Consider the following 54,179-nt stretch of genomic DNA (forward strand, 5'->3'; position numbering starts at 1 on the left):
CCGACCGACCCTGCGCGCCCTGCTGGGCGGCTCTGTCATGGCGCTGCATGAACCGGCGGCCCGGGGGCTGCTGGAACACCCCATGCCCGAGGCCACCGCACCCGGCGCGGCGGTCGCCGCAACCCCCGAGCGTTTCGCGGTGGAACGCAGCGTGGCGGTGGTGCCCGTGCGCGGCGTGCTGACGCCCAATTCCGCGATCCTGGAACGCTGGTTCGGCTGGGCCACCTATCGCGGCCTGGTCGAGACCTGCGAGCAACTGGCCAGTGACGAGGCGGTCTCGGCCGTGGTGCTGGAGCTGGACACGCCCGGCGGCGCGGTGCGGGGCTGTGCCGGGGCCGCCGCCGCCATCGCCGAGCTGAACGCGGTGAAGCCGGTTCATGCGCTGGTCGATCCGCTGGCCGCGAGCGCGGGCTACTGGCTGGCCAGCCAGGCGCGCGAGATCTCGGTGGCGCCGGGGGCCGAGCTGGGCAGCATCGGCGCCGGGCTGATGACCGGGGCCTATGTGCAGCCGGGGGCCGCGACCGGGTTGCAGCTTTTCGAATTCACCTCGCCCCATGCCCGAGCGAAGTGGCCCGATCCGGCGACGGAAGAGGGCAAGGCCGAGCTGGAACGCAGCCTGGCCGAGGCCGAGGCCCGCTTCCATGAGGCCGCTGCCGCCGGGCGGGGCATGACGCCGGATGATCTGCGCAGCCGCGCCAGCGTGACCGACGATCCCCGCGATGGCGGGGCGATCTTCGACGGGACGGGGGCGATCTCGCGCGGGCTGGCCGACCGGATCGAGACCCGGCGCGCCTTCTATGGCCGGATCCTTGGCACCTATGCCCCGCCGCCGCGCAAGGGGCGCAGCGCGGGGCACCGTGGCGCCTCGGCCCGCGCCGCCGCCGCCCTGGCCACCGCCCGGATCTGATCCGACCGACAGACGACCTCAAGACACCCCGCCGCAGAACGCGATCGGGGCCGAACCGCTGCGCGCGTGCAGCATCCACGAAAGGACTAGACCCATGAACCTTGACGACCTGCGCCGCGCCCGGAAGGCCGCGGCCGACAAGATGAAGGCCGCCGCCGACACGCTGGCAGAGCTGGAAGCGGCAGAGGCCCCGGACGACGCGGCCATGGCAAGCGCCCAGGCAGACTTCGACGCGGCGGATGCCGAGTTCCAGGCGGCTGACCGCAAGGTGAAGCGCGCCGAAGGTGTCGAAGCCGCCCAGGCCGCCGCCGCCACCGGCGACACCGCCGCCTCGGCGCCCCCCGCGGCCAGCGCCCCGGCCCAGGCTGCGAACCCCGAACACCAGGGGCTTGAGGTCGGTTTCATTGCCCTGGCCCTGGCGGCGACGCGCGGCGACCGCGACCGTGCCTCGGCCATGCTGGACCGCGAGGGCCATTCCGGCATCGGCGCCGTGCTGAACTCGACCACCGAAACCGCCGGGGGTGTTCTGGTGCCGCGCCCGCTGGCCGCCCAGATGATCGAACTGCTGCGCCCCCGCGTGGTGGTGCGCAAGGCGGGGGCCCGTACCGTACCCATGTCGGCGGGTGAGCTGCGCCATGCCAAGCAGACCGGCGGGGCGACCGCCAGCTATGGCGGCGAGATCGACCCGATCGAGGAGAGCGAACCCTCCCTCGACAAGGTGGACCGGAGCCTGAAGAAGCTGAGCTCGCTGGTGCCGGTCTCCAACACGCTGCTGACGCGGGCCACCGTGGGCGGGGCCCAGATGATCCGCGACGACATGCTGAAGGTCATGGCGTTGCGCGAAGACCTGGCCTTCCTGCGCAATGACGGCTCGGGCGTGCTGCCCAAGGGCATGCGCTACTGGGCGCTCGGTGAGCACTGGGATGCCGGCCCCGTCGCCGCGACGGCTCTCGCGGCCGACACCGCCCTGCGCCGCTGCGTCTCGTTGGTCGAGGATGCCAATGTCTCGATGATGAAACCGGGCTGGATCATGCGCGCCAGCGCCAAGGCCTGGGTGGCCAGCCTGCGCGATGCCAACGGCAACTCGCTCTTCCCCGAGGTCGAACGGGCCGGCACGCTGAAAGGCTACCCGATCCACACGACCTCGCAGGTGCCCAACAACCTCGGCGCCGGAAGCAACGAGACCGAGATCTATTTCGCCGACTTCGCGGAAATGATGATCGGTGAGGGCGGTGACCTGCGCATCGCCCAGTCGACCGAGGCGGCCTTCGTGGACAGCAGCGGCGACACCCAGTCGGCCTTCCAGCGCGACATGACCCTGTTCCGGGCCATCGCCGAGCACGACTTCGCCCCCGAGCATGACGAGGCCATCGCCGGTTTCAACGCGGCCGACTGGTCACTGCAGGCGGCCTGATCCGTCCACCCCGCGCCGGGATGATCCCGGCGCGGACCCTTTCCCTTCCGACCTGGAGATCCCGACATGATGACCCCGGTGACGTTCAAGAAGCATTCCGGCAAGTACAACCCCGGCGAAACGGCAGGCTTCCTGCCTGAGCGCGCGGCCAAGCTGATCGCCAGCGGTGTGGCCAAACCCTATGTTCCGCCCGCCGACAAGCCCGCTGCCGATGATGAGGCCGCCAGCCTGGCGCGGCGCCTGGCCGAGGCGGAAGCTCGCGAAGCCGAGCTGACCCGTCGCGCGGCGGATCTCGATGCCCGCGAGGCGGCCATGGCCGAGAAAGAGGCCGCAGGCGCCTCCGCTGGCACGGCCAAGGCCGAAGCGGGCAGCCCGCCGTCGCAGGGCGCCGCGCGTCCCGGCAAGAAGTAAGGCGGCGCCATGGAAGTGACAGGGGAAGCACCGGCCCTTGCGGTCAGCGTGGCAGAGTACCGCCGGGCGACCGGTTTCATCGAACCGGACGCAGAGGCCGACGCGCTGATCCAAAGCTACCTGGTTGCCGCGCAGCAGGTGGTCGAGGCGGGCACGAACCGGATGATGGGGCGACGCTCGGTCCGGCTGTCTTTCGAGGCCCGGCCCGGTCTTCTGCGCTGGTGGTTCCCCTGTGCGCCGGTGGCAGAGGTCACCGGCGTGAAACTGATCCATGGCGGGGGCGAGACCGCCCTGGCCCTGCCGGATCTCGGCCTGCGCATGTTGCAAGACGAGCCGCAGATCCTCTTTCCCCTGGGCGCGGTCCCGGGGGGTGATCCTGCGGTGATCGAGGTCGAGGCCGTGGTGGGGGCCGACGTGGCCGATGCCCGCCTGAAGCAGGCGATCATCATGATCGTGAAGGACTGGCGCGAGGCGAATATCGCCATTGATCAGACCGAATACACCCGCGCCAGCTTTGGCTGCCGCGCCCTCATGAAACAGGCCCGCTACCGGCGCCCCGATGTGAGCGAGGTAATCTGACATGGCCCAGACGCAAGGCGCGCCGCTGTCGCGCGGGCGCGAAGTGATCCTGCGCGACCGCCTCGCAGTGTTCGAAGGGCGCGCCGAGACCGGGCGCAATGCCCTGAATGAGCCGATCTACGCCTGGGCCGAGTTGGGCCGGTCCTGGGGGGCGGTCGAAGAGCTGGGGGCGCAGGAACAAGTTGCCCTCCAGATCGAGGGCATGGTGGCGGCGGTGCGCCTGCTGGTGCTGGACACGCCGTTGGCGCGCTCTGTCACGCTGGCCGACCGCGTCCGGGTGCTGGGCGAGGCCTGGGATCTGGTGGGCCGTGGTCCCCATGCGATGCGCCGGGGCGTCTTCGCCTTCACCGCGGCGCGGACCAGCCCGGGGCGCGCGACATGAAGGCGGCGCTCACGGCGCTGCTGCTGTCGGATCCCGCGCTTCAGGCCCGGGTCGGCGCGCGGGTGAACTGGTCGGTCCCGCCTGCCCATGCGGGGGGCTTTCCCTGTCTTGGGCTCACGCTGATCAGCGCGCCGACCACCTACACGCTGGAGGGCGAGGCCGCGGTGCAGCGCAGCAGCGTGCAGATGGACGCCTGGGCGGTGACGGCGGCCGAGGCCGAGGCGCTGCGGGCAGAGGTGCAGGGCTTGCTTTCGGGCTTTCGGGGCGTGGTCGCGGGTGTCCGGTTCCGGGGCGCCTTCCTGCGCGGCGTGCGCGATCTGGACGGGCGCGGCCTCGGCGACCTCGGCCCGCTCTTCGGCGTGTCGATCGACCTGACCATCCGCTGGAGCGCCGCATGATCAAGATGGAGTTCAAGGGCGGCCGCGAGCTGGAAAAGGCCCTGCGCGAGCTGCCGAAACACACGACCCGCAAATCCCTGGTGCGGCGCGTCCTGAAACGGGCGGCGCAGCTTTTCGCGGACCGGGCCAATGCGCTGGCGCCGCGCGGGGTGGGTGGCGATCTGGCGGAAAGCTATGGCGTCGGAACGCGGTTGACCCGGCGCCAGGCCGCCTCGGCCCGGCGTGAGGGGCGCGACGATGTATTCATGTACGCGGGCACCAATGACCCGGGCGGCCAGCAGCAAGAGTTCGGCAACGCCCATCACGCGGCCCAGCCCCACGCCCGCCCGGCCTGGGATCAGACCCAGCAACAGATCTTCGAGCAGATCCGCGACGACATGAGCGTCGAGGTGGAGAAGGCCGTCGCCAGAGCGCGACGCAAAGCGGCGCGGCAGGCGCGCTGAACCCAAACGGCAGAAAGGACATGAGATGGCCGGTGAAGATGAACTTTGGGGCGGCTCGGTTGAGCGCTCCGCAGATGGGGTGACCTACACCCCCATTGCCATGGTCACGGGGGTGACGGTGCCCACGCTGACCAAGAACACGCGCCAGCGCACCACGCTGGATAGCCCCGCGAAGATCCATGAGTACGGCGAAGGCTTCGCCGAGCCGGGGGATCTGTCGATTTCCTGCCTCTACACCGAAGCGGGCTACGTGGCGGCCAAGGCCGACGAAGCGCGGGCAGGCGGCACCTACTACCGCATCATCCTGGCGGGGGGCGGATCCTGGGACTGCCACATGATCACCCCGGTGGTCGAAACCGGCGGGCTCGATCAGCTCGACAGCGACGCCACCTTCACCATCTCCGGCAAGACCTCCGGCGAAACCGAATTCACCCCCGCGGCCTGAGGCGCGGAAGACCAAAGGATCCTGACATGACCCTGAAGACCCATGTGGACCTCGCGCCGAAAAGCGGCGGCGAGGGCTGGAAGCTTGCTTTCACCACCAATGCCATGTGCGCCTATGAGGAGGAGACCGGCAAGGACTTCACCTCGGTGGCGGAGGTTCTCGCCAAGGCCGAAAATGGGCGCCTTTCGATGCGCGTGCTGCGGACCATCCTGTGGGCCGGGCTGCAAGAGCATCACGAAGGCATGACGATGCGCCAGGCAGGAAATGTGCTGGACGTCTGCGGCATGAACGATACGGGCCGCGCCATCGGCGATGCCCTGCGCTTGGCCTTCCCCGAGGACAAGGCGGCAGAGGGAAACGGCGCCAAGGCGGGGAAGCCCGCCGCCGCCGGGGCGAAAAAACCGACTGGCGCGAGCTGATCCGCCAGTGGGTCGCGGCGGGCCAGGACTATGACCGCTTCGGCCACCTGACCCTTCGCGAAATCGACCTGATCCTGTCCGGCGTGTTGCTCGGGCAGGAACGGGCGGCGCGCCAGCGCCGGGGCGAGATCTACAGCCTCGGCCAGCTGATTATGATCGCCACCCACAGCCCCAAGACATTCCCCAAGCCGGATGAGTTCATCGACCGCAAGCGGCGGCGTGGCTCGGCCGATGCCGAGATCCGGGCTTATTTCACCGGGCGGGCCGCAACCCGCCGCGCGTCCCCCAACCGATAGAAGGTCCAACCCATGTTCAAGGGATTGATCGGCGCCCTGCGCGTGGATCTTGGCATGAACTCTGCCCAGTTCCACAAGGGCGCGTCGCAGGCCACCGCCGGTATGCGCAACATGCAAAAGCAGTTTGCCGGGTTCGCGAAGGACTTTCGGCGCATCGGCGCGGGGATGTCCCTGGCGCTGACCGCGCCGCTGGTGGCGATCGGCAAGCAGTCGATGGCGCTTCAGAAGGTCCAGGCGCAGGCCGTGGCCCAGGTGGATGCGGCGCTGGCCTCGATGGGCACCACGGCGGGGTTCACCTCGGCCGAACTCCAGAAGATCGCAAGCGAGCTGCAAGGCAACTCGCTGTTTGGCGATGAAGAGATCCTGGGCAAGGTCACGTCGAACCTGCTGACCTTCGGCAATGTCACGGGCGAGGTCTTCACCCGGGCGCAGCGCGCCGCCCTGGATATGTCGGCGGCCCTGGGCCAGGACCTGCAAAGCTCGACCGTGATGCTGGGGAAGGCGCTGAACGATCCGGCCAAGGGGCTGACCGCGCTGACCCGGGTGGGCGTGTCCTTCACCGAAGAGCAGAAGAACCTGATCAAGGCCATGGTCGAGGTCGGCGACGCCGCAGGCGCGCAGGAACTGATGCTGGCCGAGCTGGAAAAGCAATACGGCGGCCAGGCCCAGGCGCTGCGCGAGCTGCCTTCGGGGCAGATCGAGGCGGCGATGATGGACATCGGCGACGCCATGGAGCAGGTCGGCGCAATCATCCTGCCGGTCATGGCCGAGATCGCGGGCAAGGTGTCGAAGCTCGCCCTGGGGTTCCAGGGGCTTTCGCCCGAGGTGAAGCGCTTGGCGGTGATCGGGGGTGCTCTCGCCGCAAGCCTTGGCCCGGTTCTGCTGGCCATGGGCGGCCTGGCCGCGGCGGTCGGGGCGCTGGCCCCAGTCTTCGTCGCCATCGCCTCGCCCATCGGTCTGACGATCGCGGGTTTTGCCGCCCTGGCGGCAGGCGCCGTCTATATCGGGCTGAAGATCAAGGGCGCGGCCGATCAGGTCGGCGGCTTTGGCGAGCTGATGCGCCTTCTGAAGGACGTTGTGGCCGAGGCCTGGGACCGGATCATGATGCGGGTGCAGGCCGCCGGGGCCTCCATCGCCGCGACCTTCCAGGAGATGAAGGCCGACGCGGCGGACTGGCTGGCGGGAACCGTGGACCGGCTTACCAGCTTTGCGAATGCAGCCGTCAACACGTTCCAGGGGGCGTTCAGCGCCATCAAGGTGCTGTGGTCCAGCCTGCCGGAAGTGATCGGCGACATCGTCTTTTCCACCGCGAACCGAATGATCGAAGGCATCGAAGCGATGCTGAACGGGGCCATCCGGCGGGTCGAGGTCTGGACGATGAAGATCGGCGAGGCCCTGCGCGCGGTCGGGATCGAGACCACATTCGGCAAGCTCGGAAACGTCGATCTCGGCGGGATCGCAAACCCCTACGAGGGGGCGGCCGAGGTGGCCCGGTCGGAAATGGCCTCGGCCTTCGGTGACGCCTTCAGCGAGGCGGCCCTGAAGGCGCCGGTGGAAGGCCTGGACCGGACGGTGCGGGGCGCCTTGCAGGCGGCAGAGGGCTTTCGCACGGTCGCTGCCGACCTGGCCGCCGGGGCCGCGGCGCCGCTGGCCTCGGTCAAGGCTCTGGGCGACGCGATGGCCGAGACCGCCGAGACCGGGGAGGGGGGCGCCGAGGCGGCACAGGATGCGGCGCTTGGCGTCACCACCGCCTTGGAGACCACCGGGGAGGCTGTCCAGGATCTCGGCGACGACTTCGAGGTTGCCGGGGGTAAGGGCCGCAACGCCTTGAAGGAGGTTCAGGAAGAGGCGGAAAATACCGCCAAGGATCTGTACGGCCTGCAAGGGGCCTTCGATAGCGCGCTATCCTCGCTCGCCTCGGGCGATGTCGCCGGGGCCTTTGGCAATCTGCGCTCGGGCATCGGCAACGCGGCCACGAATGCTTTCAGCGGCTTGCTGAAGACATCCTTCAGCGCGGGCGGGTCTGGCTTCTCTGGCGTTATCGGGGGGCTGACCTCTGCCTTTTCTGGGATGACCAGTTCCTTGGCGAAGATCGGCGGCGGGCTGGTCTCCAGCCTCGGCGCCATCGGTGGCGCGATCTCGGCGGCGCTGCCGGTGATTGGCGCCGTGACAGCGGTTATCAGCCTGATCAAGGGGTTCTCTTCCAAGAAGCTGGTCGGGGCGGGGATCGAGCTGGGCGTGACCAATGGCCTGCTGGCGGGCGGCACCTATGAGCGGATCAAGAAGACGAAGTTCTGGGGGCTCACCTCCAGCACCTCGACGAAGCGGAAGGCCTTTGACAGGGAAACGCAGGCCGCGCTGAGCGAAGAGCTGGGCAATGTGAAAGAGGCGGTGCAGACCGCCTTCAGCCTTGCCGGAATGGAGGTGTCCGACGCCATGATCAATGGCGTTCGGGTGGCGATCCAGAAGATCGACACCCGGGATATGTCGGAAGCCGAGATCCAGGAACGGATCGCGGAATGGTTCGGCGATTATGCCGATGCGATCAGCGACGCGGTGGCCTCGGTCACCTTCGACCAGGTCCAGGCGCTGGCAGCGCTCAAGACCATGCTGGAACCGCTCGGGCAGGGGTTCTATGGCGCCTTCCGTGACATGGCACTGGCGGCAGAGGATCTGGCCTCGGTCGGCGGCGGCCTCGATGTGCTGGCCGGTCAGCTCGATAGCTTTGTCGCCACCTTCTACACCGATGCCGAGCGGATGCAGATGGCGACCGAGGCCCTGCACAAGCAGTTCGCCGACCTCGGCCTGGCCGTGCCTGAAACCGCGAAACAGTTCCGCGAGCTGGTCATGGGGCAGGATCTGATGACCGAGGCCGGGCGCGACACCTACGCCGCGCTGCTGTCGCTGTCGGGCCTCTTCGCGGAGGTCGAGGGCGGGATCGCCAGCCTGACCGGGGCTTTCGACCTTGGCCAATACTACGCGACCGAGTTCGACGCCAAGCTGGCCGCCATCGCCGAGGCGCGCGGCTATTCCGCCGATGTGATGGCCCGGGGCGACGCGGGCGTGACGATGGCCGCCACGCTGCAAAGCCTCAGCACCGGCGGCGCGGCGCAAACCTCGGCCCTGCGCCGCCTGGTCACCCTGATGGAACGCTGGGACGCCTATGGCACCCCGGCCGAAAGGGAGTTCTGAGCATGTTCATCGCGCGCGAGTTCTCGCCCGACCTCGACCAGGTGCGCAGCTCTCTGGCCGAGGATGACGCGCCCGCCTGGGACGCGGGCACCAACTACCCGCTGAACGCGCGGGTGGTGCGGGGCCACCGCATCTATCAGTCGGCGATCGAGGATAACCTTGGCCTCGATCCTCTGCTGGAGGATCAGTCGGTCCTGGCGGCCCGCTGGGTCTTCGACAGCTTCACCAATGCCTTCGCCTGTTTCGACGGGGTGCTGAGCAACGCCACGCTGGCGGTCGAAGATCCCGGCGCGGTGGTGCCCTGGCTGGATCCGGGCCTGGGGATCGACCCGACCTCGGCCCCGGTGATCGTCGAAGTCGGCGGGTTGCAAGGGGTCGATACGCTGATCCTCTTCGGGGTGGTGGCCTCCAGCGCCCGGCTGATCTGCTTCGACGTCGCCGGTGCGGTCCTGCTGGACGAGGAAACCAACCTCTCTGGCCGCCAGGTGACCAACTGGTGGGAATGGTTCTTCAAGCCCTTCACGGGCGTCTACGACAAGATGGTGAACCTGAACCTGCCGGGAACGACCCGGCGGGTGCTGATCGCCCTGTCGGGCAGCGCGGTCACCCTGGGCGAGGTCTTCCTCGGCGACCGCCTCTATGTCGGGAAGGGGATGGTGCAGCACACGGTTGGCCGCTCGATCAGCGGCTCGCGCTACAGCTTCAACGACTACGGCGCCCTGACGCTGGCCCGAGGTCCGACCCGCATTGAAATGGACTACGCGGTGGTCGCCTCGGCCGCGCTCTGGGGGCAGGTGAAACCGCAGCTCGACCGGCTTTCGGGGACGCTGGTCGCCTCGATCGGGGCCGAGCTGCGCCCGTCCAGCATTCACTTCGGGATCCTCGGCCCTGTCCAATGGGTCGAGGAACTGCCCGATGAGTACGAATACACGTTCACCATCATGGGGGTTTCCTGATGCCTGTCCCTGACTTTACGCCCTACGCGGGCCTGCTGCCTGACGAGAGCGACCCGGCCACCTTCTCGCCCCGCGCGTCGGCGCTCTTCACCTGGTTCGTCGAGACCGGCGCGCCGCAGCTCGCCGCCCTGGCGGCCTTCCTGGCCAGCATCATGGAGGATGAGGCAACGGTGCTGGATGCCCTCGACAGCCTTCAGGCGTCATTGGGCAGCCTCGCGGGCCTGAACGTGGAGGATCTGACAGAGGAAGAGACGGCATGGCTTGAGGGCACGGGCACGACCGAGGCCCTGATCAGCCCCGCGACCCAACGGGCGGTGATCCGTGACGAATTGAATGCAGCGGGCGCCGCGCCGATCTACGGGGTGCGGGCCTGGGCGCAGTTCGATGGCTCCTACGCGGTCGCGATCAACGGATCTGGCAACATTGCCAGCATCGTGCGGAACGCGACGGGGAACTACACCGTGACGTTTTCCGCCGACATGCCGACCGCAGACTACGCGGTCTCGGGAACGGCGGGGACACCGGGCGACAGCACGCGGGACGGTCTGTTGCAGGTCTACAGCAGAAGTCTGTCCTCGGTTTCGTTCCGCGTGAATGACCCGACCAACAACGACCTGCGGGATTACCCGGACGTCTCTTTGATCGTCGTCTGCTGACCCCGCACCCCCCAGAGAAACCCATCTGACAACAGACCCGACGCGGCCCGTTCGAATAGGGCGGGCGCGGTTGATCCTGCATGGAAAGGAACCTTCGATGTCCCAAGATTACGCCAAGAGCTACCCCTCGCGGATCAGCTCGGGAACGCATCACGCCGCAGTTGTGCCCTCCGACACCGACGATCTGCTGCCGCCCCCGCGGTCGCTTTATGTCGGCACCGGCGGCGACCTGGCCATCCGCGATGCGGCGGGCAATGTCGCGGTGCGCAAGAACGTGGCTGCGGGCTCCGAGATCTCCTTCGAGGCCGCTCGCGTCATGGCCACCGGCACCACCGCGTCCGACATCCTGGCGATCTGGTGAGCCGATGATCGAGATCGGAACGGGGGCGATCACGCTTGGCGGTGGCGGCGGGAACTGGGCGGCGCGCGACCCGGTGGCCCGCACCGCCCATCTTTACCTGTCGCCGCACACGGGGCGCTTTGCGCGCGCCGGGGCCTCGGCCGCCGTCTCTCAGCTTGGCAGCTTCGCCGCCGCCGGAACGCGGTTCGAGCGCGCGGGCGACGGGCAGTATTGGCCGCGCGGGGGGAATGTGCCCCGGCTGGGCGATCACACGACCGGCGCGCGGCGCTGGCTGCTTGAGGGGTTCGCGACGAACAAGTGCCAGAACCACAACGCTAATCCGACGACGATCACAGGCGCCTTCCGCCAGGGGGATCAGTCGGCCACGCTGTCGCTGGCCGATGATGGCGACGCGATCGCCGCAGCAGGCCTTGCCCAGCTCTGCCCGTCCGGCCAGGTCTTCGTCCTGGACAATACCCTCGGAACCGGCCTGGCCTATGTCGCGTTCGAGGGGGTCGCCGGGAACCTCAATCCGCATACGGGCAGCGCCTATATCCGGGGCGGGGCAGGGGACATTCGCGGCCAGTTCGCGGAAGGGCGGGTCGATTTCGGCGCGTCCGAGGGCTACCGCCGGGTGCAGGGTTCCTTCACCCCGGCCGACGCAGAAACCCGCATGGTCATCACCGCGAAGCCGGGCCAGGTGATCCATTTCATCCTGAACCAGTTCGAGGAAGGCCCGCGACCCACGTCCCCCATCGTGGTGGCGGGAAGCGCCGTCACCCGCGCCGCCGAGACCTTCGTCGCGGACCTGGCCGACCTCGATCTGTCCGGCGGCGTCTGGGTCTTTTTCCGGGGCGAGCTTTGGGGCGAGAACGAACCCTTCCCGCCGCTCTACGTCTTCGGCAGCGCCGAGGATGAACGGGTCACCCTCTACCTGAACCGCGCCACCGGGGTGCTGCGCAGTTCCCAGACCTCGGGCGGCGTGTCGGCCTCGATCAACAGCCCGGTCTACACGGCAGGCTCCACGCTCGCGCTCGCCGCGCTCTATCAGCCCGGCAGCATGTCACTGGTCGTCGGCGGCGCGGAAGTGGGCACGGCCACCCCTGGCGCGCTGCCGGATCTCGCAGAGCTGATCCTCGCCGCCCGCGATACCGGGGGCGCGGGCCAGCCCGCCGCCCTGGCCCTCGCCGAGTTCTGGATCGCCCCGGCCTCGGCCTTCACCGTTGCTGCCATGGAGGCCCTGACCGCATGACGATCACCGCAGCCCTGATCCACATCGCCGATGAACAGGCCCTGATTGCCTGGCTCGCCCAGAACCTGCCCGGCGTCATCGCCGAGGGTGGCGCCCATGTGGCGGGCGGCATCGCCCGCACCGCAAGCTATCCGAACCCCGGCCGGGCAAACGATGGTCCGGCCGGGCTTTACGCCAACCTCACGCCCGCGCAGGTGGCCCAATGGACCGCGCTGGCGGCCATGCCCGCCCTGGGGATCACCATCCTCGGCCAGATCCCCTATCAGGGCCTGGGCACCGGGGCGGCCCTCTACGCGGCGGTCGAGGCGGATCCCGTCGCCTGGCCCCTCTGGGAAAGCGTCGCCACGATCCCGGCGCACCAGGTCGAAGGGGTGGGCGGGGCGTCTATCGACATACCGTCCCGCGTGGCGCGGCCCTGTGTGCAGTAAGGAGGTCGAGATGGCCGAGGAAAACCGCCTGGCGCGGATCGAAGAGAAGCTCGACAAGCTCAGCGACGCCGTGGTCGCCATGGCGCGGATGGAAGAGCAGATGATCACGCTGTTCAAGCGGATGGACCGCTACGACATCGAGCTGCGCGAGCTGATGCGCCAGGTGGCGGCGCTGGAGCGGGTCAGCTTCGGGCGCGGGGTGTTCTTCCGCAGCCTCGACAAGCTGATCTGGCTAGCCGTGGGCGGCGGCGCCGCGCTGGTCCTGTCCTGGGCGCAGGCGCAGCTGTGACGGCTCAGCCGCCGTCGCGTTCGGCCAGGGCCTTTTCCAGCAGGGCGATGGTTTCGTCGTAGGACTTCAGCGACTTCGGGAACAGCTCGCGCTGCTCGCGGTAGAAGGCCAGCCACCGATCCAGCTTCTCCAGGGGATAGGTGTTTCCCCAGCTTTCCAGGCTCAGGGTGAAGGTGCCCGCGGCCCGGTCGATCTCGCATTTATTCTCGCTCATGGGCGCGTTTTGCCGCCCCTCTCGCGGATGCTCAACCGGGCATTTGTGTCATCCGGCCTCGCGCAGCGCGCGGGGCCTTTTTCGTTCGGAGGTCCCTCATGAAACTTCGCCTTGTCTACAATTGGGCCAGCATCCTGCGCCGCGCCTGGTCTGTCTGGCTGACGCTGGTCGCCGCGCTGCTGATCGTGGTCTCGGTGGCGCTGATGCTGCTGGATGCGCAGATCCTCGGCCTGTCGGCGCCGGTCTTTGCCGGGCTGGCGGCGCTGGCGCAGCTTTTCGCGATCCCGGCCCGGATCATCTTCCAGGAAAAGATCGAGGCCTTCCTGATCGAGGAGGACGGCGCCCTGTACTGGCCGCGAACCTGGCGGGGCCGGGCGGCAGGGGGCGGGGTGGCGGTCATCGCCCTGGCCGCCGCCTTTATCGAACCCTGGGAGGGGACCCGGCTCAAGGCCTATCTCGACATCGCCGGGATCCCGACCATCTGCACCGGCCATACGGCGGGGGTGGCCCTGGGCGACACGGCGACGGCTTCCGAATGCCGCGAGATGTTCCTGGCCGAGGTGGTCGCCTTCGAGACCCGGATCCGCCCCTGCCTGCCCGAGATCCTGCCGGACCAGAGCCGCGCCGCCTTCGTCTCGGCGGCCTACAACATCGGGGCAGGGGCCTTCTGCGGCTCTTCCATGTCCCGGCGCGCCCTGGCGGGCGACCTGGCCGGGGCCTGCGACGCGCTGCTGATGTGGAACAAGGCCCGGGTCCAGGGGGTGTTGCGCCCGGTGACCGGCCTGACCAGTCGCCGCCAGGCGGAACGGGCGCTCTGCCGCGAAGGGCTGGGCGCATGATCCGCGTCCTTCTGCCCTATGCGGCCGGGGGCGCCCTGGTGGCCTGCCTCGGCGCGGCCGGGCTCGCCTGGCACCTGGCGGGCGAGGTGGCCCGCCTTCAGGCCCGGGCGCAGACCCTCGACACGATGCTGACCGGCTGCAACGGCCGGGTGGCGGACCTTCACCAGGACAAGGAGCGTGACCATGCGCTGGACAGCATTCCCGATTCCGATCTCGGCCGTTCTGTGCCTGACCGCTGGCGCCTGCCTGCGGAGTGACCCCGCCCCGATGCCGCCGCCCCCCGGCCCGGCCTTCTGCGATGTCGAGGAAATGCGGATCTTCAGCCAGGCCGAGATCGACTGGCGGGCGGCCCATGCGCCCTGGAACCTGCGGCGGGATTTGAAAACCAATGCGACCTGGGAGGCCGAATGCCCCTCTATGTCGTGACCATGAGCAACGTGACCCACGGCTATTCCGACTTGCGCCGCGAGCTGCCCTTCGAGGCGCCCGACGCCGAGGCGGCGCGCAAAGCCGCCCAGGACTGGGACCACATCGCCGACATCCATTCTGTCCGGCTGGCCGACCCGGCCGAGCTGGACGATTAGCCCCCGGGCCGGGGGCAGCGGTGCGTCAACACCGCCACCACGCAGCCCAGTTTGCAGACCAGCTGCGCCGACGAGCATATCCAGAATCGCCGCCCGTACTCTCGCGAGAGCCGGGAGGTTCTGACTGGAACTTTTCATGAACACAATGACGAAAGTCGCTGCCGCCGCCCCGGTTGCCCCCTGGCTGGGTGGCAAGAAGGCCCTGCACCGCAAGATCATCGACCGGATCGAGGCCATCCCCCATGCCACCTATGCCGAACCCTTCGTGGGCATGGGCGGTGTCTTCCTGCGCCGCAGCTGGCGCCCGAAATGCGAAGTGGCGAACGACCTGAACGGTGAGATCACCAATCTTTTCCGCATCCTCCAGCGGCACTATCCGCAGCTCATGGACGTGATGCGCTTCCAGATTACCTCGCGCCGCGAGTTCGAGCGGCTGCGCGCCCAGGACCCGGCCGGGCTGACGGATCTGGAGCGGGCGGCCCGCTTCCTCTACCTGCAGCGCCTGGCCTTTGGCGGCAAGCTGGGAGGTGCCTTCGGGGTGGCAAGCGATCGCGGCAGCCGGTTCAGCCTGGCACGACTGGAGCCGCTTCTGGAGGCTGCGCATGAGCGGCTGGATGGGGTGGTCTTTGAGAACCTGGACTGGAAGGAGGTCCTGATGCGGTATGACAGTACGCAGACGCTTTTCTACCTCGACCCGCCTTACTGGGAAGGGGAGGCCGACTATGGTAAGGGTCTGTTTGATCGCGATCAGTTCGCGGAAATGGCGCGGATACTGTCCGAGGTCCGCGGCGCCTTCATCCTGTCGATCAATGACCGGCCGGAGATCAGGGAGATCTTCGCGGCCTTCGTCCTCGAGCCGGTGCAGCTGAAGTACACGGTTTCGAAAGGGGAGGCGTCCGAGGCGCGAGAACTGATCATCTCGAACAGGGAGGCGCGTTCTTTGCTTCTGTGACGTGGGGCGGCCACACTTCAAGCGTAACGGCAAACGCTAGCGATACTAGTTCAAATTGAGAATTCTATCGGTGGCCAGAGACTGTACGCAGTGGGCTTCTAAAATAGTGCTCGTTTAGGGTGTCTCGCAAAGAAGAATTGGTCGCTTGGAGAGAGTAGCGCTTCAGCTCTTCACCATCCACGATGCTCGTCGTGTAGCCTTCATGCTCATGGCGTTGCTGCGCAAACCAGTCGCGCGCGCTGTCGACGAACGCGCCATTCGTCCAGAGCTCAAAGCGAATCGGTTTACCGTCTCTACGAGAGTCTTCTGAAAAGATCGAATTTATAAGAGGCGCTCGGTCCCCATACCACCTTTGGACATCCCGGAGGCTTACTTTGGAGCTAGGGGTTTTCGCTTTGCATTCGACTACAAGTAGGCCGCGGCCGTCTGGCAGGTTGAGTAGTACGTCGATTTCAGCTTTCCGACCAGATTCTAAGTCCGTGGCTCTGCGCCCTGTTTCTAGGTACCCTCCTTCGACATCTTTGACTAGGCAGCCCACCACCAACTCAAACAACGCTCCTCTGAGGTTGTCAGCGGAGCCGGTGATGCGAGTGAGCGTCTTCATGACCGTGCGTACATGCTCTGGGTTGGCGGCGGCACGTGCGCCAAAATCACTAAGCAATAGGACAAGAGAGCGGAGCGCATCGGCCAGTTCCACTCCAAACAAGTTTCTGAGCGTGACAGCCAAGATGCCTTTCGACTTCAATGTTGAAAGAGCGTCCGCTGAGAATACCTGAGCAACAATCATGGGCATGATTGGGCGAGACTTCTGTGGTGCAGCCGCGAGGTCGCATTTCCGAACGAAAGCAAGAGCTGCATCATCCGTCAGCGTTTCATAGAGGTTCAAGTCACACACGAAGAAACCCGGGCTTGCTTTGCCATTATGCACAGACATAAGCGGGCGGATGTAGCTTGGGGCCGACATGTCCCAGGAGACTCCAGAGACTTCCGCTTCTTGTGCTCCACCGCGGATGTTGAAGCGATCGTAGCTCCCGATACCAATTCTCTTGGCCCACTCGTGAAGGCCATGCAAAGCTACATCTTCGGCGATCTCTTCAGCCCGCAGCCTATTCAGTCCTTGGCTGATTCCGAGGAAGGGGTTCAGCTCCACAAAGCACGTCTCAGAAAATTCAGTTATTACAAGCGCCTTGACAGCGATAAGGCGCTCTAGAATGCGGTCTGGAGACAGTTGGTTTTTTCTGTTTCTTGGTGCGCCGGAGACCACAGAGAAATACTGAACAGGGACTATGCCTCCACGAGATCTTAGTGTCGAGATTGCACACCAGTAAGAAAGGCCTGCTGTTCTGCAAGCCTGCTCGAAGGCTCGCCAGAACTCACGTGTTCCATACTGCTCACTTAGGTAGATGAACCTCGCGTTTTTCTCGAAACGTAGACCTGCAAGTCGCTGAACCTCGGGGTCGTCCTGAGCACGCTGGACACGTTTTCGCGCGGCAGCCGAAGACACCCCAGAGGAAGATATCGTGGTAATCAGTTCAGAAGTTAGGCAGGGACCATGAGAACGCAGAAGAGACTTTACATCAGACATTGCATCCCTTTCGGCTGCGTTCTCAAGAGCGGATGTCACACTGCTCTATTTATAAACACTTCTCTATACTCGCGATGACTAGCGCGATCGTGTGATGTGTGCCATTTTTTTGTATGTAAATCATACGCTTATTTCGGGCGGCGTCTGTCGGCTATATCCCAGCCTGTCCAATCACCTTGTCCAGTCACTCGGTCGACCATCGTTTCCTGGCGCTAAGAGAAGACACCTCAGATCAGATCATCCACACTGACACCTAGGGCGTTCGCGAGCTTCTTCATAGTCTCGACGTTGCCGCTGCGCCTGCCGGTTTCGATCTGGGTGATCTGGACGCGGTTGAGCTTGGAGGCCTCGGCCAGGGCGGCGGCCGTCATGCCGCGCCAGTCGCGGTACACCCGCACGGGGTTCTCGCCGTCCAGGATCCGGTTCACGTACTCGGCCGGGGTGCTTTCGCCGCCGGCTTCCATGGCCCGGTCATAGGCCTGCAGGTCCGACAGATCCTCGGCCGCCTGGCGCAGGCGGTCGTATTCGTCGCGGGGAATGGTCACCATTTCGTTCATCATCGCCTCCTTCAGTCGTAGACCCCGCCACGGGGGCCAATTGCCAGCACGTCCAGGACCTCGCCCTGATCGTTCATGATCACCCGCCAGTCACCGACCCGAAGCCGTATGCCCTCCCGGCCCTTCAGGGCTTTGACGTTGTTGGCCAGCGAAGAGGGGTCCTCGGCGTATTGCTCGATCTTGCCGGTGATCCGTTTGGCGTCGTTCCGGGGCATCTTGCGTAGCACGCGGATGGCTGCTGGCTTGTAAGTGATCGACTTCATGGGAGGAATGTAGCGTTAAAGCTACATCCGGTCAAGGGAGGTGTAGCGTTTCCGCTACTTCTCTCTGCCTCGGCGCTGCCCGAAACCGTGGGACACATCGCCTGTAACCTGTTGAAATCACGAGGGCGCAGCAGGGGAAGGTCTGGGACGCCGTGGCGCTGTTATTGCAGAGCTTTTTCCCATCTTTACCTGTCCGTGTGGGGGCACCAAATTTCCCATCGTTTTCGTTTTCTTGCGCCGCTCCCCTTTGTTCTTTGGGATGGGCGATCTGGTGCGTAGAAGCCGTGAGGTGGAGGAATCTGCTGCGGAGATCTGCAGCAGGGCGCTTGGCTGAGAGTGCAGGCTGCAAGAGCATGTGCGTATAGCCAGGCGCGTTCTGGAGCTCAGTGCGAGATAGCCAGCAATCAGCCCGAAGCAGGCCTTGGTGCCAAGCGCAGCGGATGGTCGGTGCCGGCCAAGAGCGACTGATGCTGGGGCTCGTACGAACGTCTGCTTCGTAAGATTTGAACGCGCAATTCGCGGTCTGCTGACGGGCGGTGCAGCAGGCTAAACGCTATGGGGCAGGCGCTACTTCCGAAATCGCTCCGATCAGCTTCGTGATGTCATCGGCCCTTAGCCGGGCGACGTTCACGCGTCCGCCTTTCACAACATGGATGCCGTGATCACGCGTCAGGGCAGTTTCCTGCGCCTCGTTCAGCGGGAGAAGGGAGAACATGCCAGATTGTCGGGCAAAATAGGCCAGCTGGTCAGTGCCAAACTCGGCGCGTTCGGTCTCCGCGATCTGTTGGCGCACCTGGGCAACCCGCCCGCGCATTTGATCAAGCTCGTCGAGCCAAAGCGCCTTCAGGACATCGTCCTGCAAGATCGTGCGGACGACGGATGGCCCGTGATCCGGCGCATGGGACGCACCCGAGCGGACGATCGCGGATACGGCGCGGTGCACCCGCTGCCGGTCGCTCGCCCGCGTTTTCACAAACAACGCCCCCGCCCGGTCGCGGTATATCCCGAAGGACTTGGACAAGGTGATGCAGACTATGCACTCTGGGAACCGCGCGGCTATCTTGCGTGCCATGGCGCAATCGGCGGCCCAGCCCTGTGCGAAGCCAAGATAGGCAAGGTCGATCCAGGGGATGATCCCGCGCGCTTCCAGAAGGTCGAGCAAGGTGTCGAACTGCTCTGAGTTCATGTCCGCGCCGGTTGGATTGTGGCACACGCCCTGCATCAGGAACACATCGCCGGGCTTGGCGGCACTCAGGCCGTCGAGCATCTGGTCGAAGGTGATCTCGCGCTTGATCGGGTCGTAATAGGGGACTTGGGCGAACCCTGCGTGAGCCGCCGTGAGGATCGGCACGTAGTTGCCATAGGTCGGCGTTTGCAGCCAGACGGTGGGCGATTTGGGAATTTGCGCCAAGAGGTCCGCCATGACCCTCAGGGCGACAGCGCCGCCCGAGGTCTGTGCGGAAACCCAGCCGTCGTCGTAGGCATCCCCCAGGATCTCATGCCCCAGCACACGGCAGTATTCGGCATCGCCCGTCAGGGCGAGGTAGGACTTGCTGAGCTGGGTATCGACCAACCTTTGTTCGGCCAGCTTCACGGCTTTCAGGACGGGCGTCTGGCCGTGCTCGTCCTGATAAATGCCCACAGTCAGGTCGAGTTTGTCCTTGCGGGGGTCGGCCGCGAAATAGTCGGCCCCGATCATGATGGGATCAACGGGGTAGTCCTCAACCTGTTCAAACATGCCCTATCCCTTTCCCAATTCAACGGCGCGATCGCGGCAGGCGGTCATTGCCCTTGCGATCACATCACCAAAGCCGTTTTCCTGCATTGAAACAATGGCCGCGTGGGGTGTCCCATGCAGGGTCGTGACACAGGCGCGCAGAGCGTTCGGTCCGGCGCCTCGGGCGGGCATGGTGGCCGCGCCAAGTGTCGTTTGCGGAGGCAGCGCCTTGGCATCTTCCCGGGGCAGACCAAGGGTCGTGCCCGGGGGGATCATTTCCTCGATCATCGGATCGACAACCGTGATCCGCGAAGGCGCCCAACCGCTGGCGATCAATCCGCCTAGGATCGCCGCCGCCCGGTCGCCGCGGCCGATGAATGCACTCTTGTCCAAGGCTCAGAAGCTCGTGATGACGGTCGCACCAATGGACAGGAACTTGTCCATGTTCATCAGGGCATCCGGCGCGGCGTCGATGCCGATCTTGTTGCCGACCAACCGTGCGGGATCCAGCTTGCCGCTTTCGACCATATCGAGCATCGCACCATAGCGGTGCGCCTGCATCCCATGGGAGCCGAGAAGCTCGATCTCCTGGCCGACGATCTTGGGCATGGGCACCGCAGGGGCCGCATGGTCGCCCAGCATCAGGCCGACCTGGATGTGCTTGCCGCGCGGCCGAAGGCAAAGGATCGAATTGGTCATCGTCGCCGGATGCCCAAGCGCATCGAGGGAGACGTGCGCGCCGCCCCTGGTGATCTCTTTGATCGCCTCGACAACATCGCCCTTGCCATCAATGGCCGCGACCGCGCCAAGCTCCTTGGCCAGGGCGAGTTTGGCTGGATCAAGGTCCACACCGATCACGTTCGCCCCCGCCGCGCTGGCAATCATGACCGCCGACAGGCCCACACCGCCGCAGCCATGCACGGCAACCCATTGGCCCGCACGGACCGTGCCCTGGTCGATCACCGCGCGAAAGGAGGTGGCGAAGCGGCATCCCAGACTTGCGGCTGTGGCGAAATCCATCGCCTCAGGCAAAGCGACCACATTCAGGTCAGCCTGATGGATCGGCACATATTCGGCAAAGCTGCCCCAATGGGTGAAGCCCGGCTGCTCCTGGTGCAGGCACACCTGCTGATGACCGGCATGGCATTCGCTGCACGACCCGCAACCGCAGATGAAGGGCACGGTGACCCGGTCACCGACCTTCCAGTTTTTCACGTCCTTGCCGACCGCCTCGACCACACCGGCCAGTTCGTGACCGGGGATGTGCGGAAGCTCGATATCGCTGTCGTGCCCCATCCAGCCGTGCCAGTCGCTGCGGCACACACCGGTGGCTTCGACCTTCAGGACAACCCCATGCGTTTCGGGCGCAGGGTCTGCCACGTTCACGACTTTGGGGGGCTCTTGGAACTTCTCGAACAGGACAGCTTTCATCGCAGGGTCTTTCGGATGGACAGACGAATTGAGGAGAAGCTAACAGTTTGCAGAGAAATTAGCTTTCCATTCTGCCCCAGGTATTGATTATTTAGGGTAGAAAGCCCTCACGATGGGGGCTTGTTGAGGAAACTCTTCCCTTGCCAGGTATCGACACCGTCAACGCACGAATTCTCGAATTGCTTCAAAGCGACGGGCGCATGACCAACGCCAAACTGGCCGAGCATCTGAACATGAGCGAAACGCCCTGTTGGCGGCGGCTGAAGAAGCTGGAAGAGACGGGTATCATCGAGGGCTATCAGGCCCACCTCAATCGCCGAAAGCTCGGGCTGGGCGTGATGGCCTTTGTCCAGCTCAGTTGCTCAGAGCACGATCAGGCCGCCACGGCCGAATTCCAACGTATCATCGAGGTCACACCCAATATCCTCGCGTGCCATAATACCACGGGCGAGGACGACTTCCTGTTGATCGTGGTCGCCCGTGATTTGGACGACTACAGCGCCTTTGTTGACAGCACATTGCGGCGTCTGCCTGGTGTAACCAGCATTCGCTCGAACCTTTCGCTCAAGGAAATGAAAGCGTCGAGCAAGCTGCCCGTGCGTGGTTCGGAGAGATGATCACGACGCCTTTCCAGATGCAGACATCCGTGCAAATGCATCGAAAGGCCGCAAAGTCCCGCGCGGCAGACTCCCGGTCGCGGTGCAACGAAGGATAGCTCTTTGCCCTTCGTGTTGGCCCCGGATGCCATGTTGCGGCTTGGACAAAAGTCGCGAAAGGGCCGACTGCGGCCGTTCGCTGCGCGGTGCAGGAACGTCCGCTCTCGTGCAGCGTCACCCCGGGCTTGCCCTGAAGCCTGGGCTCAAACCTTCGGACCGGAGAGAGGGTGCTCCTTAAGTGAAGAAATCCTGTATAAATCGTTAAGAATATCGCGCTTTGAATAAGGATTTATAAATGTCATGATCTGACTCCCGGTGGGAGGCCGGGGCTTGGGCCGCGCGACGAGAGGTGTTCGGCCAAGGCTGTACAGGCCAATACGGTGGCCGCTGGTCCGCGTTTCGACGATTGGGAGGATATCATGAAATTCACACGCCGTTTGAGCCTGGCCCTGTTGGGCGGCATGGCTCTTGTCCCCTCTGCCACTCTTGCGCAGCAGGATTATCCCAGCCGGGCGATCACCCTGGTCGTGCCCTATGGCGCAGGCGGGACCACCGATATATCGGCCCGGCAGATCGCCAGCATGGCGGAAGACCTGCTGGGTCAGCCCATCGTCGTCGAGAACCAGCCCGGGGCCAGTGGCACCAATGCCATGCGTGCCGTGGCCGGGGCTGATCCCGATGGCTACACCCTGATCGCGACCACGTCGTCGCCGTCCTTCGTGACCCCCGCGCTGCGCGACGTGGGCTATGATACGCTGCGGGATCTGGTGCCGATCCTGAACTATTCCGGCCCCTACCATGGCGTCGTTGTCCCCAGCGACTCCCCCTACGAGAGCCTGGATGCGCTGATCGAGGGGGCCAAGTCCGACGCGGTGACCTATGGCACCGCAGGCGCCATGGGCGGCGCGCACCTGGCCTTTGCCTCGGTCGCCAAGGAAACCGGTGCGAAGTTGCAGCACGTGCCCTTCGACGGCGCGGCCAAGGCGACGGCGGCGGTGCTGGGCGGTCACGTCGATGCGGCCCTGGTCCCGGCCTATCGCGACCTTGTCCAGGATGGACAGCTGCGTCTGCTCGGTGTTCTCGACGGCAGCAACGACCCTGATTTCCCCGATGCCCCGACCCTGAAAGAGGCCGGACTGGCGGCAGAGTTCCCGTCGATCGTCGGTATCATGGCCCCGGCGGGCACCGACCCGGCGATCCTCGCCAAGCTGGAAGCGGCCTTCACCGAGGTCGCCTCTTCGGAGGCCTTCAAGACCTTCATGACCGATCTCAGCCAACCGGTGCGGATCATGTCGGGCGCGGATCTGGCGCAGACCATCGAGGAGAACCTCACCGCCTATCGCGAGATCGCCAAGGACCTCGGGAATTGAGTGTGAAAGGGTTCGGGGGCGGGCTTGCCCGCCCCGGCTTCCGCACCTTGACCACCGGGCTGCTTCTGGCGGCGGCGCTTTGGGCGCTCTATGCCCTCGACAGCCAGATACAGGTCTTCTCCTTCGGCGATGCCGGGCCGGATGCGCGCAGCTTTCCGCGCGTGGTGCTCTGGCTGCTGGCTGCGGTCGCTGCCCTGCGCCTGGTGCTGAGCTTGCGCCGCGCGGATGACGCCTTCCGCCTTCGGCCCCTGGGTCGGGTGCTGGCGGTGGTCGTGGTCACCATCCTGGCGCTGTGGGGGATGCCCACGGTCGGGTTTTTCGCAGGCGCGGCAGGGGCGGGGATCGTCGTCTCCCTCGTGCTGGGCGAGCGCAAGCCCCTGATGCTTGGCCTGCCGCTGGTGGTGGCGGCCATCGTCGCCTTCGGCGGCCAGCATGGGCTGAACATCCCGCTGCCCTGACCTTCCTCTTCAAGACCTGAAGGAGCGCAAGCCGTGCTCGTCGATGCCTTTCTCGAACTTCTGAACCTCTGGGTGCTGGTCGCGGCCGTGGTCGGGATCGCCTCCGGTGTCATCATCGGCGCGATCCCCGGCCTCGGGCCCACCATGGCGATTGCCCTGCTGATCCCGGTCACCTTCTCGATGGACTCGATCCCGGCCATCATCCTGCTTTTGGGGGTTTACCAGGGCGCGATTTTCGGCGGCTCGATCTCCGCCGTGCTGCTGAACGTGCCGGGCACCCCTTCCTCGGCGGCGACGGCCATCGACGGGTTCGCCATGGCCCGGCGGGGCGAGGGGGGACGTGCGCTGCGCTTTGCCCTTTATGCCAGTGTCGCCGGAAATATCTTCAGCTGCCTCGTTCTGATGGCGCTGGCCGAGCCGCTGGCCCGCTTCGCACTGGATTTCGGACCGGCGGAAATGACGTTGCTGATGCTCTTTGCGCTGCAGGTGATCGTGCTTTTCGGCGGCGGTTCGAAACTCGATGCGCTGATCATGGTGCTGGTCGGCGCCTGCGCCGGTGTCGTTGGCCTCGACCCGATCAGCGGCACGCCGCGCTTCACCTTCGGCTCCTTCGCCTTCGACAACGGGTTCCAGCTGATCCCGGTGCTGATCGGCCTCTTCGCCATGTCCGAGGTCCTGTTGCAGGCCTTCGACCGTGACCATGACGTCAGCGATGCCGAGGTGCCGCCCCTGAAGGCCTCTGTCGTCCGCTTCGTCGAGCTGTGGCGGATGCGGATCACGCTTCTGCTGTCCTCGGTCATCGGCACCTTCGTGGGCATCCTGCCGGGCATCGGCTCTACCGTGCCCGCCTTCATGAGCTACAACCTGGCCCGGTCGCGCTCTGCCGCGCCGGAAAGCTTTGGCAAGGGGGCGCCCGAGGGCGTGGCCGCGCCCGAGGCGGCCAACAATGCGGTCACCGGCGGGGCCCTGGTGCCGACGCTGGCCCTCGGCATCCCGGGCGATGCGGTGACCGCGGTGATCCTGGGCGCCTTCATGCTGCACGGGCTGGCGCCGGGGCCGTTCCTGTTCCGCGATCACGGGCTGGAGGTCTACGCCATCTTCGAGGCGCTGCTGCTCTCGTCGATCCCGACGGTGATCCTGGGGCTGCTGTTCTTCCGCGTGGCGATCCATGTGACCCGGATCCAGCCGCGCCACCTGCTGCCCGCGATCACCATCCTGGCGGTCTTCGGCGCCTTCTCGGTCAACAACAGTCTCTTCGACGTCTGGGTGATGCTGGGCGCGGGTGTGCTGGGCTTTCTCTTCCGGCGCAGCAATTTCCCGCTGCCGCCGCTGCTGATCGGCCTGATCCTGGGCGCGCCCTTTGAACAGAGCCTGCGGCAGGCGCTGCTGACCTCGGGCGGTGGCTACGACATCTTCTTCGGATCGCCCATCACCATCGGGCTGGTCGGCCTGATCGCCCTGTCGCTGGCGATCAGCCTGGCCCTTGGCCTCAGAAAGGCGCGCGCATGATTGCCGATTGCCATATTCATTCCTTCGCCAGGACCACGGGGGCCGACGCGCCGCAAACCGGCGCCTATGTGCCCCCGGCGCGGGATGTGCGCGATTTCATGGCAGAGGCGGCGCCGCTCGGCGTGGCCCGCGCGGTTGTGGTGCAGGCCTCGGTCGACGGCACCGACAACAGCCGTCTGGTGGAGACGCTGGCCACAGAGGGGCCCGTCGCCTTGCGCGGGGTTGCCATGATCGACGACGGCGCCGACCTGCCCGCCCTGCACGCCGCCGGTGTCCGCGCCACCCGCATCCAGGACCGTGCCCGGCTGGGCGCCAGCGCGCTGGAGCAGCTGCCCGCGCTGGCGGCGCGGGTGGCCGAGGTCGGCTGGCACATCGAGCTGAACTCCGAGCCGCGCAGCTTTGACCGCATCGCGGCCATGGTCCCGCAGATGCCCGAGGGGATGCGCCTGATCCTCGATCACGTGGGTCACGTGGACCCCGCCGCGCCCGACCCGGTCCTGCGGTTGATGGAGCACCAGCGTGTCTGGGTGAAACTGTCACCCACGCGGATCAGCGCGGACATCGGGCGGTATGCGGACCTGGCGGGCATGGTCGAACGCATCGGCGCGGCCTTCCCCGAGCAGATCATCTGGGGCAGCGACTGGCCGCATGTGATGACGCCAGAGCCGGTGCCCGAGATCCCGCCGATGCTGGATCTGTGTCGTGAGGCCCTGGGCCCTGACGCCTTCCGGCGCTGCATGTGGGACAACCCTGAACGCCTTTACGGTTTCTGATGCTGCTGACCCTGGATGATTTCGAGCCTGCCGCGCGTCGCCGCCTGCCGCGCCCTCTGTTCGGATATGTCTCCGGCGCGGCCGAAACCGGGGCGGCGCGGCAGGACAACCGCGATGCGCTGGATGCCTGGCGGCTGGTGCCGCAGGTCCTGCGCGGGGTCGAGGGGCGCAGCAGCGCCTGTACCCTGCTGGGCAAAGACTATGCCGCGCCTTTCGGCATCGCCCCCATGGGCCTGTCGGCCCTGATGGCGCGCGACGGCGACCGGGCGCTGGCCCGGGCGGCAGCGGCGGCGGGCATTCCCTTCGTGCTGTCGGGCTCTTCCCTGACGCCGATGGAAGACGTCCGGCGGGCCAATCCCGACGCCTGGTTCCAGGCCTATCTGCCCGGCGAGGAAGAGCGCATCCGCGCCCTGATCGCCCGCGTGCAGGCGGCGGGGTTCGGCACGCTGGTCCTGACTGCCGACACCGCCGTTCTGGCGAACAGGGAGAACAACCTGCGTGCCGGGTTCTCCACGCCGCTGCGGATCCGGCCACGGCTGATCTGGGATTTCGCCATCAAGCCCCGCTGGGTGCTGGGCACCTTCCTGCCCACGCTGCGGCGGGGAATGCCGCATTTCGAGAACTCCTTCGCCACGCGGGGCGCACCGATCATCTCGAAACAGGCGGCGCGGGATTTCGGGCGCAAGGATCACCTGAACTGGGACCATCTGGCGCTGATGCGCGACCTCTGGCCCGGCAAGCTGGTGCTGAAGGGGGTGATCCACCCCGGGGACGTGGCCCGGGCGCGGGCGCTTGGCTGCGATGCGGTGATCCTGTCGAACCATGGGGGCCGGCAGCTTGACCACGCGATCTCGCCCCTGCGGTTGTTGCCCGAGGCCCGGGCGCAGGCGGGGGACATGGCGCTGCTGATCGACGGGGGGATCCGGCGCGGGACCGATGTGATCAAGGCGCTGGCCCTTGGCGCCGACATGGTGCTGATCGGGCGGCCCTTCCTCTACGCCGCGACACTGGGCGGGCAGGGGAGGGCGGAAGACGCCGCCACGATCCTGAAGGCGGAGGTGCATCGCAACCTCGGCCTTCTGGGATTGCGGGACCTGTCAGAGGTCGGCCCCGCAATCCTGCACGCCGTTCACGACATCACGCGCTAAGCGCGCCCGAGAACATCGGCGCCCCGGCAATGCCCAGCTCCTCGGGGAATTCCACCCGCAGGATGCTGCCGCTGTCGCTTTCGGTGATGTAGAGGGTCCGGCCCCCCGGGCCCCCGAAGGCGCAGTTGGTGGTCCCCAGACCGCGCGGAGAGCGGACCACGGCCACCGGGCGGCCCAGCACGTCATGGACCCAGACCAGGCCCATGCCGGTCTGACAGACCACGACACCGCCCGCAGAGGTCAGCGCCAGCCCGTCCGGCCCGGCGCGCCCGCCCGAGAACTGGAGGAAGAGGCCCGCCTTGTTGACCCGCCCCGAGGGCGACATGGGCAGGCGCCAGACCGCATTGGCACGGGTCACGGCCAGGAACAGCACATGTTCCGCCAGATCCAGCACCAGACCGTTGGGGCTGGGCACCTTGTCGATCAGGCAGGTCAGTGCGCCGGTCTCCATCTGCCATTTCCACACCCGGCCCGAGGGATCCTGAAGCCCGGTCTGCCCCTGGTCGGTGAAGTAAAGCGCGCCGTCGCGACCGAAATGCAGGTCGTTGCATCCCTTGAAGCTTTCGGTGTCGGCATCGGCCAGCGCCTTGGTCACGGCGCCGGTTGCCGGGTCCAGCTGCATGATGCCGTTCTGGTAATCGGCCAGGAAGATCCGACCGTCGCGGTGGATCTTCAGCCCGTTGGGCTGGCCGTCATATTCGGCGATCTGGCTGATCTGGCCCTGGGGCGTGGCGCGGAACACCCGCCCGAAGGGGATGTCGACGAACCACAGGTTGCCCTCGCGGTCGAAGGACGGCCCCTCGAGGAAGCTGTCGGCGGGCGCCCCGCGCCGGTTCTTCTCGGCCCAGTAGGAGGGCTGCCCGGTGCGGCGCAGCGCGCCGGGCAGTTCGGTGAAGACCTCGGCGTCGAGGATCACGGGGTCGGGGAAGGGATAGGTGGGTGTCATCCGAACGTGACCTCCGGCAGGAACAGCGCGATTTGCGGCGAGGCGATCAGCAGCAGCATGAAGGCGACGATGATCAGGAAGAAGGGCAGGGTGCCCAGGATCACGTCCTCGACCTTCACCTCGTCCGAGGAACTGGCCACGACGAAGAGGATCACGCCGAGCGGCGGCGTCAGCTGGCCCAGTTCCACCAGGATCACCACGAAGACCCCGAACCAGATCGGATCGACCCCAAGCGCCAGCAGCGCCGGGAAGATCACCGGCACGATGATCGCGATCATCCCCAGCCCTTCCATGAAGCAGCCCAGGATGGCGAAGACCACCATGATGATCAGCAGGAAGGTCAACCGCGAGACATTGGCATCCTCCAGCATCCCCACCAGGTCCTCGCCGATCCCCGACAGGGCCGTGGCGTAGGCGAAGATCATCGAGGTGAAGACGATGAACAGGATGTTGCCGCTCATCGAGGCGGTGCGCATCAGGGCGTTCTTCAGCAGCGAGAGCGAGAGCTTGCGGTAGAGGGCTGCGATCAGGATCGCGCCGACGGTGCCGACGGCCCCGGCCTCGGTGGGCGTGGCGAAGCCGCCGTAGATGCTGCCCAGCACGATGACGATCAGCATCAGGAAGGGCAGGATGTCCAGCAGGGCGCGGCCCAGGTCACCGGCGGTGGCCTTGGTCTCGGACTTCGGCGCCAGCTTCGGGTTCAGCAGCACGCGGGCGATGATGAACCCCATGTAGCACAGCGCCAGCAGGATGCCCGGCACCAGACCGGCAGCGAAGAGGCGCGCGATCGAGGTTTCGGTGAAGGTGGCGTAGATGATCATGGTGATCGACGGCGGGATCAGGATGCCCAGGGTGCCACCGGCGGCGAGAGAACCGGCCACCAGCCGCTTGTTATAGCCGCGTGCCGACAGTTCCGGCAGGGCTACGGTGGACATGGCCGCCGCCGTGGGGGCCGAGCCGCCGGAGATCGCGGCGAAGATGCCGCTGCCGGCGATATTCGTGTGAAGAAGGCCGCCGGGCAGGCGTCGCATGAAGGGCGCGACCCCGTTGTAGAGCCGTGTCGACAGGCCCGAGCCCAGCAGAATCTCGGCCATCAGGACGAAAAGCGGGATGGCGGCCAGGGTAAAGCTGTTGGCGGCGCCCCAGCTGACCAGGCCCAGGGCCTTCCAGCCGCCGAAGCCCTTCAGCAGCCAGATATAGGTCAGCCCGGCGCCAGCCACGGCGAATTGCACCCACATGCCGCCGACGATCAGGCCGATCAGCAGGCCGAAGGCAAGGATCGCTTCCATTTACTCGTCCTCGGTTTTGCGGAAGGTCAGCAGCAGCTGCTCGACCAGGAAGAAGGCCAGCACGGCGAAACCGGCGGGCAGGATGATCTGCGGGATCCACAGGGGCGTCCGCAGGACGGTGGGGGCGAACTTGCCGCGGGCGAAGGACGACAGCGTCAGGTCCTTCGTCTTCCACGCCAGGATCACGCAGAGGATCAGTGCGATCACCACGAAGCCGCGCACCAGCCAGCGGCGCGTGCCTTCGGGCCAGGCGTCCAGCAGGAAGTGCACCTGGAACATGGTGCCGCCGCGCAGCGACAGGGCGGCGCCGAAGAAGGTCATGAAGACCACGCCGTAACCGGTCAGCTCTTCGGCGAAGCCCAGGGAATAGTTGAAGGCGCCGCGCAGGAGCGCCTCAAGGCAGACCAGCGCGACCAGCCCGGTCAGCACCACGCCGGTGGCCACGCCGGTGGCGCGGGCGGCGAAATCGAAGAGGGGGCCGGCGCTGGCCGGCCCCGTTTTGCTTTCGGACTGCATGTTACTTGCCGATGGCAGCGCGCACGGTCGCCAGGGCGGCCTCGTATTCCGGGCCGTTCTCTGCCGCCCAGCTTTCCCAGAAGGGCGCCAGCTTCTCGTTGGCCATGGCGGCGTCGCCCTCGGCCGCATCCACCAGGGTCATCCCGGCTGCGGACTGGGAGGCCTTCTGGTCTTCTTCGTCCACCAGGAAGTCCGCGGTGGTCTTCGGCCCCTCTTCGGCGACGATCTCGCGCAGGCGGGCCTGGGTCTCTTCGGACAGGGCGTCGAAGCTGTCGGCGTTGGCGATGATCATCGAGTTCCCGTAGTTCACGGAGAACCGGTAGTTGTAGGGCAGGAATTCATGCCAGTTCTTCGCGCCACCGGCAGAGGCGGTCAGCACGCCCTCGATCACGCCGCGTTCCAGCGAGGTCGGCACTTCGGAGCCCGACAGGGTGATCGGCGCGCCGCCGAATTCCTCGATGAACCGCCCCTGTTCGGGCGAGGTCACGCGGATCTTGTGCCCCTCCAGGTCGGCCAGGCTGTTGATCTCGAAGGTGGTGAAGATCGTCTGCTCGGGGTAGCGGTAGCCGCCCAGCAGAACCACCCCCTGTTCGGCAAAGGCCTCGACCAGGGTCGGTTCCATGGCGGCATAGGCGGCGGCCCATTCCTTGTCATTCTCGATCAGCATCGGCAGGTTCAGCACCCGCGCCAGCGGCACGCTGCCCGAGAAGAAGAAATCGGCGGCCATGTCGATGATGCCGTCACCCACGGCCTGGGTGATGTCGGCCGAGGCGATCTGAAGGGTCTTGCCCAGGTGCAGGTCGATGGTCAGGTCCGTATCGGCGGCGACGCGCTCGACGATGCGGTTCATGCCCTTCACGGCCGAGGTCGTGGAAACGGACGAATAGGTGTAGGCCGTCCAGTCGTCGGCCTGGGCGACGGTGGCGGATGCGGCGATCAGCGCGGCGGCGCCGAGTGTCTTGATGGTCATGGTCTTCCTCCAGTGATTGATTGCGCGAAATGCCTGAGCGTTGCGCCAGGCGAAAAAGGAGCGCACCGCTTGGTGCCGTCTTCGGCCCCAAGCGGTGCGGAGAGGGTCATTCAACCGGCGGCGTCGCCTCCGGCGCGAAGCTTGCAAGCTGGGCTGCCACGCAGTGACGCATGGCGCCCATTGCCCGCGCGACACCATCAACGCCGATGACGAAGGGATGCGCCTGACCTGCGTCACGCGTCTTCAAGTCGTCCATGAGGGCCAGTGTGTTGTCGAGACGCGGGTGGTTCGAGAGGAAGACGTCGATGTTCTCTTCCTCTGCCAGCGCGGCGATGCGCGCCTGGGAGTCCATCATGGCGTTGAAGCGCTCCGCATTCTTGCCGAAGTTCAGACCATTGCCTCCCCAGAAGACGGCTCGGTGGGTGTCATCGCCGTCCCTCACGTCCACGACCGGGGAAATCGTGCCCGGTGTATGGCCCGGGGTCACGAGGATCTTCACCGTCGTGTCGCCCAGGGTCACCGTATCGCCATCGGTCACGGTCACATCCCGTTCGGGTGCTGGCCCCCACAGTTCGTTCTCGAATTGCAGTGTGGGCTTCTCGAGCTCGTTCCAGTCGGTATCCGACATGATGATCTCGGCATCGTACTTCTCGGCCAGGTAGACTGCTGCGCCGTAATGGTCGCCATGCGCGTGGGTCACGAGGATCTTCCTGATCTCGGACGGGTCGAGACCCAGCTCGACCATGCTGTCCTCGATGTAGGTCTTGGCCTCGTCGGGGTTGTTCAGCGTGTCGAAGAGGATGATCCCGTCCGAAGTCTGCAACGCCCAGGCCGACACCCATTCGGTGCCGAGGAAATACAGGTTGTCGAAAATGCCATAAGGGTGGGGCGGGCCTTTCGCAATCAGCGCGGCAAGCATGTTCTCGCCCGGCTTCTCTACGATGGTAAAGGATTTGCCGATGCGGGCGCAGTGGCCCAGCACGTTTTTCAGGTCTTCGCCCGCCAGGGCCTCTGCCGCGGCAACATGGGCTGCCGACAGCTCTGCGTCGCTGCTCTCGGCCAGCGCCGGCAGGGCGGTGCTGATCGCCCCGAGCGCAACTGCGCCCAGCACTGTTTGCCTGAAACCAGAATTTGTCATGGTGTTCTCCTCCGAATGTGTCGTCTTGTCATCCGCCGCCCTCCTGTTCGCGGCGGATGACCTTTTGGGGGCGGGGCCGGTGTCAGCCAGCCGCGCTGTCGTCCATCTTCTTGTCGAAGAAGCGTTTCTTCAGCGACGGGCCGACGATCACCGCGACGGTCAGGGCCACCAGGATCAGGCTGGTCGTGTTCTGGAACAGCACCATCGGGTCGCCGCGACCGATCCGCAGCGCGAGGCGCAGGTTCTCTTCGGCGAAGCCGCCCAGGATCAGCCCCAGGACGACCGGGGGCAGGGGGAACTTCAGCCGGTCCATGACCCAGCCGACGGCGCCGAAGCCCAGCATCAGGTAGACGTCGAACATGCGGCCATGGATCGAATAGACCCCGATCAGCATCAGCACGATGATCACCGATCCCAGCAGCGGCCGCGGCAGGTTCAGCAGGCGGGCGAAGCTGTTGGTCGCCAGCGAGCCGCCCAGGATGATCAGCAGGATCGCCCCGAAGAGGAACTGCCACATGAAGCCGAAGACGATGTCGGGGTTGTCGCGGAACAGCATGGGCCCCGGTTGCAGGCCGTGTACCAGCAGGCCGCCCAGCATGACCGCCGCCACGGCGGTGCCCGGGATGCCCAGCGTCAGCGCCGGGATCAGGGCCGAGGCGGTATCGGCATTGTTGGCGACCTCGGCGGCGGCGACCCCCTCGGGCTCGCCCTCGCCCCAGGTTTCGGGGGTCTTGGAGGTGCGGCGCGCCTCGTTGTAGGACATGAAGGCCGCCATCGAGCCACCGGCGCCCGGCAGGATGCCGATCCAGATGCCGATGAAGGAGCCGCGCACCCAGGTCTTCCAGTAGGATTTCATCCGCGGCAGGGCCTTCCAGATCGGCTCGGTCCCCAGTTTGGAGCCTTTCACGCCATCGGTCTTCAGCGGCGTCTCCAGCAGGTCGATCACCGGCGGCAGCGCGTAGAGGCCGACCAGGAGGATCACGATATTGATGCCGTCCAGCATCTCCAGCTGGCCGAAGGTGAAGCGGTCGTTGCCGTAGATCGGGTCGGAGCCTACGACCGAGACGAAGACCCCGAAGCAGGCCGAGATCAGCCCCTTCACCGGGTTGCCGCCCAGCAGGAAGATGATCGAGGCGAGGCCGAAGATGGCGACCCAGAAGACCTCGGACGGGCCGAAGAGCAGGGTAACCTTGGACAGCGGCGGGGCCAGCAGCATCAGGGCGAAGGCCGAGGCGATGCCGCCGAAGGCCGAGGAGACCACGGCGACCTGAAGCGCGAAGCCGCCTTCGCCCTTCTGGGCCATCGGATAGCCGTCGAAGGTGGTGGCGACGGCGGCCGGGGTGCCGGGGATGCGCAGCAGCACCGCCGGGATCGCGCCGCCGTACATGGCGCCGTTGTAGATGCCCGCCATCAGGCCCAGGGCCACCAGCGGCTCCAGCCCGAAGGTGAAGGGCACGAGGACGGAGATGGCCATGGTGGCCGACAGGCCCGGCATGGCGCCGACGACGATGCCCGAGATCACACCGATCACCACGGCGGCGAAATTGGCCAGAGAGAAGACGTCGGGCAGGGCGTGCAGAAGATCGCTATACATGGCTCAGCGCTCCCACAGGCGGCCGGCGGGGAATTCCTGCGACATGCCGAAATCGAAGATGGCCCAGATCGTGCCCACGACAATCACCGTGGCGATCAGCAGGCCCAGCGGGTTGCGATAGCCGAAGATCCAGGCGACCAGCGGAATGGTCACGGCGGTGCTGACGTAGAAGCCGATGAAGTCGGTCGCCAGCGCATAGGCGACGATCAGCCCGAAGGCGCCGATCACCCGCTTGGGTGACTTGGTCATCGGCTGGGCGTCCTCGCCCGCGGCGGCCTTGCGCTGGTCCGAGACCAGCAGCAACACCGACAGGACGATCAGCCCGATCAGCATGGTGGCCGGCAGCAGCGCGGAGATGGCGCGCAGCTCGAAGGCCGGGATCAGGAACCCGGCGGCGACCAGGATGATGCCAAGCGCGGTTAGGGTCTCTGGCCGGGCCAAGCGGGGGGTCTTGCTTGCGGGCATGGGTCTGCTCTTGATGTCAGGGGGTGGGGTGGCGTGAGGGGGATTGCCCCCCTCACGCGCGAGGTCTTGGGGCCAGGGGCCCCAGGTCCGGGGCTCAGTTCCAGGGCGTGGTGTCCCAGACGTCCTTGGCCAGGTCGTAGAGGTCCGAGGTCAGCGCCTTGAACTCCTCGCCCGTCACCACTTCGACCGGGTTGGCGGTCGCGGCCATGGCGTCGAGGAACTCCTGGTCATTGGCCATCTGGGTGAAGGCGTCGATCAGCTTGCCCTGCACGTCCTCGGGCAGACCGGCAGGCGCGATGAAACCGCGCATCGAGCCGTTCACCAGATCCAGACCCTGTTCCTTGAAGGTCGGCAGATCGGGGGCGAACTCGGACCGCTCGTTGGTGGCCACGCCCAGCACGTTCAGCTGGTCCTGGAACTCGGCCACTTCCGAGATGTTCAGGATGCCCATGGCGACATGGCCGCCCAGCAGGGCGGTCCGTGCGGGCGCAGAGCCCTTGAAGGGAACGATGGTGAACTCGGTCTCGGTGGCGTTTTGCAGCTTGATCAGGGCGAAGTGGTCATCGCCGCCAAGGCTCGACATGCCCACGGTGATGGCCAGCGGGTTCGCCGTGGCCTCTGCGATCAGCTTGTCCAGCGTATCCAGCCCGCTTTTCTTCGAGGTGACGATCACGTTGGGATCGTTCACCACGTTGGCCAGGTAGGTGAAGCTGTCGCGATCGTAGTCCGCCTCGCGGTCGATGGTGCGGGCCATCATGCCGGGCAGGTTGAAGGTGCCCAGGGTGTAGCCGTCGGGATCGGCATTCGCCGCCTCGGTGACGCCGATCTGACCCGAGGCGCCGGGCATGTTCTTGACCACGATGCTGGCCCCTTGGCCCAGGTACTTCTCGATGAAGGGGGCAGCGGTGCGCGCCATGACATCCGTGCCGCCGCCGGCGGAATAGCCCACGATCACCTCGATGGGCTTCTCGGGATACTGGGCCAGGGCGGCCCCGGCGGACAGGATCATGGCACCCGCGAGGGCGGTCTTCTTGACGATATTGAGCATGTTTCTCCTCCTATACATGCGTGTGTTTCAGTCTTCCGGCAGGGTGCAGCCTCGCTCCTTCAGGGCGCGGTCGACCCAGCTGCGGTCGTTGGTGCCTGCCTCGATGTCGGCCATCTGCTTGATCTCGGCGGCGGATTTCGCCTGCGTGGCCTTCAGGATCGCCTCTGCCCCGTCGATCGGCACGCAAAGGACGCCGTCGTTGTCACCGATCATGATGTCGCCGGGGTGGATCACCATGCCGTCGATGGCGATCGGCACGTTCAGTTCACCCGGGCCATCCTTGTACGGGCCACGGTGGGTCACGCCCGCCGCATAGGTCGGCAGGTTGGTTTCGCGGAAGTTGTCCAGGTCGCGGATCGCACCGTTGATGACGAAGCCGACGACGCCCTTCTTGATCGCATAGGCCAGCATTAGCTCGCCCATCAGGGCGTTGTCCAATGCGCCACCGGCATCCACGACGATCACGTCGCCCGGCACGGCACGGTCGATGGCGGCGTGCAGCATCAGGTTGTCGCCCGGGCGCGCCTTCACGGTCAGTGCGACACCGGCCATGCCACCGGAGCTGTGCATCGGGCGCAGGGTCGGACCGGCGGCGGTCATGCGCGACATGCTGTCGGAAACATTGGCTACGGGCAGCTTGGCGAATTCCGCCACCAGCTCTGCGGGGGCGACACGGTCACGGTTCAGGATGCGGAAGCCGGGGGTCATGGTCACTTCTCCATGTTGGCCGGCTCCGCCTGTGCGGCGGCCAGCAGTTTGCGATTGATGATGCGTTCAGGGGCGACGGGCTGGCCGTCGAGGATCTGGAAGATGCCGCGCACGGCATCGACGCCGACGCGCGCGCCAGCCTGGGCGGTCACGCCGCCGATATGCGGGGTCAGCACGATTTCGGGCACGGCGAAGAACGGATGGTCGGCGGCCGGCGGTTCGACGGCGAAGGTGTCGAGGCCCGCGCCTGCCAGGTGCCCCGCGCGGATCGCGGCCACCAGGGCCGGTTCGTCGATCAGCCCGCCGCGCGCGGTGTTGACGACATAGGCCCCCTTGGGCATCAGCGCGATGCTTTCGGCGTTCAGAAGGCCCCGGGTCTGGTCGTTCAGGGGGCAGTGCAGCGACAGGATGTTCGCGCGGCCCAGCATGTCTTCCAGGGTGGCGCACCGGGTCACGCCAAGGCTGTCGAAGGCGCTGTCGGGGGCGTAGGGGTCAAAGCCCACCAAGGTCAGACCCAGGCCCTTGGCGATGCGCCCCGTTGCCTGGGCGATCGAGCCCATGCCCATCAGGCCCATGGTCGACCCGGCGATCTCGTGCCCGGCAAAGCCCGGCTTTTCCCAGCGTCCGGCGCGCAGTCCGGCATCAAGCGGCAGGACCCGCTTTACCGTGGCCAGCAGCAGCGCGATGGCATGTTCGGCCACGGAAACCGCGTTCGCCCCCGTCGCGACCAGCACCGGAATGCCCCGCTCGGCGGCGGCCTGGATGTCGATGTTGTCGACCCCCACGCCATGCTTCGAGATCACCTTGAGCTGCGGTGCCGCGTCCATCACGGCCGCATCCACGCGGCCCATGCGGGACACGATGCCCACGGCGCCGGTCCGCTGGAGATATTCCGAGATCACCGCGCTGTCGGCATAGGCCGGGGTATGGACCGTCTGATAGCCGTGATCGGCCACAAGGCGGCTGGCCGCCGGATCGAGGTCGGGCCCCGTTACGAGGATAGTCTTGCTCATTGCGCGTGTCTCCGTGGCGTCCCGAACCGCCGGGACGCGCCGTTTCGCTTCTTTGTCTGTCGATTGGCCCGCATCGGTCTCCCGAACCGTTTGCAGGGACCCTCCTTGGTCGAAAACGGTAACGCCAAGAATGTCTTCACAAAAGCGCGTAATTCTGGTTATTAAGTTTAGAAAAACTGGATTAGACGATGGAAACGCGGCAGCTAAAGACCCTCCTGGCTATTCACTCTCATGGAACCTTCGCCCAGGCGGCAGAGGTGGTGGGGCTGACACCTTCAGCCGTCAGCCAACAGGTACATGCGCTGGAAGAGGAGCTGCGGGTGACCATCTTCGACCGCAGCACCCGTCCGCCGCGCATCACACCCGAAGGGGTGCAGGTCATTGATATGGCAAGAGATATCCTGCGCCGCGCCGAAGATACCAAGGCCAGCCTGCGGGGGGATCAGATCGCCGGAACGTTGATGCTTGGCTCTGTCCGTTCCAGTGCTCTCAACCTGCTGCCGCGCGCCCTGGTCCATATGCGCCACCGTTATCCGGCCCTGAAGCCGAGCCTGCGGGTCTCGCTCTCGTCGACGCTGATCGCGGACGTGGCTGCGGGCCGTCTCGATGCGGCGATCGTTGCGGAACACCTGGGGTTTCCCAGTGCGCTGCGCTGGAGTCCCTTCCTGCGGGAACCACTTTGGCTGATCGCCCCGCGCGAGATGGAATCGAGTGACCCGATACAGTTGCTCAACACGCGCCCCTACATCCGCTTCCGAAGTGCCGTGCCCTTGGCCAACCTGATCGACACCGAACTGTCCCGCCTGGGCGTGGTGACCAACGACGTGGCCGAGATAGATACCATCGGATCCATCGTCACCGGCGTGCGGCAGGGGCTGGGCATTTCGGTGGTGCCGCATGTGGCCTTGCAGGAACCCGAGGATCTTGGCCTGATGCGCCTTCCATTCGGCACGCCGCAGGTGACCCGACAGATCGGGATCGTCGAAAGGACGTCATCCCCCCGCGCCGAAATAATTGCCCTGTTGCACGGGGCGCTGTCGGAACTCTGCGGTGATTACGGCGTGGACCGTGCGCCGTCCTCCTGACGGTCGTCAGATCGCAGGGGGGCCAGCCTACCCCCGAGCCCGGACGGACCTGTTCATCTTCCCAAGGGAAGGGTGGGGCCAGCGGCGGATGCCGCTGGTCCCCGAAGTGGCCTGAACCTTCGGCGCTCAGAAATCTGCCGTCACACCGGCATAGAGCGTCCGGCCCGGTCCCGGCTGCGTGGTCAGGCCGAGGGGGTCGATGTAGAACTGGTCGGTCAGGTTATCGACGCGCAGACGGGCGGTCACCGTGTCGTTGACCTCGTATTCGGCGAAGACATCAACCAGGGTGTAGGGGTCCCAGTCCACCAGCGAGATGAAGTTCGACGCGCCGCTGGCGGTCACATCGCCATGCCCGATCGCCCGGGGGCCCACGTGGGTCACGCGGCCGCCCAGGGTCAGGCGGTCATCCATCAGGCTCTGACTGGCCGACAGGCTGATGCTGTACTCCGGCGGCACCTGGTTGGTCGCATAGTCGCCGTAGAGCGACTTCGACTCGCAGGTGGACGCGGTGCGGCAGAAGGCGACCTTGGAGTAGTAGTTGGCCGAGACATCCGCCTTGAACCCGCCGCGGCGATAGCTGGCCGCCAGCTCGATCCCCGCGAACTGGGCCTCGTGGATGTTGTCGATCTCGATCCAGAAGGGCACCGGGCCCGTCGGGTCGACGGTCACGACCCGACCGAGATAGTCGTCGACGGTCCAGTTGAAATAGCTCAGCTTGAAGCCGGCCTGGTCCTGCGGTGCCAGAAGGCCGTCGCGGCTGAAGTTGGCGCCCAGTTCCCAGTTGCGCGACCGTTCCGGTTCCACGTCGGGGTTCATGCTGAAGGAGAAGGCCGAGGCGGATTCGTAGATGCTGGGCAGGCGCAGCGTGTCGGAATAGGACGCGAAGATCTGCCAGTCCCGTGCAAGCTGCGCGGTAAGCCCCAGCGAGCCGCCCCAGCCACCGGCATCACGCGAGACGCCGTAGTTGTACCCCGGGCGGGGCTGGACCGGATCGGTGTTGCGGTCTTCGGACCAGTAGTGCTGATAGCGCAGGGCCGCGTTGACGGTCAGCCAGTGGTTGGCCTCCCATTCCGCCTTGGTGAAGACCACGACTTCCTCGCGCCGCGCGTCCCGCAGGTCGAGCCAGTGTTCGACCTCTTTCGTGCCGGGCGTCGGTTTCGTGTCCTCGCTCTTCCACCTCAGGCCGTAGGTCAGTTCCAGCGGGCCCGCGCCGGTATCCAGCTGTGAGGTGTTGCTGAGTGAGGCCCCCAACATCTGCGTCTCGCTGCCGGGCAGAAAGTCTGCGGGCAGACCGAAGTCCTCGGGGTCGTGCCCCATGCCGCGCGGGGCGTTGCGCTGTTCCAGCTGGGTCCAGTAGATCGACGCATCAAGGTCAATCAGGCCGGTCTCTGCCGGCTGCCACTTGTAGCGCAGCGTCACGGTATCGAGATCGGTTTCGGTCATCCGCTCGCGCTGGGTGGCGCTGGTCTGCGGGCCGTATTGCCGACTGGCCATGACGTCGCCATTGCGCCCGCGGAAGCGGTTGTAGCCAAGTTCCAGCCGCTGCCCTTCGCCGAAGTTCCAGCCGCCCTTCGCCAGGAAGCTGCGGCTTTCGGATTGCGAGTTCAGCACTTCCTCTCCGGCGCGGTAGTTGGCAATGCCGTCATTCACCACATAGTCGAGGAAGGGGCGCGGCAGGCAGTACCCGTTGCTGTAGCAATCCTCGCGCGGCCCGGTCCAAAGCGGCGTGGCGGCGCCAGAGCCGTTTTCCCCTGCGTGGTAATTCCCGCGATCACGGTGCGAGAAGCCCAGCAGAAAATCGACGTCTTCGTCCTTGTAGGCGCCCAGGAGGGACCAGGCGGAATCCGTCGCCTCGAAGGTGCCCGGCCGGTCCATGCCGGTCGGACTTGGCGTTGCGGTGCCGACCTGCCCGCCACGGTTGGTGAAGTCGTAGCCGGAGCGATTGCCGGCCACCGGGGATGACGTGTTGCCGCTGAGTTCGTACTTCAGGCGGAAGCCGACGTTCCGGCCCGGCTTGATGATATCCTCGGCCCGCACGGTGCGCATGGCGATCTGGCCGCCATTGGCGAAGGAGGCAACGTCGGCGCCCTTGTTGATCTCGATCTCCGAGATGAAATCGGGGTCCACGTAGCTGCGGTTCGAAACCCCCTGGTAGCCCTGGTAGACCAGTAAGGAGTTTTCGGCCCCGTCCACGGTGGCCGCGACCCGCCCCATGCCCTGAAGGCCACGGATGTTGGGATCTATGGAACCGGCACCGTTGCGGGCCTCTCCCGACAGGACACCGGGTTCGCCGCGGAACATGTCCGCCGGGCCGGCGCCGCGGTAGTGCTCCAGTTCCTCGCTGCCGATGTAGGCGGCGCCACCAGGCATTTCATAGATCCCCATCTCTCCGTCGCTGGCGCCGCGAACGCGGATAGGGTCCAGCAGGATCGCCCCTTCGGAAAGTGCGTCGCTCTGATCAGAGGCTGTGTGATCAGAGATCGTCACGGTATTGGGGTCGGTAAAGCGATGGCTGAGCCCGCTGCCGAGCAATACCGAGGCAAAGGCGCTTTCGGCGGAATAGCTGCCCTCAAGCGCCATGCTGCGTTTGCCGCTGACTGCGCTGGAGGCAATGATCAGCCGCACCCCGGTCTGATCCGCAAGGCGCGTCAGCGCCGCGCCGAGGGGTTGGGCGGGAATGTTCAGCTCGACTTGCTGATTGGTGGCCGCCGCGGTCTGGGCCTGTGTCGGCCCCGACAAGGTAACGCAGGCGATCACAGCCGAGGTGCACAGCATCAGCATCCGTAGGCTGGGGCGCCAGAGGGTGGCCACCCGGGCCTCGCTGCGCCAGCTAGAGTCTTCTGTCATTGGTCTTTGTCCGATCTGTCTGGGTCGCTGGCTGTGCCCCCTGGACATGGCTTTCACCTGAAAGACGTCTCGGCCCGCCTGACCTTGCACCTGCCGGACGAAAAAATTTTCAGGCGGAGCGAATGATCGCCAGCATCGGAACCTTGCTGATCCGCAGGGGCAGCGACAGCGCCATGCTGTCGAGCATCCCGTCCGGGTCGGAGAGGTCGAAGATGCCGGTCACCTGAAGCCGGGCTAGAGCCTCGTCCGCAATCAGGATGCGACCGCCGCGATAGCGCTCGATCTCGGTCACGAGATCCGACAACTCGCGGCCGTCGAAGATCAGCTTGCCGCGCCGCCAGGCCGTTTCGGCCGCGACATCGACGGGCAGGATGCCCCCCTGAAGACCGTCGGAGCCGATCCGCAGTCTGCTTTGCTCTGGCATCCGGTGGCGGATCCCGTCGATGGAGACATCGGCCCCACCGTCCAAGGTGGTGACTGTCACCCCGGCCTCCTGCCGATCAATGTCGAGGCTGGTGCCCGTCGTGTGCACCTTGACCCGCCCGGCGTGCAGGGTCAGTGCCCCGGGCAGGCTGCCGCCCTCGATCAGGATCCGACCGCGCAGCAGTTCGGCCTGGCGCGGATTGTCGAGGGTCCGGTCCGAAAGGGCGCTGCGGGCATCCAGGGTGACCCGGGTGCCATCATCAAGACGGATGTCCCGCCGTTCGGCGATCCCGGTGCGATGATCGGCCAGAAGATGCGGACCAATCGCGCCCAGCTCGTGCAGGGCGGCCCCGCCAAGCGCCGTTGCCCCGCCAAGAAGCAACGCGCGGCGGGTCAGCCGCCCGCTGCGGCGTCCTCGGGCCCAGGCGCCGCCTGCGACCCCCAGGCCAGTCCACAGGTCCTCGGCCTCTCGCGCAGCCTCGGCGTGGGCTGCGCCTTGCGCCTGCCAGAGGCGCCATTCGCGCCTGTCCTCGTCCGTGGCGTTGCCGGAATGCAGATGGATCAGCCGGTCCAGCGCCTCATCCGCAAGCCGCGCCGGATCTTCGTCCCGCCCTGTCATTCCTGCCCCCTGCGGTAGTCCCGGCAGTGCCGCAGGGCTTGCCCCATGTACTTGGCGACCATGCTTTCGGATATGCCCAGCTCTGTCGCGATCTGCCTGTGGGTCTTGTTCAGGCACCTGTTCATCAGCAGCACCATTCGCGCCTTGGGAGAGAGGTCCAGAAGTGCACGGACCAGCATCCGCAATTCGTCTCGGGCGATCAGCGCCTCTTCGGCGATCGGGGTGCTGTCGATCAGCTTTTCCAGTTGCCCGTCGTCCCGCAGATGGCCGTCGCTACGGCGGCGCTCTCGTCGCAACAGGTCGGTGGCGATATTGCCGGCGATGGTCAGCACATAGGCATGTGGATTGACGATCTCGCCGCGTGGGACGCGCGAGCGGTCAAGCCTCAGCCAGGTCTCCTGCATGGCTTCGTCGGCCAGGTCGTGGCTGCCGAAACGGCCGGCAAGCTTTATCCGGAGGACATGCCGGTCCCTCATGTAGGTTCCGAGCAGGCTTCGCTTTGTATCGTCAGTGCTCAAGTCAACAGTTCACGCTCTTCACGAGCGACTCCCAGCAGGCATTTTCAGGTAGCTGGGATGACCTTGCTGACCGAGTTCTCGAATGACTTTTCGCAACTGGTCGCGCCGGACGCAAGGCGTTGAGGGGGCACCACTTCCAAAACCAGCCCCTCTCTGCACACCCCCGCCCGCCTAGGGCTTGGCGCGGGATTGGGCGCGTTGGATGAAGTCGTCGGAGAAAAGCGCGTCGCGGCGCTGGCAGCTGGCAGGTTGCGGCTGTTTGGCGTAGCGGCCGCCGAGGATGCAGGCGTAGTCGCGGCGGTTTTCCATCCCCGGAGCCTCTGTGCCCATGTAGCGGCGGTTCGCTTCGCGTTCGGCCAGGATGTCCAGGTGGGTGCGGCCGCCAGCGCCGGGGCGGTTCAAGAGCGCCGTGAAGGCCTCGGGGCGGCCCTGTTCCAGGTAATGGCGAAACGCCTCCTTGGTCAGCGTGTTGGCCCCGGGAAAGCGGATCGTCAGATGGGTCAGAAGGCTCATCGGTTCGGTATGGTAGGCGACATGGGACGCGACCCCGTCGCGGTGGCAGGCAAAATCGGGCTGCTCGTAAAGGGCCTCGACGCTCAGATCGCCATGGCAGCGGTCGACCCAGAACTGAAAATCATCCGTCCCGTCGAAGACGGACAAAAGGGTGCAGAAATCCTTGCGGAAATCGCTGCCGCATTGCATCCGTTCGAGCAGCTCGCGGCCCGTGTAGTTCTTCAGAACCAGGGACTCTGCCCGGGCCATCGGCGCCAGGGCCAGCAAGAAGAGAGCGCCCAGGCGGAGCGTCTTCAGAGGCAGCAGAAATGGCAAGCGCATGTGGGGCCCCCGGGGCAATGAACCTGGGGGCAGCCTAGCCCGCGGACCCGTGGCGGGGCAACTGCGCGCCCGCGGGGGGCGAGGGGCGGCCCGCCCAAAGCGTGGGGCGGGCCAGGAGCGTCAGGCGGGTTCGGCGATCTTGCCGGGCAGGGGGAAGCCGTTGCGCCCGGGGAATTCCGAGGCCAGGCGGCGGGCGTTCGGCATCTTCAGCCATAGGCGCAGCAGCTTGCGGCGCTGCTCGGGTTCTGCGTGATCCTCGAAGGCGTTGCGCGAATGCAGGACCATGTAGTTGTTGGCAAATTGCAGGTCGCCCGGCTCCAGCATCATGTCCAGCCGCAGATCATCACGGCTGATCATCGCGTCGAACAGATCCAGCGCCTCGATTTCCACCTTCGACAGGGGCTGGCCCATGATCTCGTGGCCCAGTTCGGTGTACTGGCGCAGGTAGCGGCAGCTCAGCTTGCCTTCGTTGACGCTGAAGATCGGCGACAGGCTTGGGGTGTCCTCGCAGAGGTGGGCGAAATACCAGGGGCGGTAGTAGAGGCCCAGGTATTCGCGGTGGTTGGCCAGGATCTCGTTATAGATCGCGGCGACGCTGATCAGGCTGGACAGGCCGCCGGTCTTGGCCTTGCGGATGGACAGCAGGCCGACCACGTCCGAGGGGTCGGAATGGTAGGGCAGGTAAAGGTTGGTCTCGTAGACGCGGGTTTCCTTCTTGGTCGCGTCACCCACATGCATGACCGTGCCGATCAGGTCGCCACGCGGGTTCTGGCCCACGGGCTGCCCCATGTGCAGGCCGATACCATAGTACAGCGTGTCGATCTCGGCCTCGGTATAGCGCTCGACCGGCAGGCCACGCAGCACACAGAAGCCGCGCCCGTTCTCCAGTTCGTCCGAACAGGCGGCCAGCTCGGCCTCCAGCGGGCCCAGGGGGAAATCGGCGGCGGTGAAGTCGGGCATGATCAGCCCCTTGGCCTCCAACCCCGCCAGGGCGGCGTCGATGGCGGCGATGTCGGCCTCGGAAAGGGGATGGATCCAGCTGTCATCCCGGGCGAAATCCGCGGCCTTCCAGGCGGCGGGGGCGGGGATCGGGCTGGTCATCATCAAAGAGGGCTGATCGGTGGTCACGGGGAAAACTCCTTGGGGTTGCGATGGTGGGGAGGGGAGAGACTCGCGAATCTCCATACCATATGGTCTAGACTTGCGGAGCGATGCCCGCCGGTCAATCACCAATCGCGCGATCGGGGGCGCGAAGGCCGCCGCGGGCCGGGGGCGGGATTGTGACTGCCGCAGGTTTCAGCGACAGTGCGCCCGGATCGCCGGACCGGGCGGAAGGGGCAGGGCCATGAGCAGCGCAGAGCAACAGCCGACAACCGCAGAGGGCGCCGCCGGGCGCGGCACGGGCCGCCTGAAAGAGGATCGCCTGTCGCGCGAGGACTGGCTGGAAACCGGCATGGCCCTGCTGGGCAAGGTCGGCCCGGGGGGGATCCGCATTGCCCGGCTTTGCGATGCCATGGGCGCCAGCAAGGGCAGCTTCTACTGGCATTTCACCGGGCGCGAGGACCTGTTGCAGGGCCTCTTCGACTATTGGCGCCAGCGCGAGACCTCGGCGCTGATCGCCCGGGCCGAGGCCGACAGCACGCGGCCCGAGGATCGGATCTGGTACGTGGTCCGTTTCGTCACCCTGGGCGGCTATGACGTGGGCTGCGAAGTGGCGATGCGGCAATGGGGCCAGGGCGATCCCAGTGTGCACCGGGCCCTGGAGCAGGTGGACGGCGAGCGCCTCGACTTCTTCACCCGCCAGTTCGCCGCCACCGGCTTTTCCGCCGCCGAAGCCCGGCTGCGCGCCATCTCGACCTATTCGCTGACGCTGAGCTGCGGCTACATGCTGACTGGCGAGGACCCCGCCGCGCTGGAGGCCCGCCTGCGCGAAAGCCTGCGTCTGTTGCTGCTGCCGGTCGCCTGATCCGGCACCTGATCTGCCCGCCAAACTGCGCTCTCGGGTCCGCCCGGCGCCGGTCTAACCCGCGCGGAACGCGGTGATTTTCGCATCAGGGCCTTTCTTTGTCGATTTCAGGTCCTTCGCGCGCGCCCGTCTTTTGCCCCGGCGCGGATGCGGACACTCTGCCGCAAACGCGATGGCCAAAGCAGCGTGCGACCGGCCTGCGACCAGCAGACAGAGAGGGCCCCATGAGCCGACAACTGGAGATCAGGAACCCGCGCAGCGGTCAGAAGGACTATCGGATCGAGATCCCCGATCTGGCCGAGATGGAAGAGACCTGCGCCGCCCTGCGCGATGCCCAGGCCAAGTGGCTGGAGATCGGGCTGGAGGGGCGCAAGACCGCCATGTTGCAGCTGTGCGAAGCGGTCGATCGCCATTACGACGCCATCCTCGAGGCGCTTTGCGCCGACACCGGCCGCTACGAGATGTCGGTGGCCGAGATCGAGGGGCTGAAGGGGATTACCCAGATGCGCGTGGCCACCGCCGCCGAGGCGCTGGAGGCGGCCACGGGCGGTTCGCCCGATCTGTCCTTCCGCCAGCAGTATGTGCCCTACCAGCTGGTCGGCATCATCTCGCCTTGGAACTATCCGCTGATCCTGTGCATGATCGACGCGATCACCGCGTTGCTGGCGGGCTCTGCCGTGGCGATCAAACCCTCCGAGGTGACCCCCCGCTTTATCGAGCCCTTCCGCGCCGCCATCGCCGAGGTCGAGGTGCTGCGCGACGTGCTGGAGGTGTTCCCGGGTGACGGCCAGACCGGGGCGACCATCGTCGATCTGACCGATACCGTGGTCTTCACCGGCTCGGTGCCCACGGGCCGCAAGGTGCAGGAACGCGCCGCGTCGCAGTTCAAGACCGCCTTCCTGGAACTGGGCGGCAATGATCCGGCGGTGGTGCTGGACAGTGCCGACGCCGATGTCGCCGCCGAGATCGTGGTGCGCGGGGCGATGGAAAACAGCGGTCAGCTCTGCTGTTCCATCGAACGGGTCTATGCCGGGCCGCAGGGCTTCGCGCCCCTGGCCGAGGCGATCACGGCCCGCGTCAAGGCGATGACGATGAACACCGAAGGCCTTCAATCGGGCGAACTGGGCCCGGTCATCTTCGAGAAACAGGCGCAGATCCTGCGCGACCAGATCGCCGACGCGGTCGAGAAGGGCGCCAAGATCCTGACCGGCGGCCATGTGATCGAGCGTGACGGCGGCCTGTGGTGCGAGCCGACCGTGCTGGTCGACGTGACCCAGGACATGAAGATCATGCAGGACGAGACCTTCGGCCCGATCATTCCCATCGGTCGCTTCGAAACCAATGAAGAGGCCATCCGCCTGGCCAATGACACCGATTTCGGCCTCTCGGCCACCGTCATTGGCGCCGAGGACGAGGCCATTGCCGTGGGCGAGAAGATCAATGCCGGTGGCCTCTGGATCAACGATTTCGACACCATGGGCGGGGTCGGCGACAAGGCCGAGAAGACGGCCTTTGGCATCTCGGGCCTGGGCGGCACCCGCTATGGCGCGGGCGGTTTCTTCCGCTTCATGCGCAAGAAAGCCATCGTCGTGCGCCGCGCCAGCTGAGGAGAGACAGCAATGACCGACATGAAAGACCGCATCTTCACCGGCGCCCCCGCCGAGGATTTCGCAGGTTTCGCCAAGGCCGTGATCGACGGCCGTCACATCCACGTCTCGGGCACCCTGGGCCAGGGGGCTGACGGTGCCCTGCCCGAAGGCGTAGCCGAGCAGCTGGAAAACGCCATCGCCTCGGTTTCCGCCACGCTGGAACAGGCGGGCAGCAGCCTGGCGGACGTCAAGCAACTGCGCGTCTACATCACCGACGGGGCCTACCTGCGGGATGTGGCGGTGGTGCTGGGCCGGGTCTTTGCCGAGATCCGCCCCACCAACACCATGCTGATCTGCCAGATCCCGACCCCGGGCGCCAAGGTCGAGATCGAGGTCTCGGCCGCCAAACCCGCCTGATCCCGCAGGCCGGGACGGCAGCAGCATCGGCCCGGACGTTGTCCCCGCGTCCGGGCCCCCCTTGCCGGAGGGCGGGCCTGACGCGGGGCCGCATACTCCCGCCGCCACCGCTTTTTCGATAGGCTCACGGGAATCGTGTGTTTGAAAGAGTGAGGTGGCCGTTTGCCACATGAGGACCGACAGGATGACGGGCAGGTGAAAGGGCTATGGCGAGAGGCCTTCGGCGGCCCGGAACAGACCCTGCGCAAGGTCTTCGCGACCCTGCGCGCCGGTTGTGACCGCTATCCGCATTTCATCGACCCCCTGCGCGGCTTCTTCGCCCTGCGCGTCGATCTGCCCCCGCGTGAGGGCAGCGGCAGCTGGCAGTTCCTGTCGCTGGACGAGCGGATCTTCTGCGTCATCACCGATGTCGACTATGCCGAGGCCCGGGTCGAGGCGGTGCAGGACGAGGGCTTTGTCGAGTTCCATTTCCTGCTGGAAGGCCCGGTGAACCTGTCGCTGCCCTCGCGCCTGTCCGATGCCGAGGGCGAACGCGCCGTGGGCGAGGCGACGCTGATTGCCTGCCGCAACGCGGGCGATGTGAAGTACAAGGTGCAATGCCCGCAAGGGCCCTTCCGCATGATCGGCCTTTACGTTGATCCGGCGCTGCTGCAACGGGATTACGAGTTCACCTCGGAGGTGGCCGAACAGCTGCTCTCGCCCGGCCCGGGCGAGATTTCCATCGTCGAGAAGACCCTGAACGTGGATTTCGTCCGCGCCCTGCAACATCTGCGCGGCAACCCCTTCGCCGGGCAACGCGACGCCACCCGGGCCGCGGCCAAATTGCAGGAACTGCTGTGTCTGACGGTCGAAGAGCTGGAAAAAGAGGTCGAATTCCGCAGCGCCCTGACCTTCTCGCAGCGCGAGCTGGAGATGTTCGAACAGGCGCGCGACAAGCTGGCGACCGATTTCAGCACCCATTACACCGTGCCGGTTTTGGCGCGCGAGTTGGGCACCAATGCGACCAAGCTGAAGCGCGGGTTCAAGTTTCTTTACGGCAAGACGATCTTCGATTTCCGCAAGGCCTATCGCATGGACCACGCCATGCAGCTGCTGCGCCAGCGCGACCTCAGCGTGGCCGAGGTGGCCCGCGAAGTGGGCTATGAGCGCCAGGCCAGTTTCACCGCCGCCTTCAAGGCGCATTTCGGCGTGCTGCCCAAGACCGCGCGCCAGTTGCAGATCGAAGGGGACGGCGAAGCGGAGTGAGCCCGCCGTCCTGAACGCAAAAGGCCCGGGCGCAACCGCCCGGGCCTTTTGCCTTTGCGGGACAGGGGGGCGGCCCCCCCGGGGGTCACGCCCCCAGGATGCGCCGCGCCGCCCGTTCGCCGCTGGCCGCCGCGCCGGTGACCAGCGATTGTTGCAGGTAGTCGCCCGCGAAGGTGACGCGCCGCGCGCTGGCGTCCTGCCGGTCGCGGAAGGCCTTGGCCTGCATCGCGTAGCCGGTCGAGAAGGTGGGCAGCTTGCGCTGGATCCACTGGGTGTGGCGGTCGGCATATTGCGCGTCGAAGCCGGGGAAAAGCTGGCGCAGCTGATCCTCGATGATCGGATGCAGATCGCCGGTTTGCCCGGTCTCGGCGGCGTGGCGCGCCGCTTCGGGTGACAGCTGCGCATAAATCTGCGCCGCCTGGCCCTTGGCCGCATTGGCGGGCAGCTGCTGGTAGGTGGCGATCGGCCCGGCGCCGTCGCGGGCGAAAAAGTTCATCCGCGCGGGCACATCCCCCGACAGCCGGTAATGCACCACCCCCAGCGAGTTGTAGCGCACGCTGTCCAGAAAGGCGCGATCCTCGGGGGGCAGATCGGCCAGCAGCGGCGCGGCCCGGTCGCCCTCGACCGCGACGAGGACGTGATCGGCGCTCAGCACCGTCTCGTCCTCTCCGATCCGCGCGGTGACGCGGCAGGGGCCGCTGGAGGGATCCTCGACCGCCAGCACCCTGGCATTGCAGGTGACCTGGCTGCCCTGGGCCAGGGTGGCGGGCAGCTGGTTCATGCCGCCTTTCAGCACGTTCACATGGCTTTTGCCGATCAGATGCGGCGTGGTGCTGGCAAAGAAGGCGGCCGAGATCTCTTCGGCGTTCCAGGCCCGGGTGCCGCGGAAGATCGGCTCGACCATGCGGGCCAGGACATTGGGGCCCATGCGGCGGCGGGTGTAGGCGTCCAGCGGTTCCGCATCGGCGGCGGGCGCGCTGGCGGCATCGTCGGGGTCGGTGCGCGCCCGGGCGGCCAGCATCGACAGCCCGTAGGGCACAAAGCGCAGCCGTTCGCCCAGGCTCAGCCCCGGGGTCATCAGGCTTTTCGGCCCCGGCATCAGCTCGACCAGCCAGTCGCCGTCCGGCCCGATGCACTGGGCCGAAAGGTGATGCACCGGGATCAGGTCGCCGGTCAGCCCCAGATCGTCCAGAAGCGCGTTGAAGGGGCGCGAGAACGGGTAAAGCAGCCGCGCCCCGGTGTTGTAGCGGATACCCCGGGTGTCGCGTTCGCCCACCCGGCCGCCGATCTGATCCCCGGCCTCAAGGATCCGCACCGAACGGCCCGCGCGGGTCAGGCGATAGGCGGCGACCAGCCCGGCAATGCCGCTGCCGACGACGATGACATCGTGATGTTCGCTCATGGTTTCAGGGGCTCCTTGGGGGTGACGATCTCGATCAGGGCCGGGCGGCCCGCGTCCATCTCGGCCAGGGCGGCGGTCAGCGCGGGGGCGAAGGCCTGGGTCCGTTCGACCCTCTGGCCCATGACGCCCTGGGCGCGGGCCAGATCGGCAAAGTGGATGGGGGCCAGCTCGGTCCCCGTGGTGCGGCCGAACTGGCGGCCCTGGGTGGCGTGGATGGCGCCGTAAAGGCTGTTGTTGATCACGATCACCAGCACCGGCAGGCCCGCCCGGGCGGCGGTGGCCAGTTCCTCACCCTGCATCATGAAACAGCCGTCGCCCGCCACGGCCACCACGCGGCGGCCGGGGCAGCTGGCCTGCACCCCCAGGGCGGCGGGCAGGCCATAGCCCATGGCGCCGCTTTTCGGGCCAAGCTGGGTGCCGAACTGCTCATGGGCGAAATAGCGTTGCGGCCAGTGGGCATAGGCGCCCGCGCCCACGGTCAGCATGGCATCGGCGGGCAGGGCGGCGCGCAGGGTCTGGAAGACCTGTTGCAGGTTCACCGGGCCGGGGCGTTGCGGCTGGCCGGCGGTGAAGACCTGGCGCGCGGCGCGCAAGGCGGGCGTCCAGGCGGGATCGGGCGACAGGGGCGTGGCGTCCTGGGGCAGGGCCGCCAGCAGCTCGGCCGGATGGGCGCACAGCGCCAGATCGGCGCGGTAGACCGCGTTCAGCTCTGCCGGATCGGGGTGCACATGGATCAGCGGTTGCGCGGGCTGCGGCGCGTCCAGCAGGCTGTAGCCCTCAAAGGCGCGGGCGCCGAAGGTGTTGATCTCGCCCAGGTGGATCCCCAGGGCCAGCACCAGATCGGCCTCGGCCACACGGCTGGTCAGGGCCGGATCGGCGCCGATGCCGATCTCGCCCACGAAGCAGGGATGGCTGGCGGGCATCAGGTCGCGGCGGCGATAGGCGGTCGCCACGGGCAGGCCGTGGCGACCCGCGAAATCGGCCAGGGCAGCGGTGCTTTCAGCGCTCCAGCCGGTGCCGCCTGCCAGGATCAGCGGGCGTTGCGCCTGGGCCAGCCGGTCCCACAGCGCCGCCAGATCGGCGGCGGCGATGCCGTGGCGCGCGGGCCGGGGCGGTTGGGCGGGCGGGGTGCTGGCGGGCAGGGTCTCGGCCCAGACCTCTTCGCTGACCACCAGCACCACCGGGCCTGCCAGCCCGTCCAGGGCGCGGGCCCAGGCGGTGGTGAAAAGCTCGGCCAGGCGGGCGGCCTCGGTCACCTCGCCAATCCACTTGGCCATGGGGGCGAAGGCCTGGGCAAAGTCATTGGCCAGGAAGGGTTCGCGCCCGGCGATGCGGCGCGAGGGCTGGCCTATGATCAGGATCATCGGCGCGCCATCGGTGCGCGCTGTATGCAGCGCCAGCGCGGTGTTCAGGGCGCCCGGCGCCCGGCCCACGACGCAGATCCCCGGCTGGCCGGTGACCTGACCGGCGGCTTGCGCGGCCACCGCCGCCCCCGCCTCATGGCGGAAGGACAGCAGCGGGCGGGCGGTTTGGGTCAGCGCATCCAGCACCTCCAGCACCCCTTCGCCCGGCACGTGACAGACCGGCGACTGCCCCCAGCCCGCGATCATCCGGGCCAGCGCATCTGCCCCATTGATTTGCTCTGTCATCTCCGCTACCTGCCCTGTTGTTGAGCCTTTGTCAGACACCCGCACGGGCCGAGTTTCAACCACCAGGACAGGGCCCGGCGCCCCCTCCGACCGGCAAAATTCCGATTTCAGAAAAAATTGACCCGCTATCCTTAAGCGGCCCTATGGCCTCTGCGGTCAGCGCTTCCGATACTTGGGCCAAGCTGTCGGGACAAACAGGCAGCGCCCTCTCCCCGTCGCGGCAAAACGCGCGACCCCACCAACAGGAAGCGACCCATGACCCACGAAAACCGCCCCGGCCTTGCTGCCGATCCCGCCAGCCTCGCCGCGCTGAGCCGCCGCAACTTCCTGATGCTCGGCGCCGCCGGTCTGGCCGCCACCGGCCTGATGCCGGGCTTCGGCCCCGGCGCCGCCCAGGCCGCAGGCGGCACCATGGCCATGACCATCAACCCCGAACCGAACGCCATGCTCTCGGCCTTCAACACCGCCTCGCCGGTGGCCGTGATCTCGGGCAAGATGACCGAGGGCCTGTTGCATTACGATTTCGACCTGAACGCCCACGGGGTGCTGGCCGAGGCCTGGGAGATGTCCGAGGACGGGCTGACCATCACCTTCACCCTGCGCCAGGGGGTGAAATGGCACGATGGCGAGGATTTCACCTCGGCCGATGTCGCCTACTCGATCATGGAAATCCTGAAACAGCACCACCCGCGCGGCAAGGGCGTCTTCGCCAAGGTCACCTCGGTCGACACGCCGGACGACTACACCGCTGTGCTGAACCTGTCGGAACCCGCGCCCGCGCTGATGTATGCCCTGTCGGGCTGGGAAAGCCCCATCGTGCCGAAACACGTCTATGAAGGCACCGACGTCCTGAACAACCCGGCCAACAACGCGCCTATCGGCACCGGCCCGTTCAAATTCGTCTCGTGGGAGCGCGGCAGCCATATCATCCTGGAAGCCAACCCCGACTACTGGGCCGAGGGCCAGCCGATGCTGGACCGCCTGGTGGTGCGCATCATCTCCGACCCCTCGGCCCGTGTCGCGGCCTTCGAGGCGGGCGAACTGCACCTGGGCGGCGACGGCCCGATTCCGGTCAACGAGGTGGCCCGCTTCATCGAGGATCCGCGCTTCAACGTCTCGACCCAGGGGACCGAGCTGAACAACTCTCTCGACGTGCTGGAGGTGAACCTGCGCAACGAGATCCTGGCGGTGCCCGCCGTGCGCAAGGCCCTGATGCACGCGATCAACCAGGCGCAGATGGAAGAGGTGGTCTACTACGGTCTGGCCGAGATGCTGACCGGGCCGATCCCGCAGTCGCTGCCGCACCTCTACAGTGCCGAGGTGCCCGCCTATGCCCATGATGTCGCCGCCGCCAAGGCCCTGCTGGACGAGGCCGGTTTCCCCGAGGGTGACGGCGGGATGCGCTTTGGCATCCGGCTGATCTCTCCGGCCATTGGCGATACCTACGACCGCGCCGGTCAGTTGCTGAAACAGCAGTTCGCCGCCATCGGTGTGGATCTGACCCTGGTTTCGGCGGATGTGCCGACCTTCATCCGCTCGGTCTACGGCAACTACGACTTCGACCTGTCGATGTTCCCCGCCTCGGTCACCGCCGACCCGACCATCGGCCTGCAACGGTTCTACTGGAGCCAGGCGATTGCCCAGGGCACGCCCTTCGTCAACGCCTCGGGCTATGCCAGCGCCGAGATGGACCGCATCCTTGAGGCCGCCGCCGTGGAACCCGACGTAGAGGCCCGCAAGGCGCTGTTCGCGGACTTCCAGGCCCTGGCGATGGAGGATCTGCCGATTCTGCCCTTGGCCCGCCCGACCTATACCACCGTCTCGGCGGCGGATGTGGTCGATGCGGTGACCGGGCCGGAAGGGGCGCGGGCCTCTTACGGGACCCTCGCGTTCCAATGAGCCTGAGCGGGGACATGGACCTGCCGAAGGTCGGGGTGATGATGCTGGACACGGCCTTTGCCCGGCCCGTGGGCGACATCGGCAACCCGGCCAGTTTCGGCGGCCATGTCCTTTATGAAACCGTGGCCCTGGCGACGCTGGAGCGGGTGATCGACGGCGACGTCACCGACCCCGCTCTGGCCCGGGCCTTTCTGCCCGCGCGCGACCGGCTGGTGGCGCGTGGGGCCCGGCTTTTGACCACCTCCTGCGGGTTGCTGGTGTTCCATCAGTCGGCGCTGTCGCAGGGCTGCGCGGTGCCTTTCACCGCCTCGGCCCTGCTGGCGCTGCCCCTGCTGCGCCAGCGCCATGGCGCGGTCGGCGTGCTGGGAATGGAGGCCGGATCGGTCACGCCCGCGCATCTGCGCGCGGCGGGGGCGCCAGAGGACACCCCGGTGGGCGGGCTGCGGGCCGATGCCTATCTGCCCCAGGTTCTGCGCGCCAACCGCGCCGATCTGCCCCTGGACCCGGCCCGCGCCACCAGCGACGTGCTGGCGGCGGGCGAGGACCTGCTGGCCCTCCATCCCGCGCTGGACGCGATCTTGCTGGAATGCACCAACCTGCCCCCCTACAAGGCCGCCCTGGCGCGGCACCTGGGGCGGCCGGTCTACGATTGCCTCGACTGGCTGCGCATGATCGCCAGCGGCGAGGCCAAGGGCGATGGCACCCCCTGCGGGACGGCACCGGCCCAGAAAGAACAGACGACCTGATGAGCACTTCCTCCTCCCGTTCCCGGCCCTGGATCTTCCTGGCCAAGCGGCTGGCCTATGGCCTGCTGGCGATCCTGGCGATCGCGGTGATCAACTTCTTCCTGCTGAAGATGGCGCCGGGCGATGCCGCCGAGGCGATGGCAGGCGAGGCGGGCACCGCCACGCCCGAATATATCGCCGAGCTGCGCGCCCAGTTCGGCCTGGACCAGCCGGTGCTGGTGCAGCTGGGCCATTTCCTGGGCCGCCTGGTCACCCTCGATCTGGGCTATTCCTTCCGCTACGGCGAGGACAACGTGACCCTGATCTTCGACCGGCTGCCCGCAACGCTGATGCTGATGTTGGCCAGCCTTTTGGTGGCGCTGATCGGCGGCATCGTCTTTGGCGTGACCG

At 66.6% G+C, this 54,179-nt stretch carries 60 protein-coding genes (1 of these 60 running past the window's edge); 36 read left to right on the top strand and 24 right to left on the bottom strand.

Annotated elements, in window-relative coordinates; translation table 11 throughout:
- The first annotated feature begins 10 nt into the window (after positions 1-10).
- The 17 genes from ACRARE_RS14920 to ACRARE_RS15000 all read left to right on the top strand — a co-directional run bounded on the left by ACRARE_RS14920 (position 11) and on the right by ACRARE_RS15000 (position 12,807).
- The gene (locus ACRARE_RS14920; protein WP_432657680.1) at positions 11-907 is read left to right on the top strand and encodes a S49 family peptidase; all 897 of its coding nucleotides are present in this window, start codon (positions 11-13) and stop codon (positions 905-907) included.
- Between the two features lie 94 nt (positions 908-1,001).
- Complete coding sequence (locus tag ACRARE_RS14925) at positions 1,002-2,321, top strand: phage major capsid protein (protein ID WP_432657252.1); 1,320 nt, start codon at positions 1,002-1,004, stop codon at positions 2,319-2,321.
- A gap of 66 nt (positions 2,322-2,387) precedes the next feature.
- Positions 2,388-2,732, top strand: coding sequence for a hypothetical protein (locus tag ACRARE_RS14930; protein ID WP_432657253.1), 345 nt, complete (start codon positions 2,388-2,390; stop codon positions 2,730-2,732).
- A 9-nt stretch (positions 2,733-2,741) separates the two neighbouring features.
- Positions 2,742-3,311, top strand: coding sequence for a head-tail connector protein (locus ACRARE_RS14935; RefSeq protein ID WP_432657254.1), 570 nt, complete (start codon positions 2,742-2,744; stop codon positions 3,309-3,311).
- A 1-nt stretch (position 3,312) separates the two neighbouring features.
- Positions 3,313-3,693, top strand: coding sequence for a head-tail adaptor protein (locus ACRARE_RS14940; protein WP_432657255.1), 381 nt, complete (start codon positions 3,313-3,315; stop codon positions 3,691-3,693).
- The gene (gp17, locus tag ACRARE_RS14945) at positions 3,690-4,091 is read left to right on the top strand and encodes a tail completion protein gp17 (RefSeq protein ID WP_432657256.1); all 402 of its coding nucleotides are present in this window, start codon (positions 3,690-3,692) and stop codon (positions 4,089-4,091) included. Before ACRARE_RS14940 ends, gp17 begins: the two co-directional genes overlap by 4 nt.
- Positions 4,088-4,534 (top strand): HK97 gp10 family phage protein, encoded by a 447-nt coding sequence (locus ACRARE_RS14950; RefSeq protein WP_432657257.1) that lies wholly within the window; start codon positions 4,088-4,090, stop codon positions 4,532-4,534. The genes gp17 and ACRARE_RS14950 overlap by 4 nt, the downstream gene beginning before the upstream one ends.
- A 25-nt stretch (positions 4,535-4,559) precedes the next feature.
- Complete coding sequence (locus ACRARE_RS14955) at positions 4,560-4,979, top strand: hypothetical protein (RefSeq protein WP_432657258.1); 420 nt, start codon at positions 4,560-4,562, stop codon at positions 4,977-4,979.
- A gap of 26 nt (positions 4,980-5,005) precedes the next feature.
- Positions 5,006-5,398 carry a hypothetical protein gene (locus tag ACRARE_RS14960; protein WP_432657259.1) on the top strand — a complete coding sequence of 131 codons (393 nt, stop codon included), beginning with the start codon at positions 5,006-5,008 and terminating at the stop codon, positions 5,396-5,398.
- A gap of 83 nt (positions 5,399-5,481) precedes the next feature.
- The gene (locus ACRARE_RS14965) at positions 5,482-5,694 is read left to right on the top strand and encodes a hypothetical protein (RefSeq protein ID WP_432657260.1); all 213 of its coding nucleotides are present in this window, start codon (positions 5,482-5,484) and stop codon (positions 5,692-5,694) included.
- A gap of 12 nt (positions 5,695-5,706) precedes the next feature.
- Positions 5,707-8,886: a phage tail length tape measure family protein gene (locus ACRARE_RS14970; RefSeq protein ID WP_432657261.1), complete on the top strand. Its 3,180-nt coding sequence runs from the start codon at positions 5,707-5,709 to the stop codon at positions 8,884-8,886.
- Between the two features lie 2 nt (positions 8,887-8,888).
- On the top strand, positions 8,889-9,842 hold the full coding sequence (locus ACRARE_RS14975; protein WP_432657262.1) for a hypothetical protein: 954 nt from the start codon (positions 8,889-8,891) through the stop codon (positions 9,840-9,842).
- Positions 9,842-10,498, top strand: a complete 657-nt coding sequence (locus tag ACRARE_RS14980; RefSeq protein ID WP_432657263.1) for a hypothetical protein — start codon at positions 9,842-9,844, stop codon at positions 10,496-10,498. Before ACRARE_RS14975 ends, ACRARE_RS14980 begins: the two co-directional genes overlap by 1 nt.
- A gap of 97 nt (positions 10,499-10,595) precedes the next feature.
- On the top strand, positions 10,596-10,859 hold the full coding sequence (locus ACRARE_RS14985) for a spike base protein, RCAP_Rcc01079 family (protein WP_432656229.1): 264 nt from the start codon (positions 10,596-10,598) through the stop codon (positions 10,857-10,859).
- Positions 10,860-10,863: 4 nt separating this feature from the next.
- A complete protein-coding gene (locus tag ACRARE_RS14990) occupies positions 10,864-12,090 on the top strand; it encodes a hypothetical protein (protein WP_432657264.1) in 1,227 nt (408 codons plus the stop codon).
- Positions 12,087-12,518, top strand: coding sequence for a hypothetical protein (locus tag ACRARE_RS14995; protein ID WP_432657265.1), 432 nt, complete (start codon positions 12,087-12,089; stop codon positions 12,516-12,518). The genes ACRARE_RS14990 and ACRARE_RS14995 overlap by 4 nt, the downstream gene beginning before the upstream one ends.
- A 10-nt stretch (positions 12,519-12,528) precedes the next feature.
- The gene (locus ACRARE_RS15000) at positions 12,529-12,807 is read left to right on the top strand and encodes a hypothetical protein (RefSeq protein ID WP_432657266.1); all 279 of its coding nucleotides are present in this window, start codon (positions 12,529-12,531) and stop codon (positions 12,805-12,807) included.
- A 4-nt stretch (positions 12,808-12,811) separates the two neighbouring features.
- On the opposite strand, the gene ACRARE_RS15005 is transcribed toward ACRARE_RS15000, so the two are convergent.
- Positions 12,812-13,021 (bottom strand): hypothetical protein, encoded by a 210-nt coding sequence (locus ACRARE_RS15005; protein ID WP_432657267.1) that lies wholly within the window; start codon positions 13,019-13,021, stop codon positions 12,812-12,814.
- 98 nt (positions 13,022-13,119) lie between these two features.
- Here ACRARE_RS15005 and ACRARE_RS15010 point away from each other — a divergent pair, with 98 nt between their 5' ends.
- From ACRARE_RS15010 to ACRARE_RS15030, 5 genes are all read left to right on the top strand, one after another.
- Positions 13,120-13,860: a lysozyme gene (locus tag ACRARE_RS15010; RefSeq protein ID WP_432657268.1), complete on the top strand. Its 741-nt coding sequence runs from the start codon at positions 13,120-13,122 to the stop codon at positions 13,858-13,860.
- On the top strand, positions 13,857-14,117 hold the full coding sequence (locus tag ACRARE_RS15015; protein WP_432657269.1) for a hypothetical protein: 261 nt from the start codon (positions 13,857-13,859) through the stop codon (positions 14,115-14,117). Before ACRARE_RS15010 ends, ACRARE_RS15015 begins: the two co-directional genes overlap by 4 nt.
- Positions 14,118-14,127: 10 nt before the next feature.
- Positions 14,128-14,286: a hypothetical protein gene (locus ACRARE_RS15020; RefSeq protein WP_432657270.1), complete on the top strand. Its 159-nt coding sequence runs from the start codon at positions 14,128-14,130 to the stop codon at positions 14,284-14,286.
- On the top strand, positions 14,268-14,444 hold the full coding sequence (locus tag ACRARE_RS15025; protein ID WP_432657271.1) for a hypothetical protein: 177 nt from the start codon (positions 14,268-14,270) through the stop codon (positions 14,442-14,444). The genes ACRARE_RS15020 and ACRARE_RS15025 overlap by 19 nt, the downstream gene beginning before the upstream one ends.
- Positions 14,445-14,589: 145 nt before the next feature.
- Positions 14,590-15,396, top strand: coding sequence for a DNA adenine methylase (locus tag ACRARE_RS15030; RefSeq protein WP_432657681.1), 807 nt, complete (start codon positions 14,590-14,592; stop codon positions 15,394-15,396).
- Between the two features lie 64 nt (positions 15,397-15,460).
- Here the strand turns inward: ACRARE_RS15030 and ACRARE_RS15035 are convergent, their stop codons facing one another.
- The 6 genes from ACRARE_RS15035 to ACRARE_RS15060 all read right to left on the bottom strand — a co-directional run bounded on the left by ACRARE_RS15035 (position 15,461) and on the right by ACRARE_RS15060 (position 20,949).
- Positions 15,461-16,981: a hypothetical protein gene (locus tag ACRARE_RS15035; RefSeq protein ID WP_432657272.1), complete on the bottom strand. Its 1,521-nt coding sequence runs from the start codon at positions 16,979-16,981 to the stop codon at positions 15,461-15,463.
- A 227-nt stretch (positions 16,982-17,208) separates the two neighbouring features.
- Complete coding sequence (locus ACRARE_RS15040; RefSeq protein WP_432657273.1) at positions 17,209-17,538, bottom strand: helix-turn-helix transcriptional regulator; 330 nt, start codon at positions 17,536-17,538, stop codon at positions 17,209-17,211.
- Between the two features lie 11 nt (positions 17,539-17,549).
- Positions 17,550-17,801 (bottom strand): type II toxin-antitoxin system RelE family toxin, encoded by a 252-nt coding sequence (locus ACRARE_RS15045; protein WP_432657274.1) that lies wholly within the window; start codon positions 17,799-17,801, stop codon positions 17,550-17,552.
- Between the two features lie 553 nt (positions 17,802-18,354).
- Positions 18,355-19,539 (bottom strand): aromatic amino acid transaminase, encoded by a 1,185-nt coding sequence (locus tag ACRARE_RS15050; RefSeq protein WP_432657275.1) that lies wholly within the window; start codon positions 19,537-19,539, stop codon positions 18,355-18,357.
- 3 nt (positions 19,540-19,542) lie between these two features.
- On the bottom strand, positions 19,543-19,911 hold the full coding sequence (locus ACRARE_RS15055; RefSeq protein WP_432657276.1) for a pyrroline-5-carboxylate reductase dimerization domain-containing protein: 369 nt from the start codon (positions 19,909-19,911) through the stop codon (positions 19,543-19,545).
- A 3-nt stretch (positions 19,912-19,914) separates the two neighbouring features.
- Positions 19,915-20,949, bottom strand: a complete 1,035-nt coding sequence (locus ACRARE_RS15060; protein ID WP_432657277.1) for a zinc-dependent alcohol dehydrogenase family protein — start codon at positions 20,947-20,949, stop codon at positions 19,915-19,917.
- 140 nt (positions 20,950-21,089) lie between these two features.
- Here ACRARE_RS15060 and ACRARE_RS15065 point away from each other — a divergent pair, with 140 nt between their 5' ends.
- The 6 genes from ACRARE_RS15065 to ACRARE_RS15090 all read left to right on the top strand — a co-directional run bounded on the left by ACRARE_RS15065 (position 21,090) and on the right by ACRARE_RS15090 (position 26,863).
- Entirely contained in the window at positions 21,090-21,566 is a 477-nt protein-coding gene (locus ACRARE_RS15065; protein ID WP_432657278.1) for an Lrp/AsnC family transcriptional regulator, read from the top strand.
- A gap of 458 nt (positions 21,567-22,024) precedes the next feature.
- The gene (locus tag ACRARE_RS15070; RefSeq protein ID WP_432657279.1) at positions 22,025-22,975 is read left to right on the top strand and encodes a Bug family tripartite tricarboxylate transporter substrate binding protein; all 951 of its coding nucleotides are present in this window, start codon (positions 22,025-22,027) and stop codon (positions 22,973-22,975) included.
- Positions 22,976-22,977: 2 nt separating this feature from the next.
- Positions 22,978-23,433: a tripartite tricarboxylate transporter TctB family protein gene (locus ACRARE_RS15075; RefSeq protein ID WP_432657682.1), complete on the top strand. Its 456-nt coding sequence runs from the start codon at positions 22,978-22,980 to the stop codon at positions 23,431-23,433.
- Between the two features lie 33 nt (positions 23,434-23,466).
- Positions 23,467-24,942 (top strand): tripartite tricarboxylate transporter permease, encoded by a 1,476-nt coding sequence (locus ACRARE_RS15080; protein WP_432657280.1) that lies wholly within the window; start codon positions 23,467-23,469, stop codon positions 24,940-24,942.
- Complete coding sequence (locus tag ACRARE_RS15085) at positions 24,939-25,715, top strand: amidohydrolase family protein (protein WP_432657281.1); 777 nt, start codon at positions 24,939-24,941, stop codon at positions 25,713-25,715. The genes ACRARE_RS15080 and ACRARE_RS15085 overlap by 4 nt, the downstream gene beginning before the upstream one ends.
- The gene (locus tag ACRARE_RS15090) at positions 25,715-26,863 is read left to right on the top strand and encodes an alpha-hydroxy acid oxidase (protein ID WP_432657282.1); all 1,149 of its coding nucleotides are present in this window, start codon (positions 25,715-25,717) and stop codon (positions 26,861-26,863) included. The genes ACRARE_RS15085 and ACRARE_RS15090 overlap by 1 nt, the downstream gene beginning before the upstream one ends.
- Here the strand turns inward: ACRARE_RS15090 and ACRARE_RS15095 are convergent.
- From ACRARE_RS15095 to ACRARE_RS15140, 10 genes are all read right to left on the bottom strand, one after another.
- On the bottom strand, positions 26,853-27,809 hold the full coding sequence (locus tag ACRARE_RS15095) for an SMP-30/gluconolactonase/LRE family protein (protein ID WP_432657283.1): 957 nt from the start codon (positions 27,807-27,809) through the stop codon (positions 26,853-26,855). The genes ACRARE_RS15090 and ACRARE_RS15095 overlap by 11 nt on opposite strands.
- Positions 27,806-29,098 carry a TRAP transporter large permease gene (locus ACRARE_RS15100; protein ID WP_432657284.1) on the bottom strand — a complete coding sequence of 431 codons (1,293 nt, stop codon included), beginning with the start codon at positions 29,096-29,098 and terminating at the stop codon, positions 27,806-27,808. The genes ACRARE_RS15095 and ACRARE_RS15100 overlap by 4 nt, the downstream gene beginning before the upstream one ends.
- Positions 29,099-29,614 carry a TRAP transporter small permease gene (locus ACRARE_RS15105; protein ID WP_432657285.1) on the bottom strand — a complete coding sequence of 172 codons (516 nt, stop codon included), beginning with the start codon at positions 29,612-29,614 and terminating at the stop codon, positions 29,099-29,101.
- Position 29,615: 1 nt separating this feature from the next.
- Positions 29,616-30,584: a TRAP transporter substrate-binding protein DctP gene (dctP, locus tag ACRARE_RS15110; protein WP_432657286.1), complete on the bottom strand. Its 969-nt coding sequence runs from the start codon at positions 30,582-30,584 to the stop codon at positions 29,616-29,618.
- 106 nt (positions 30,585-30,690) lie between these two features.
- Entirely contained in the window at positions 30,691-31,722 is a 1,032-nt protein-coding gene (locus tag ACRARE_RS15115) for an MBL fold metallo-hydrolase (RefSeq protein ID WP_432657287.1), read from the bottom strand.
- 82 nt (positions 31,723-31,804) lie between these two features.
- Positions 31,805-33,316, bottom strand: a complete 1,512-nt coding sequence (locus tag ACRARE_RS15120) for a tripartite tricarboxylate transporter permease (RefSeq protein ID WP_432657288.1) — start codon at positions 33,314-33,316, stop codon at positions 31,805-31,807.
- Positions 33,317-33,319: 3 nt separating this feature from the next.
- Entirely contained in the window at positions 33,320-33,781 is a 462-nt protein-coding gene (locus tag ACRARE_RS15125) for a tripartite tricarboxylate transporter TctB family protein (RefSeq protein WP_432657289.1), read from the bottom strand.
- A gap of 94 nt (positions 33,782-33,875) precedes the next feature.
- Positions 33,876-34,829, bottom strand: coding sequence for a Bug family tripartite tricarboxylate transporter substrate binding protein (locus tag ACRARE_RS15130; RefSeq protein WP_432657290.1), 954 nt, complete (start codon positions 34,827-34,829; stop codon positions 33,876-33,878).
- A gap of 27 nt (positions 34,830-34,856) precedes the next feature.
- Entirely contained in the window at positions 34,857-35,537 is a 681-nt protein-coding gene (locus tag ACRARE_RS15135) for an RraA family protein (RefSeq protein ID WP_432657291.1), read from the bottom strand.
- A gap of 2 nt (positions 35,538-35,539) precedes the next feature.
- Positions 35,540-36,550 (bottom strand): hydroxyacid dehydrogenase, encoded by a 1,011-nt coding sequence (locus ACRARE_RS15140; RefSeq protein ID WP_432657292.1) that lies wholly within the window; start codon positions 36,548-36,550, stop codon positions 35,540-35,542.
- Positions 36,551-36,738: 188 nt separating this feature from the next.
- Between ACRARE_RS15140 and ACRARE_RS15145 the strand changes: the two genes are divergently transcribed.
- Positions 36,739-37,635: a LysR family transcriptional regulator gene (locus ACRARE_RS15145; protein ID WP_432657293.1), complete on the top strand. Its 897-nt coding sequence runs from the start codon at positions 36,739-36,741 to the stop codon at positions 37,633-37,635.
- 126 nt (positions 37,636-37,761) lie between these two features.
- On the opposite strand, the gene ACRARE_RS15150 is transcribed toward ACRARE_RS15145, so the two are convergent.
- From ACRARE_RS15150 to ACRARE_RS15170, 5 genes are all read right to left on the bottom strand, one after another.
- Positions 37,762-40,482 carry a TonB-dependent receptor gene (locus ACRARE_RS15150; protein WP_432657294.1) on the bottom strand — a complete coding sequence of 907 codons (2,721 nt, stop codon included), beginning with the start codon at positions 40,480-40,482 and terminating at the stop codon, positions 37,762-37,764.
- 109 nt (positions 40,483-40,591) lie between these two features.
- A complete protein-coding gene (locus ACRARE_RS15155) occupies positions 40,592-41,524 on the bottom strand; it encodes a FecR family protein (RefSeq protein WP_432657295.1) in 933 nt (310 codons plus the stop codon).
- Complete coding sequence (locus tag ACRARE_RS15160) at positions 41,521-42,042, bottom strand: RNA polymerase sigma factor (protein WP_432657296.1); 522 nt, start codon at positions 42,040-42,042, stop codon at positions 41,521-41,523. Before ACRARE_RS15160 ends, ACRARE_RS15155 begins: the two co-directional genes overlap by 4 nt.
- 171 nt (positions 42,043-42,213) lie before the next feature.
- Complete coding sequence (locus tag ACRARE_RS15165) at positions 42,214-42,876, bottom strand: hypothetical protein (protein ID WP_432657297.1); 663 nt, start codon at positions 42,874-42,876, stop codon at positions 42,214-42,216.
- A 120-nt stretch (positions 42,877-42,996) separates the two neighbouring features.
- Positions 42,997-44,004: a TauD/TfdA family dioxygenase gene (locus ACRARE_RS15170; RefSeq protein WP_432657298.1), complete on the bottom strand. Its 1,008-nt coding sequence runs from the start codon at positions 44,002-44,004 to the stop codon at positions 42,997-42,999.
- A 217-nt stretch (positions 44,005-44,221) separates the two neighbouring features.
- Here ACRARE_RS15170 and ACRARE_RS15175 point away from each other — a divergent pair, with 217 nt between their 5' ends.
- From ACRARE_RS15175 to ACRARE_RS15190, 4 genes are all read left to right on the top strand, one after another.
- Positions 44,222-44,842: a TetR/AcrR family transcriptional regulator gene (locus tag ACRARE_RS15175; RefSeq protein ID WP_432657299.1), complete on the top strand. Its 621-nt coding sequence runs from the start codon at positions 44,222-44,224 to the stop codon at positions 44,840-44,842.
- 224 nt (positions 44,843-45,066) lie between these two features.
- Positions 45,067-46,449 (top strand): aldehyde dehydrogenase family protein, encoded by a 1,383-nt coding sequence (locus ACRARE_RS15180; protein WP_432657300.1) that lies wholly within the window; start codon positions 45,067-45,069, stop codon positions 46,447-46,449.
- Between the two features lie 12 nt (positions 46,450-46,461).
- Positions 46,462-46,848, top strand: coding sequence for a Rid family hydrolase (locus ACRARE_RS15185; RefSeq protein WP_432657301.1), 387 nt, complete (start codon positions 46,462-46,464; stop codon positions 46,846-46,848).
- Between the two features lie 195 nt (positions 46,849-47,043).
- The gene (locus ACRARE_RS15190; protein WP_432657302.1) at positions 47,044-48,093 is read left to right on the top strand and encodes a helix-turn-helix transcriptional regulator; all 1,050 of its coding nucleotides are present in this window, start codon (positions 47,044-47,046) and stop codon (positions 48,091-48,093) included.
- A gap of 85 nt (positions 48,094-48,178) precedes the next feature.
- Here the strand turns inward: ACRARE_RS15190 and ACRARE_RS15195 are convergent, their stop codons facing one another.
- Positions 48,179-49,495 carry a protoporphyrinogen/coproporphyrinogen oxidase gene (locus ACRARE_RS15195; protein WP_432657303.1) on the bottom strand — a complete coding sequence of 439 codons (1,317 nt, stop codon included), beginning with the start codon at positions 49,493-49,495 and terminating at the stop codon, positions 48,179-48,181.
- Positions 49,492-51,144, bottom strand: a complete 1,653-nt coding sequence (locus ACRARE_RS15200) for a thiamine pyrophosphate-dependent enzyme (RefSeq protein WP_432657304.1) — start codon at positions 51,142-51,144, stop codon at positions 49,492-49,494. The genes ACRARE_RS15195 and ACRARE_RS15200 overlap by 4 nt, the downstream gene beginning before the upstream one ends.
- 255 nt (positions 51,145-51,399) lie before the next feature.
- Between ACRARE_RS15200 and ACRARE_RS15205 the strand changes: the two genes are divergently transcribed.
- The 3 genes in view from ACRARE_RS15205 to ACRARE_RS15215 are tightly spaced (each overlapping or abutting the next) and all read left to right on the top strand, a layout consistent with a single transcriptional unit that may run on beyond the window.
- Positions 51,400-53,043: an ABC transporter substrate-binding protein gene (locus ACRARE_RS15205; RefSeq protein WP_432657305.1), complete on the top strand. Its 1,644-nt coding sequence runs from the start codon at positions 51,400-51,402 to the stop codon at positions 53,041-53,043.
- Positions 53,040-53,789 carry an aspartate/glutamate racemase family protein gene (locus ACRARE_RS15210; protein WP_432657306.1) on the top strand — a complete coding sequence of 250 codons (750 nt, stop codon included), beginning with the start codon at positions 53,040-53,042 and terminating at the stop codon, positions 53,787-53,789. The genes ACRARE_RS15205 and ACRARE_RS15210 overlap by 4 nt, the downstream gene beginning before the upstream one ends.
- On the top strand, positions 53,789-54,179 hold the 5' end (the start) of the coding sequence (locus tag ACRARE_RS15215; RefSeq protein WP_432657307.1) for an ABC transporter permease. Its footprint extends 605 nt past the window's final position; only the first 391 of its 996 coding nucleotides appear in the window; the start codon lies at positions 53,789-53,791; its stop codon lies off the right edge, out of view. Before ACRARE_RS15210 ends, ACRARE_RS15215 begins: the two co-directional genes overlap by 1 nt.

Source organism: Pseudooceanicola aquaeponti, from assembly GCF_050897975.1.
GTDB lineage: Bacteria > Pseudomonadota > Alphaproteobacteria > Rhodobacterales > Rhodobacteraceae > Pseudooceanicola.

Excerpts from the sequence above, each read along its gene's own strand:
- ACRARE_RS14960 (WP_432657259.1), top strand. The coding sequence starts at position 5,006 with ATGACCCTGAAGACCCATGTGGACCTCGCGCCGAAAAGCGGCGGCGAG.
- ACRARE_RS14950 (WP_432657257.1), top strand. The coding sequence starts at position 4,088 with ATGATCAAGATGGAGTTCAAGGGCGGCCGCGAGCTGGAAAAGGCCCTG.
- ACRARE_RS15200 (WP_432657304.1), bottom strand. The coding sequence starts at position 51,144 with ATGACAGAGCAAATCAATGGGGCAGATGCGCTGGCCCGGATGATCGCG.
- ACRARE_RS15195 (WP_432657303.1), bottom strand. The coding sequence starts at position 49,495 with ATGAGCGAACATCACGATGTCATCGTCGTCGGCAGCGGCATTGCCGGG.
- gp17 (WP_432657256.1), top strand. The coding sequence starts at position 3,690 with ATGAAGGCGGCGCTCACGGCGCTGCTGCTGTCGGATCCCGCGCTTCAG.
- ACRARE_RS15005 (WP_432657267.1), bottom strand. The coding sequence starts at position 13,021 with ATGAGCGAGAATAAATGCGAGATCGACCGGGCCGCGGGCACCTTCACC.
- ACRARE_RS14980 (WP_432657263.1), top strand. The coding sequence starts at position 9,842 with ATGCCTGTCCCTGACTTTACGCCCTACGCGGGCCTGCTGCCTGACGAG.
- dctP (WP_432657286.1), bottom strand. The coding sequence starts at position 30,584 with ATGACCATCAAGACACTCGGCGCCGCCGCGCTGATCGCCGCATCCGCC.
- ACRARE_RS15000 (WP_432657266.1), top strand. The coding sequence starts at position 12,529 with ATGGCCGAGGAAAACCGCCTGGCGCGGATCGAAGAGAAGCTCGACAAG.
- ACRARE_RS15010 (WP_432657268.1), top strand. The coding sequence starts at position 13,120 with ATGAAACTTCGCCTTGTCTACAATTGGGCCAGCATCCTGCGCCGCGCC.
- ACRARE_RS14995 (WP_432657265.1), top strand. The coding sequence starts at position 12,087 with ATGACGATCACCGCAGCCCTGATCCACATCGCCGATGAACAGGCCCTG.
- ACRARE_RS15015 (WP_432657269.1), top strand. The coding sequence starts at position 13,857 with ATGATCCGCGTCCTTCTGCCCTATGCGGCCGGGGGCGCCCTGGTGGCC.
- ACRARE_RS15155 (WP_432657295.1), bottom strand. The coding sequence starts at position 41,524 with ATGACAGGGCGGGACGAAGATCCGGCGCGGCTTGCGGATGAGGCGCTG.
- ACRARE_RS15205 (WP_432657305.1), top strand. The coding sequence starts at position 51,400 with ATGACCCACGAAAACCGCCCCGGCCTTGCTGCCGATCCCGCCAGCCTC.
- ACRARE_RS15060 (WP_432657277.1), bottom strand. The coding sequence starts at position 20,949 with ATGAAAGCTGTCCTGTTCGAGAAGTTCCAAGAGCCCCCCAAAGTCGTG.
- ACRARE_RS15100 (WP_432657284.1), bottom strand. The coding sequence starts at position 29,098 with ATGGAAGCGATCCTTGCCTTCGGCCTGCTGATCGGCCTGATCGTCGGC.
- ACRARE_RS14975 (WP_432657262.1), top strand. The coding sequence starts at position 8,889 with ATGTTCATCGCGCGCGAGTTCTCGCCCGACCTCGACCAGGTGCGCAGC.
- ACRARE_RS14935 (WP_432657254.1), top strand. The coding sequence starts at position 2,742 with ATGGAAGTGACAGGGGAAGCACCGGCCCTTGCGGTCAGCGTGGCAGAG.
- ACRARE_RS15070 (WP_432657279.1), top strand. The coding sequence starts at position 22,025 with ATGAAATTCACACGCCGTTTGAGCCTGGCCCTGTTGGGCGGCATGGCT.
- ACRARE_RS15035 (WP_432657272.1), bottom strand. The coding sequence starts at position 16,981 with ATGTCTGATGTAAAGTCTCTTCTGCGTTCTCATGGTCCCTGCCTAACT.
- ACRARE_RS15210 (WP_432657306.1), top strand. The coding sequence starts at position 53,040 with ATGAGCCTGAGCGGGGACATGGACCTGCCGAAGGTCGGGGTGATGATG.
- ACRARE_RS15180 (WP_432657300.1), top strand. The coding sequence starts at position 45,067 with ATGAGCCGACAACTGGAGATCAGGAACCCGCGCAGCGGTCAGAAGGAC.
- ACRARE_RS15150 (WP_432657294.1), bottom strand. The coding sequence starts at position 40,482 with ATGACAGAAGACTCTAGCTGGCGCAGCGAGGCCCGGGTGGCCACCCTC.
- ACRARE_RS15145 (WP_432657293.1), top strand. The coding sequence starts at position 36,739 with ATGGAAACGCGGCAGCTAAAGACCCTCCTGGCTATTCACTCTCATGGA.
- ACRARE_RS15135 (WP_432657291.1), bottom strand. The coding sequence starts at position 35,537 with ATGACCCCCGGCTTCCGCATCCTGAACCGTGACCGTGTCGCCCCCGCA.
- ACRARE_RS15185 (WP_432657301.1), top strand. The coding sequence starts at position 46,462 with ATGACCGACATGAAAGACCGCATCTTCACCGGCGCCCCCGCCGAGGAT.
- ACRARE_RS15050 (WP_432657275.1), bottom strand. The coding sequence starts at position 19,539 with ATGTTTGAACAGGTTGAGGACTACCCCGTTGATCCCATCATGATCGGG.
- ACRARE_RS15105 (WP_432657285.1), bottom strand. The coding sequence starts at position 29,614 with ATGCAGTCCGAAAGCAAAACGGGGCCGGCCAGCGCCGGCCCCCTCTTC.
- ACRARE_RS14955 (WP_432657258.1), top strand. The coding sequence starts at position 4,560 with ATGGCCGGTGAAGATGAACTTTGGGGCGGCTCGGTTGAGCGCTCCGCA.
- ACRARE_RS14985 (WP_432656229.1), top strand. The coding sequence starts at position 10,596 with ATGTCCCAAGATTACGCCAAGAGCTACCCCTCGCGGATCAGCTCGGGA.
- ACRARE_RS15020 (WP_432657270.1), top strand. The coding sequence starts at position 14,128 with ATGCCGCCGCCCCCCGGCCCGGCCTTCTGCGATGTCGAGGAAATGCGG.
- ACRARE_RS15045 (WP_432657274.1), bottom strand. The coding sequence starts at position 17,801 with ATGAAGTCGATCACTTACAAGCCAGCAGCCATCCGCGTGCTACGCAAG.
- ACRARE_RS14970 (WP_432657261.1), top strand. The coding sequence starts at position 5,707 with ATGTTCAAGGGATTGATCGGCGCCCTGCGCGTGGATCTTGGCATGAAC.
- ACRARE_RS15040 (WP_432657273.1), bottom strand. The coding sequence starts at position 17,538 with ATGAACGAAATGGTGACCATTCCCCGCGACGAATACGACCGCCTGCGC.
- ACRARE_RS15025 (WP_432657271.1), top strand. The coding sequence starts at position 14,268 with ATGCCCCTCTATGTCGTGACCATGAGCAACGTGACCCACGGCTATTCC.
- ACRARE_RS14940 (WP_432657255.1), top strand. The coding sequence starts at position 3,313 with ATGGCCCAGACGCAAGGCGCGCCGCTGTCGCGCGGGCGCGAAGTGATC.
- ACRARE_RS15090 (WP_432657282.1), top strand. The coding sequence starts at position 25,715 with ATGCTGCTGACCCTGGATGATTTCGAGCCTGCCGCGCGTCGCCGCCTG.
- ACRARE_RS14925 (WP_432657252.1), top strand. The coding sequence starts at position 1,002 with ATGAACCTTGACGACCTGCGCCGCGCCCGGAAGGCCGCGGCCGACAAG.
- ACRARE_RS14930 (WP_432657253.1), top strand. The coding sequence starts at position 2,388 with ATGATGACCCCGGTGACGTTCAAGAAGCATTCCGGCAAGTACAACCCC.
- ACRARE_RS15130 (WP_432657290.1), bottom strand. The coding sequence starts at position 34,829 with ATGCTCAATATCGTCAAGAAGACCGCCCTCGCGGGTGCCATGATCCTG.
- ACRARE_RS15120 (WP_432657288.1), bottom strand. The coding sequence starts at position 33,316 with ATGTATAGCGATCTTCTGCACGCCCTGCCCGACGTCTTCTCTCTGGCC.
- ACRARE_RS15085 (WP_432657281.1), top strand. The coding sequence starts at position 24,939 with ATGATTGCCGATTGCCATATTCATTCCTTCGCCAGGACCACGGGGGCC.
- ACRARE_RS14990 (WP_432657264.1), top strand. The coding sequence starts at position 10,864 with ATGATCGAGATCGGAACGGGGGCGATCACGCTTGGCGGTGGCGGCGGG.
- ACRARE_RS15140 (WP_432657292.1), bottom strand. The coding sequence starts at position 36,550 with ATGAGCAAGACTATCCTCGTAACGGGGCCCGACCTCGATCCGGCGGCC.
- ACRARE_RS15175 (WP_432657299.1), top strand. The coding sequence starts at position 44,222 with ATGAGCAGCGCAGAGCAACAGCCGACAACCGCAGAGGGCGCCGCCGGG.
- ACRARE_RS15165 (WP_432657297.1), bottom strand. The coding sequence starts at position 42,876 with ATGCGCTTGCCATTTCTGCTGCCTCTGAAGACGCTCCGCCTGGGCGCT.
- ACRARE_RS15095 (WP_432657283.1), bottom strand. The coding sequence starts at position 27,809 with ATGACACCCACCTATCCCTTCCCCGACCCCGTGATCCTCGACGCCGAG.
- ACRARE_RS15115 (WP_432657287.1), bottom strand. The coding sequence starts at position 31,722 with ATGACAAATTCTGGTTTCAGGCAAACAGTGCTGGGCGCAGTTGCGCTC.
- ACRARE_RS15125 (WP_432657289.1), bottom strand. The coding sequence starts at position 33,781 with ATGCCCGCAAGCAAGACCCCCCGCTTGGCCCGGCCAGAGACCCTAACC.
- ACRARE_RS15030 (WP_432657681.1), top strand. The coding sequence starts at position 14,590 with ATGACGAAAGTCGCTGCCGCCGCCCCGGTTGCCCCCTGGCTGGGTGGC.